This is a genomic window from Thalassolituus sp. ST750PaO-4 (genome assembly GCF_020320405.1).
Lineage (GTDB): Bacteria > Pseudomonadota > Gammaproteobacteria > Pseudomonadales > Oceanobacteraceae > Venatoribacter > Venatoribacter alkanivorans.
In genome coordinates, this window is sequence record NZ_JABVCB010000013.1 from 849,474 (window position 1) to 898,804 (window position 49,331).

53 protein-coding genes (1 of these 53 only partly in view) are annotated in these 49,331 nt (G+C 52.5%); 36 read left to right on the forward strand and 17 right to left on the reverse strand.

Translation table 11 applies throughout. The features are described 5' to 3' along the window. The 27 genes from HUF18_RS19300 to HUF18_RS19430 form a co-directional block, all read left to right on the forward strand. On the forward strand, window positions 1-1,586 hold the 3' portion of the coding sequence (locus HUF18_RS19300; RefSeq protein ID WP_145465789.1) for an ATP-binding SpoIIE family protein phosphatase. Its footprint begins 133 nt before the window's first position; 1,586 of the gene's 1,719 nt are visible here — the last part of the coding sequence; the start codon falls outside the window, past its left edge; it ends in the stop codon at window positions 1,584-1,586. After that, window positions 1,583-1,927, forward strand: a complete 345-nt coding sequence (locus tag HUF18_RS19305) for an Hpt domain-containing protein (protein WP_222428423.1) — start codon at window positions 1,583-1,585, stop codon at window positions 1,925-1,927. Before HUF18_RS19300 ends, HUF18_RS19305 begins: the two co-directional genes overlap by 4 nt. A gap of 167 nt (window positions 1,928-2,094) precedes the next feature. Further along, window positions 2,095-3,444, forward strand: a complete 1,350-nt coding sequence (locus tag HUF18_RS19310; protein ID WP_225693524.1) for a flagellar hook-length control protein FliK — start codon at window positions 2,095-2,097, stop codon at window positions 3,442-3,444. Between the two features lie 314 nt (window positions 3,445-3,758). Then, window positions 3,759-4,295: a flagellar basal body-associated FliL family protein gene (locus tag HUF18_RS19315; RefSeq protein ID WP_225693525.1), complete on the forward strand. Its 537-nt coding sequence runs from the start codon at window positions 3,759-3,761 to the stop codon at window positions 4,293-4,295. A 12-nt stretch (window positions 4,296-4,307) separates the two neighbouring features. Further along, window positions 4,308-5,276 carry a flagellar motor switch protein FliM gene (fliM, locus tag HUF18_RS19320; protein WP_145465786.1) on the forward strand — a complete coding sequence of 323 codons (969 nt, stop codon included), beginning with the start codon at window positions 4,308-4,310 and terminating at the stop codon, window positions 5,274-5,276. 12 nt (window positions 5,277-5,288) lie between these two features. Next, window positions 5,289-5,807 (forward strand): flagellar motor switch protein FliN, encoded by a 519-nt coding sequence (gene fliN, locus HUF18_RS19325; RefSeq protein WP_145465785.1) that lies wholly within the window; start codon window positions 5,289-5,291, stop codon window positions 5,805-5,807. 10 nt (window positions 5,808-5,817) lie between these two features. Further along, on the forward strand, window positions 5,818-6,201 hold the full coding sequence (fliO, locus tag HUF18_RS19330) for a flagellar biosynthetic protein FliO (protein ID WP_145465784.1): 384 nt from the start codon (window positions 5,818-5,820) through the stop codon (window positions 6,199-6,201). Then, entirely contained in the window at window positions 6,198-6,968 is a 771-nt protein-coding gene (gene fliP / locus HUF18_RS19335) for a flagellar type III secretion system pore protein FliP (RefSeq protein ID WP_145465783.1), read from the forward strand. The genes fliO and fliP overlap by 4 nt, the downstream gene beginning before the upstream one ends. An 8-nt stretch (window positions 6,969-6,976) precedes the next feature. Continuing rightward, window positions 6,977-7,246, forward strand: coding sequence for a flagellar biosynthesis protein FliQ (gene fliQ, locus HUF18_RS19340; RefSeq protein WP_145465782.1), 270 nt, complete (start codon window positions 6,977-6,979; stop codon window positions 7,244-7,246). Window positions 7,247-7,249: 3 nt separating this feature from the next. Then, window positions 7,250-8,029, forward strand: coding sequence for a flagellar biosynthetic protein FliR (gene fliR, locus HUF18_RS19345; protein ID WP_225693526.1), 780 nt, complete (start codon window positions 7,250-7,252; stop codon window positions 8,027-8,029). A gap of 1 nt (window position 8,030) precedes the next feature. Beyond that, complete coding sequence (gene flhB / locus HUF18_RS19350; RefSeq protein WP_145465780.1) at window positions 8,031-9,173, forward strand: flagellar biosynthesis protein FlhB; 1,143 nt, start codon at window positions 8,031-8,033, stop codon at window positions 9,171-9,173. Between the two features lie 116 nt (window positions 9,174-9,289). Continuing rightward, entirely contained in the window at window positions 9,290-11,488 is a 2,199-nt protein-coding gene (gene flhA / locus HUF18_RS19355) for a flagellar biosynthesis protein FlhA (RefSeq protein ID WP_446751465.1), read from the forward strand. A 26-nt stretch (window positions 11,489-11,514) separates the two neighbouring features. Beyond that, on the forward strand, window positions 11,515-12,915 hold the full coding sequence (gene flhF, locus HUF18_RS19360) for a flagellar biosynthesis protein FlhF (RefSeq protein ID WP_225693527.1): 1,401 nt from the start codon (window positions 11,515-11,517) through the stop codon (window positions 12,913-12,915). Between the two features lie 6 nt (window positions 12,916-12,921). Beyond that, window positions 12,922-13,740 (forward strand): MinD/ParA family protein, encoded by an 819-nt coding sequence (locus tag HUF18_RS19365; RefSeq protein WP_145465777.1) that lies wholly within the window; start codon window positions 12,922-12,924, stop codon window positions 13,738-13,740. Window positions 13,741-13,743: 3 nt separating this feature from the next. Beyond that, window positions 13,744-14,475 carry an RNA polymerase sigma factor FliA gene (locus HUF18_RS19370; RefSeq protein ID WP_186435726.1) on the forward strand — a complete coding sequence of 244 codons (732 nt, stop codon included), beginning with the start codon at window positions 13,744-13,746 and terminating at the stop codon, window positions 14,473-14,475. A 135-nt stretch (window positions 14,476-14,610) separates the two neighbouring features. Further along, a complete protein-coding gene (cheY, locus tag HUF18_RS19375) occupies window positions 14,611-14,985 on the forward strand; it encodes a chemotaxis response regulator CheY (protein ID WP_444875578.1) in 375 nt (124 codons plus the stop codon). Window positions 14,986-15,001: 16 nt separating this feature from the next. Further along, complete coding sequence (locus HUF18_RS19380; protein WP_222428422.1) at window positions 15,002-15,778, forward strand: protein phosphatase CheZ; 777 nt, start codon at window positions 15,002-15,004, stop codon at window positions 15,776-15,778. A gap of 12 nt (window positions 15,779-15,790) precedes the next feature. Beyond that, window positions 15,791-18,028, forward strand: coding sequence for a chemotaxis protein CheA (locus HUF18_RS19385; RefSeq protein ID WP_225693528.1), 2,238 nt, complete (start codon window positions 15,791-15,793; stop codon window positions 18,026-18,028). Window positions 18,029-18,059: 31 nt separating this feature from the next. Further along, window positions 18,060-19,079 (forward strand): protein-glutamate methylesterase/protein-glutamine glutaminase, encoded by a 1,020-nt coding sequence (locus tag HUF18_RS19390; protein WP_145465774.1) that lies wholly within the window; start codon window positions 18,060-18,062, stop codon window positions 19,077-19,079. After that, entirely contained in the window at window positions 19,079-19,819 is a 741-nt protein-coding gene (locus tag HUF18_RS19815; protein ID WP_145465773.1) for a motility protein A, read from the forward strand. The genes HUF18_RS19390 and HUF18_RS19815 overlap by 1 nt, the downstream gene beginning before the upstream one ends. Beyond that, window positions 19,816-20,508, forward strand: coding sequence for an OmpA family protein (locus HUF18_RS19820; protein WP_145465772.1), 693 nt, complete (start codon window positions 19,816-19,818; stop codon window positions 20,506-20,508). The genes HUF18_RS19815 and HUF18_RS19820 overlap by 4 nt, the downstream gene beginning before the upstream one ends. A 90-nt stretch (window positions 20,509-20,598) precedes the next feature. After that, window positions 20,599-21,381, forward strand: coding sequence for a ParA family protein (locus tag HUF18_RS19405; protein WP_145466729.1), 783 nt, complete (start codon window positions 20,599-20,601; stop codon window positions 21,379-21,381). Further along, window positions 21,374-21,727 (forward strand): hypothetical protein, encoded by a 354-nt coding sequence (locus tag HUF18_RS19410; RefSeq protein WP_225693530.1) that lies wholly within the window; start codon window positions 21,374-21,376, stop codon window positions 21,725-21,727. The genes HUF18_RS19405 and HUF18_RS19410 overlap by 8 nt, the downstream gene beginning before the upstream one ends. Then, entirely contained in the window at window positions 21,720-22,574 is an 855-nt protein-coding gene (locus HUF18_RS19415) for a chemotaxis protein CheW (protein ID WP_225693532.1), read from the forward strand. The genes HUF18_RS19410 and HUF18_RS19415 overlap by 8 nt, the downstream gene beginning before the upstream one ends. A gap of 177 nt (window positions 22,575-22,751) precedes the next feature. Beyond that, the gene (locus HUF18_RS19420) at window positions 22,752-23,234 is read left to right on the forward strand and encodes a chemotaxis protein CheW (protein WP_145465769.1); all 483 of its coding nucleotides are present in this window, start codon (window positions 22,752-22,754) and stop codon (window positions 23,232-23,234) included. Window positions 23,235-23,243: 9 nt separating this feature from the next. Beyond that, entirely contained in the window at window positions 23,244-23,627 is a 384-nt protein-coding gene (locus HUF18_RS19425; RefSeq protein ID WP_145465768.1) for a DUF2802 domain-containing protein, read from the forward strand. Window positions 23,628-23,846: 219 nt separating this feature from the next. Beyond that, window positions 23,847-24,107 carry a hypothetical protein gene (locus HUF18_RS19430; RefSeq protein WP_225693534.1) on the forward strand — a complete coding sequence of 87 codons (261 nt, stop codon included), beginning with the start codon at window positions 23,847-23,849 and terminating at the stop codon, window positions 24,105-24,107. Here the strand turns inward: HUF18_RS19430 and HUF18_RS19435 are convergent. Beyond that, on the reverse strand, window positions 24,104-24,478 hold the full coding sequence (locus HUF18_RS19435) for an MAPEG family protein (RefSeq protein WP_145465766.1): 375 nt from the start codon (window positions 24,476-24,478) through the stop codon (window positions 24,104-24,106). The two genes, HUF18_RS19430 and HUF18_RS19435, sit on opposite strands and share 4 nt — an antisense overlap. A gap of 168 nt (window positions 24,479-24,646) precedes the next feature. Then, on the reverse strand, window positions 24,647-25,123 hold the full coding sequence (locus HUF18_RS19440; RefSeq protein ID WP_225693536.1) for an Mpo1 family 2-hydroxy fatty acid dioxygenase: 477 nt from the start codon (window positions 25,121-25,123) through the stop codon (window positions 24,647-24,649). A 116-nt stretch (window positions 25,124-25,239) separates the two neighbouring features. Here HUF18_RS19440 and HUF18_RS19445 point away from each other — a divergent pair, with 116 nt between their 5' ends. Continuing rightward, window positions 25,240-26,265 carry an AraC family transcriptional regulator gene (locus HUF18_RS19445; protein WP_225693537.1) on the forward strand — a complete coding sequence of 342 codons (1,026 nt, stop codon included), beginning with the start codon at window positions 25,240-25,242 and terminating at the stop codon, window positions 26,263-26,265. On the opposite strand, the gene HUF18_RS19450 is transcribed toward HUF18_RS19445, so the two are convergent. The 6 genes from HUF18_RS19450 to nrdA form a co-directional block, all read right to left on the reverse strand. Beyond that, the gene (locus HUF18_RS19450; RefSeq protein ID WP_225693539.1) at window positions 26,262-27,185 is read right to left on the reverse strand and encodes a hypothetical protein; all 924 of its coding nucleotides are present in this window, start codon (window positions 27,183-27,185) and stop codon (window positions 26,262-26,264) included. The two genes, HUF18_RS19445 and HUF18_RS19450, sit on opposite strands and share 4 nt — an antisense overlap. A 48-nt stretch (window positions 27,186-27,233) precedes the next feature. After that, window positions 27,234-27,707, reverse strand: a complete 474-nt coding sequence (gene bcp, locus HUF18_RS19455) for a thioredoxin-dependent thiol peroxidase (protein ID WP_145465762.1) — start codon at window positions 27,705-27,707, stop codon at window positions 27,234-27,236. 71 nt (window positions 27,708-27,778) lie between these two features. After that, window positions 27,779-28,057: a hypothetical protein gene (locus HUF18_RS19460; protein WP_145465761.1), complete on the reverse strand. Its 279-nt coding sequence runs from the start codon at window positions 28,055-28,057 to the stop codon at window positions 27,779-27,781. Between the two features lie 97 nt (window positions 28,058-28,154). Beyond that, on the reverse strand, window positions 28,155-28,604 hold the full coding sequence (yfaE, locus tag HUF18_RS19740; protein ID WP_274704278.1) for a class I ribonucleotide reductase maintenance protein YfaE: 450 nt from the start codon (window positions 28,602-28,604) through the stop codon (window positions 28,155-28,157). 11 nt (window positions 28,605-28,615) lie between these two features. After that, the gene (nrdB, locus tag HUF18_RS19470) at window positions 28,616-29,746 is read right to left on the reverse strand and encodes a class Ia ribonucleoside-diphosphate reductase subunit beta (RefSeq protein ID WP_145465760.1); all 1,131 of its coding nucleotides are present in this window, start codon (window positions 29,744-29,746) and stop codon (window positions 28,616-28,618) included. Window positions 29,747-29,802: 56 nt separating this feature from the next. After that, window positions 29,803-32,085 carry a class 1a ribonucleoside-diphosphate reductase subunit alpha gene (gene nrdA / locus HUF18_RS19475; protein ID WP_145465759.1) on the reverse strand — a complete coding sequence of 761 codons (2,283 nt, stop codon included), beginning with the start codon at window positions 32,083-32,085 and terminating at the stop codon, window positions 29,803-29,805. Window positions 32,086-32,481: 396 nt separating this feature from the next. Between nrdA and HUF18_RS19480 the strand changes: the two genes are divergently transcribed. After that, window positions 32,482-33,222, forward strand: coding sequence for a response regulator (locus tag HUF18_RS19480; RefSeq protein WP_145465758.1), 741 nt, complete (start codon window positions 32,482-32,484; stop codon window positions 33,220-33,222). A 59-nt stretch (window positions 33,223-33,281) separates the two neighbouring features. Then, window positions 33,282-34,799 (forward strand): ATP-binding protein, encoded by a 1,518-nt coding sequence (locus tag HUF18_RS19485; protein ID WP_145465757.1) that lies wholly within the window; start codon window positions 33,282-33,284, stop codon window positions 34,797-34,799. A gap of 206 nt (window positions 34,800-35,005) precedes the next feature. Here HUF18_RS19485 and HUF18_RS19490 read toward each other — a convergent pair whose 3' ends face one another. Further along, entirely contained in the window at window positions 35,006-35,923 is a 918-nt protein-coding gene (locus HUF18_RS19490; RefSeq protein WP_145465756.1) for a LysR family transcriptional regulator, read from the reverse strand. A gap of 40 nt (window positions 35,924-35,963) precedes the next feature. After that, entirely contained in the window at window positions 35,964-37,514 is a 1,551-nt protein-coding gene (locus tag HUF18_RS19495) for a methyl-accepting chemotaxis protein (protein WP_225693541.1), read from the reverse strand. Between the two features lie 144 nt (window positions 37,515-37,658). On the opposite strand from HUF18_RS19495, the gene glpK reads away from it, so the two are divergent. Next, entirely contained in the window at window positions 37,659-39,146 is a 1,488-nt protein-coding gene (gene glpK / locus HUF18_RS19500) for a glycerol kinase GlpK (RefSeq protein WP_225693544.1), read from the forward strand. Window positions 39,147-39,281: 135 nt separating this feature from the next. Beyond that, window positions 39,282-40,376 carry a GGDEF domain-containing protein gene (locus HUF18_RS19505; protein WP_186435725.1) on the forward strand — a complete coding sequence of 365 codons (1,095 nt, stop codon included), beginning with the start codon at window positions 39,282-39,284 and terminating at the stop codon, window positions 40,374-40,376. A gap of 109 nt (window positions 40,377-40,485) precedes the next feature. On the opposite strand, the gene argF is transcribed toward HUF18_RS19505, so the two are convergent. Beyond that, a complete protein-coding gene (gene argF / locus HUF18_RS19510) occupies window positions 40,486-41,391 on the reverse strand; it encodes an ornithine carbamoyltransferase (protein ID WP_145465752.1) in 906 nt (301 codons plus the stop codon). 19 nt (window positions 41,392-41,410) lie between these two features. Then, window positions 41,411-42,577, reverse strand: coding sequence for an aspartate aminotransferase family protein (locus tag HUF18_RS19515; protein WP_225693546.1), 1,167 nt, complete (start codon window positions 42,575-42,577; stop codon window positions 41,411-41,413). Between the two features lie 205 nt (window positions 42,578-42,782). On the opposite strand from HUF18_RS19515, the gene HUF18_RS19520 reads away from it, so the two are divergent. Both HUF18_RS19520 and HUF18_RS19525 read left to right on the forward strand, forming a co-directional pair. Then, on the forward strand, window positions 42,783-43,460 hold the full coding sequence (locus HUF18_RS19520; protein ID WP_225693548.1) for a transglutaminase-like domain-containing protein: 678 nt from the start codon (window positions 42,783-42,785) through the stop codon (window positions 43,458-43,460). 92 nt (window positions 43,461-43,552) lie between these two features. Further along, window positions 43,553-43,807 carry a hypothetical protein gene (locus HUF18_RS19525; protein WP_225693550.1) on the forward strand — a complete coding sequence of 85 codons (255 nt, stop codon included), beginning with the start codon at window positions 43,553-43,555 and terminating at the stop codon, window positions 43,805-43,807. Between the two features lie 7 nt (window positions 43,808-43,814). Here the strand turns inward: HUF18_RS19525 and rimK are convergent, their stop codons facing one another. Genes rimK through maoP form a run of 3 tightly spaced genes read right to left on the reverse strand, consistent with a single transcriptional unit; the run spans window position 43,815 to window position 45,485 of the window. Continuing rightward, window positions 43,815-44,720: a 30S ribosomal protein S6--L-glutamate ligase gene (gene rimK / locus HUF18_RS19530; RefSeq protein ID WP_145465749.1), complete on the reverse strand. Its 906-nt coding sequence runs from the start codon at window positions 44,718-44,720 to the stop codon at window positions 43,815-43,817. After that, window positions 44,717-45,145: an ATP-dependent zinc protease family protein gene (locus tag HUF18_RS19535; protein ID WP_145465748.1), complete on the reverse strand. Its 429-nt coding sequence runs from the start codon at window positions 45,143-45,145 to the stop codon at window positions 44,717-44,719. The genes rimK and HUF18_RS19535 overlap by 4 nt, the downstream gene beginning before the upstream one ends. Further along, window positions 45,138-45,485 carry a DUF413 domain-containing protein gene (maoP, locus tag HUF18_RS19540; protein WP_145465747.1) on the reverse strand — a complete coding sequence of 116 codons (348 nt, stop codon included), beginning with the start codon at window positions 45,483-45,485 and terminating at the stop codon, window positions 45,138-45,140. The genes HUF18_RS19535 and maoP overlap by 8 nt, the downstream gene beginning before the upstream one ends. Window positions 45,486-45,592: 107 nt before the next feature. Here maoP and hdfR point away from each other — a divergent pair, with 107 nt between their 5' ends. Further along, window positions 45,593-46,480, forward strand: a complete 888-nt coding sequence (gene hdfR / locus HUF18_RS19545) for an HTH-type transcriptional regulator HdfR (RefSeq protein WP_145466726.1) — start codon at window positions 45,593-45,595, stop codon at window positions 46,478-46,480. Between the two features lie 23 nt (window positions 46,481-46,503). After that, on the forward strand, window positions 46,504-47,454 hold the full coding sequence (locus HUF18_RS19550) for an alcohol dehydrogenase catalytic domain-containing protein (RefSeq protein ID WP_225693552.1): 951 nt from the start codon (window positions 46,504-46,506) through the stop codon (window positions 47,452-47,454). Between the two features lie 113 nt (window positions 47,455-47,567). Here HUF18_RS19550 and queE read toward each other — a convergent pair whose 3' ends face one another. Beyond that, window positions 47,568-48,254: a 7-carboxy-7-deazaguanine synthase gene (queE, locus tag HUF18_RS19555; protein WP_225693554.1), complete on the reverse strand. Its 687-nt coding sequence runs from the start codon at window positions 48,252-48,254 to the stop codon at window positions 47,568-47,570. Further along, window positions 48,254-48,940, reverse strand: a complete 687-nt coding sequence (gene queC / locus HUF18_RS19560; RefSeq protein WP_342453581.1) for a 7-cyano-7-deazaguanine synthase QueC — start codon at window positions 48,938-48,940, stop codon at window positions 48,254-48,256. Before queC ends, queE begins: the two co-directional genes overlap by 1 nt. Between the last annotated feature and the right edge of the window lie 391 nt (window positions 48,941-49,331).

The window sequence follows — 49,331 nt, forward strand, 5'->3', positions numbered from 1 at the left end:
TGCACCGTCCGGATATTATCCTGATGGATGTTATGATGCCGGTGATGGATGGTCGTGAGGCCGCCCGCCGTATCAAAGCTGATGCCGGAGAGGATTTTGTTCCGGTTATCTTTCTGACCTCTCTTACTGATGCGCAAAGCCTTGCAGACTGTCTGGAGTCGGGTGGCGATGACTTTCTCAGTAAGCCTTACAATCACATTATTCTGCAGGCAAAAATAAGCTCATTTTATCGTATGCGTGAGATGCACCGAACCGTGCAGCATCAGCGTGATACGATTGCCAGTAATAATGAACACCTCCTGCATGAACAGCATGTGGCCAAAGCCGTGTTTGATAACGTGGCTCATGCCGGCTGCCTTTCGGCACCTAATATCCGCTATATGTTGTCCCCACTGGCCGTCTTTAATGGCGACGTGTTACTGGCCGCGCGCAAACCTGCGGGAGGCATGCACGTTTTGCTCGGGGACTTTACCGGGCATGGTCTGCCCGCTGCGATTGGTGCTATGCCACTGGCAGAAATATTTTATGGTATGACGGCCAAGGGCTTTGCTCTGCGCGATATTCTGCGGGAAATTAATCTCAAGCTGAAAGGCATTCTTCCTGTTGGTTTTTTCTGCTGTGCTGTCGTTGTTGATCTGAATTTTGACCGTAAATCGGCAAGTGTCTGGATGGGCGGCGTACCGGATTGCTATATGCTGCGCCAGGATGGTGCCAGGGTTGAAAGCCTGAAGTCGACACATCTGCCACTTGGCGTGCTTAATAACGAACAGTTCAGCGATACCCTGACGGAATATCCTATGAGTGATGGCGACCGTCTGTTTTTGTGGTCCGATGGCATCGTTGAAGCCCGTAATCCGGCAGGCGAGATGTTTGGCGAAGAGCGTCTGCAGAATGTCTTCAGCAAGGCCTCAGATCCGCATCACGTATTTGATGATATTCAGCATGCGTTAGCGGAGTTTGTTGCTGACAGTGCCCGTGATGATGACACCACGCTGCTTGAGCTGCGGATGATTGCTGAGCATGAGCTGGAAGATATTGCTCTGCAGCTGGCGTCCGGGCCGTTATCCGGTCCGGTAGACTGGGAGATGTCTTATTATCTTGGGCATGAAACCCTGAGAAACTTTAATCCGTTGCCGCTGATGATTCATATCATGATGGAAGTACCCGGACTACGGGTAATGGGCGGGCAGCTGTATACCGTTATGGCAGAACTGTTTTCCAATGCTTTTGAACATGGCGTACTGGGGCTTAAATCTGAGCTGAAACGCTCATCGGATGGCTTTATGCAGTACTATCAGGAACGCGAAACCCGGCTTGCAGGGCTGAATGAAGGTTATGTCATTATCAGTATGAAACACCAGGGGGACGGACGCAGCGGACGATTAGTCCTGACGGTTGAAGATAGTGGCCCGGGGTTTGATTTCGCCCCTGTTTTTGATGAGCCAAAAGATCCGGCTTCTGCCCAATATTGCGGTCGGGGAATTCCTCTGGTTGATCAAATCTGTGAATCGCTGGAATATAAGGGCAGAGGCAATGTCGTCGAAGCGGTGATACGATGGCCGCAAATATTGGATGGGAGACTATGATGTCACTGGCAGAGCACTTTGACCCCGAGTCACTGGATATGCTCCGGGAAGTTATGGACGATGAATTTTCAGATCTGATGCAGGTCTACATCGACGACTCCCGGCAACGTCTGCCATTGCTGGCACAGGCGCTGCAGCAGCAGGATGCGCAGCAGCTGCGTGAGCTGGCGCACAGCTTTAAAGGTGCCAGCAGTAATATCAGTGCTAATGTTCTGGCGCAATTATGTTATCAGCTGGAAACGGCAGCCCGGGAGGATAAGCTTGCCGGAGCCGATTTGCTGATTGCGCAGATTGAAGCTGAGTATTACGCCGTAGAAACCTTGCTGCAGGACATGCTGTAGGTTACTGGCTGCAGTGCCTGTTGTGGCCGCTGTACCAATTATGTCTGATGTACAGCGCTCTTCCGTAACAACCATTCCTTTTTCTTTCCTCTTTTCGGCAATTTGGCCCGTGCTTTGCCTATAGCTACAGGTAAAGCCTTCTGCAGGCCTGAGTAACGGAGATTGGAATGAACGCGACGGGATCAACCTCCAACGCAACAAGTATTCTGCTGTCGCTTGGTATGACCGGCGACAGCGGGCTGTCTGGCCTCGGCGGAGAGGCCGGGGATCAGGGTTTTTCATCCTTACTGTCACAACTAATGCCGGGTGCTGGCGCAGGCCAGAACGCTTTGCCGCTCCCTTTGGCTGATGGCGCACAGACCTTGCCGCCGGAGCAACAAACCTTGCCGCTTATGCTGTCGTCAGCTGCTGTAGACGGTGGTGCAGATGTTAATGATCTGCTGGGACAAATCGGTCTGGGTCTGGAAATGGCTGCTCATACAGATGCCGTCAGGGCTGATGCAGTACCTGCAGCTCAGGTGCTGGCTGGCAGTCTGAAAGCACTATCTGTAACGGACAGTCACCCGGAGGAAGATTCTGAAACACCGGATGCTGATGCATCGGCAGCCGCGATGCTGCTGGCGACAAGTGTACCTGTCAGTGATCCGGAAGCCGGAGCGATGAAGCCTGTGCCACAGAGTGAGGGGGCACCGCAGCCGGGCGCTGTCGCCAGCATGATGGCGCCTGGTCAGACGCAGAAAACAGATCATGCCAGAAAGCCGGCAAGTGAGCCGTTGTCTGGCATCGCTGTAGCGACAACTGTCGATGACACCGCCACGGTCGCGGATGAAGGCGCTGGATTCTTACTGCCGGGCGAAGACCGGCCAGTTGCGCAAAGCCTTCAGGGACAGGGGCTAAGCCTGCAGGGGCAGCAAGGGGCGGTTCAGCCATCACCGAGCAGTGGGAGCACCCTTATTCCGCCAGCCAGTACTGCGGCAATGACTGCTGCAAGTACGGAAGATAACAGCAGCGCCAGTAGTTTTGTCAGTGAAAGTGGAGATACGCTGACGGATATCGAGCTGCAGGCGCAGCGGCTGCACAGTAGCCGTGAGAAGCTTGAGTTTGGCCAGGATCGTCGCGAGTGGGGTGGTGCACTGGGTGCCCGCATTATGACCATGGTGGCCGAAGATGTGCAGAAAGCCAGAATCCAGCTTGATCCACCGGAGCTGGGCAGTCTGGAAATTAAACTGCATGTCAGTCAGGATCAGGCCAGTGTGCAGGTTCAGGCGCAGCATGCTCATGTCAGAGAGGTTCTGGAAGCGAATGCTCACCGGTTGCGCGATGCTCTGGCAGCCCAGGGGATTACACTGAATGGCTTTGATGTCAGTGAGCGTGGTCAGGGAAATGAGGGCTCTGGTCAGTCCGGCGATGGACAGGGAACGCAGGGCGGTGATGACTGGTTTGCTGAAGACGGTGTTGTGGATGATAAGCCACAGCCACAGGTAAGCAGCAATAATCTTCTGGATACCTTTGCCTGATCTTTCCCCGCCGGTGGCTATCGATGCCCTGGTGGCCCTAAGGCGTGTTTAATCAGTTTTTATACACACTGATAAACACGCCGCTTATTGGCCCAGAATTTTTCAGGCAATGCGCTGAGTGTGTAAACCGTTCAGCGTATTACCCGTGCTGAGCACAATCCTCTTCTATATCGCCGTAATTCCGGCACCTGCGGCAGAACCTTCTAGACTTACAGCAGCTTTCACGGGTTATTGGTCGTGATGCGATGGATTTTTGACGGAAATCTATGGCACAGCTATTGCTAAATTGACATTTACTGGGGAGATTTTCCGACATGGCAGCAGAACAAGATCTGAAACTAGATGGTGGCAATACCGCAGCAGAAGCACCTGCCGGGGGCAGTAAAAAGAAGCTGATTCTGATTATTGCCGCTGCCATCCTGTTGATTGCAGTGGCGGTTGGGGTGACGCTTTTTCTGGTCGGCGGCGATGACAGCAGTACAGATGAAAACAGTGCTGACACGGAAGAAACCGTTGCTGAAGAGCCATTGCTACCGGCTCAGTATGTGATTCTGAAACCAGAGTTTGTGGTGAGTTTTCAGGTCGGCTCACGTCAGCGCTACCTGCAGGTCAGTATTGATGTTATGACCCGTAAACCAGCAGTTGTTGATGCGCTGAATTTGCATGAACCGATGATACGTAACGATATTATCCGGGTCATCGGCGAACAGAATTTTGACCGGTTACGGACGGCGGAAGGGCGGGTCGAACTGCAGGAGTTATTGCTGCAGCAGGTTCGTCAGATCGTACAGCGGGAATCGGGTATAGAGGGCGTAGAAGCTCTTTTATTTACCAATTTTGTAATGCAGTAAGGAACACAGAGCGTGCAAGATTTACTGTCGCAAGATGAAATTGATGCGTTATTGCACGGTGTCGACGAAGGCGATATTGAGCCGGAAGATGACATTGATGCTGCAGGGGTCAAAGCCTACGACCTGACCAGCAACGATCGTATTGTGCGCGGTCGTATGCCAACGCTGGAAATGATCAACGAACGCTTTGCACGCTATACCCGCATCAGCATGTTTAACTTTTTACGCCGCAGTGCTGATGTTGCATCCGGCGGTGTTCAGATTATGAAATTTGGTGAGTACGTACACACCCTGTACGTACCAACCAGTCTTAATCTGGTAAAAATGCGGCCGTTACGTGGTACTGCATTATTTATTATGGATGCCAAGCTGGTATTTAAACTGGTTGATAACTTTTTTGGCGGTGATGGCCGTCACGCCAAAATTGAAGGACGCGAATTTACACCAACAGAAGTGCGTGTGGTGCAGCTGGTTCTGAGCCAGATGTTCAGTGACATGATCGAGGCCTGGGGGCCGGTCATGAAACTGGAATTTGAATATGTCGGCTCCGAAGTAAACCCGGCAATGGCTAATATTGTCAGCCCGAGTGAAGTGGTCGTGGTAAGTACATTTCATATTGAACTGGACGGCGGCGGCGGCGATCTGCACCTGACCATTCCTTATTCCATGATCGAGCCCATCCGCGAAGTGCTGGATGCCGGTGTGCAGAGTGATGTGGACGACGTCGATGAGCGCTGGCTGCAGTCATTACGTGAAGACATCCTGGATGCCCGTGTTCCGATACATGGCACGCTGGTAGACCGCTATATCACACTGCGCGAGGTTGCAGCACTGAAAGCCGGTGATGTTATTCCCGTGGACTTACCAGAAGAATTTATTTTGCAAGCCAATGGCGTACCGATTTTCCGCGGGAAAATGGGTATTTCAGATGAAAATTTAGCGGTCAAAATTATTGATCAGCTGAAAAGCAGACGGCGCTGACAGGAGAGTAATATGAGTGATGACAACGAAAAAGACCTGCCAGAAGAAGAGTCTTCTGAACTTGATGCTGATGCTCTGGCGAATGAAGTCGCGGCCGGTGTTTCCGATGCGGGTGATGATGAAGAAGCACTCGCGGATGAATGGGCGGCAGCGATGGAAGAGGCTGGTGAACTGGATGGGGATGACGGCGCTGATGCCGCTTCCGATATTCGCCAGGTTGAGCTGGATGAACTGCACGATGACAGCAAACCCGGCGATAACAACGGCATTGGCCCTGAACTGGATGTCATTCTGGATATTCCGGTCCGTATTTCAATGGAAGTTGGCGCAACACAGATTCCGATCCGTAATTTATTGCAGCTGAATCAGGGCTCAGTGGTAGAGCTTGACCGTCTGGCGGGGGAACCTCTGGATGTTATGGTCAACGGCACATTGATCGCTCACGGTGAAGTGGTAATGGTGAACGATAAGTTTGGTATTCGTCTGACCGATGTGGTGAGCCAAAGTGAACGTATTCAGCGCCTGCGTTAAAGCGGGCTTAATGACCCCGGTATTTCTTAGTACAGCGCTTGCGGTTGCTGAACCGGCTTTGCCGGCAGCTCCCGATCCGTTATCGTCAGTTGGTAAGGTCGTCATTTTTTTGCTGCTTATTGTGGGCTTGATTCTGCTTTTGGCCTGGTTGGTCAATAAGACTCAGGGGCAGCGGCTTGGGGGAGGCAATGCAAAACTGAAAATGGTTGCCGTTCTGCCGTTGGGAATGAAAGAAAAGATTGCGGTTGTTCAGGTCGGTAATAAGCAACTGTTGGTGGGGATTACACCGCAACAAATAACTACCCTGGCGGAACTGGATGAGCCATTGACGCTGGATGAGGGCGCTGGCTCTGTCAGTTTTCAGGATCTGCTGAAAAAAGCGATACGCTCATGAAAATAACAGCACTGATCAGAATCCTGTTGGGCAGCAGCCTGCTGATGTTTCCGTTGCTGAGTATGGCGGCTGATCCGCAACCCTCTTATCTGGGCATTCCGGCGGTTGTATATAAATCGACGGATAGTGGTGGCGAATATACGGTCACCATTCAGATTCTGGCGATTATGACCATGCTGTCGGTGTTGCCGTCTCTGCTGATTATGATGACGTCATTCACCCGTATTATCGTCGTAATGGCTATTCTCCGGCAGGCCATTGGTTTGCAGCAAACACCGTCAAATCAGGTGTTGTTAGGGCTGTCTTTGTTTCTGACTATTTTTATTATGATGCCTATCTTCCGGACGATTAATGCGGAAGCCGTACAGCCCTATCTGGCCGAAACGATTACACCACTGGAAGCTGCAGAGCGGGCAATTAAACCATTGCATGAATTTATGCTGATGCAAACCCGGGAAAATGATCTGCAGATGTTTATACGAATCAGTGGTCGCGATGATATTGCCAGTCCGGAAGAAACACCGATCCATATTTTAATTCCTGCATTTATTACCAGTGAGCTGAAAACGGCTTTCCAGATCGGTTTTCTGATATTTATACCCTTTCTTATTATCGATCTGGTGGTGGCCAGTATTTTGATGGCGATGGGTATGATGATGCTGTCACCCATTATTATCTCTCTGCCATTTAAGATAATGTTGTTTGTACTCATTGATGGCTGGGTCCTGATTATGGGCACCATGGCCAACAGTTTCGGAACGGTTTAGGAGGCGCTATGACACCATCAGAGATTGGGGATTTGTTTACCCATGCGCTTTATCTGGTTTTGGCGATTGTTGTTGCAATCATTGTTCCGAGTCTGATTGTTGGTCTGATCGTCAGTACCTTTCAGGCCGCAACCCAGATTAACGAACAAACCCTGAGCTTCCTGCCGCGCCTGGTGGTTACGCTGTTAGCTATTATTGCTTTTGGTCCCTGGGCGGTGAATGCTGTACTGGATTTCACCAAAGAAATTTACACCAATATTCCCTTTATTATCGGATAACCTGTGCTTGAACTGGATGCGCTGGATGTCAGTCACTGGATAAGCCGCTATGTTTATCCGTTCGCGCGGATTTCCGGACTGTTAATGGTTATGCCGCTGATTGGTACGCGTATGGTATCGCAGCGCGTACGTCTGATTCTGGCGATTACCATCACGCTGGTGGTTGTTCCTGTACTGCCTCCTTTTATCAAAGTCGATGCGCTGTCACTCGCTTCGCTGATTATTATTCTGCAGCAGCTGCTGATCGGGATTCTTCTCGGTTTTGTCGTCGAATTACTGACGCAGGTTTTTGTTATCGCCGGACAACTGATTGCGATGCAGACCGGTCTGGGGATTGCGACGACGGTCGATCCGTCGCAGGGTGCCTCGGTGGTTGTTATCAGCCAATGGCTGTTATTTATGATCAGTCTGGTGTTTCTGTCACTGAACGGGCATCTGGTGCTTATCGAAATCCTGATCGACAGTTTTTATACCATGCCGATAGGCTTTGATGGTTGGACGCAGAAAGAACTGGGTTTGGTGGTAACCTGGAGCGGTTGGATGTTTGCGGCGGCGCTGGTCATTGCTTTGCCGGCAATGACGGCCCTGCTGATTGTTAACCTGGCATTTGGCGTTATGACCCGTGCAGCACCACAGCTGAATATTTTTGCATTGGGTTTTCCGGTCACCATGATTGTTGGTTTATTTATTTTATGGCTCAGCATGGGAGAGATGGCACAGAGTTTTCAAGGCTATATGGACACGCTGTTTGAATTCATCAAAAAATTGACGGAGATGTCCTGATATGGCGGAAGATTCCGGTCAGGAAAAAAGTGAAGAGCCCACGGCGCGAAGGTTAGACAAAGCCCGTGAGGAAGGTCAGGCTCCCCGTTCGAAAGAGCTGAATACCACCATGGTGTTGTTATTGGGCGCTCTGGGTTTGTTGGCTTTTGGCCCCTGGATGGCCGAGCATATTAACCATATTGCCCGCTTCAGTTTTTCTCTCGAACGTGAAGCAGCCTTTGACCAGAGCATTATGTACGCCCATCTTGGCGCGTCATTATGGCAGGCGACACTGGCGCTGACCCCCTGGCTGATACTGGTTCTTCTGGCGGCCTTATTTGGACCGCTCGGTGTTGGCGGCTGGATTTTTTCCACTAAAGCACTGGCCCCCAAACTTGATCGCCTTAACCCGTTAAGTGGTCTTAAGCGCATGTTCTCTATGAATTCATTGGTCGAGCTGGTGAAATCCTGGGCCAAAGTTCTGGTGGTCGGGCTTATGGCCTGGCTGGTGCTGTCGGCCTATTTTGAAGATGCAATGCTGTTGCAGCATAAAGAAGCTGAGCCGGCGGTGAGTGGCGCCGTTCATATTATTATCTGGAGTGTTATTTTTCTTTGCCTCTCTACCGTGGTTATTGCCATCGCCGACGTTCCCTGGCAGATATACAGTCATACCAAAAAACTGCGTATGACAATGCAGGAAATTAAAGACGAATATAAAGAGAGCGAAGGTCGTCCCGAAGTTAAAGGGCGTATCAGACAGTTGCAACGGGAAGCATCGCAGCGCCGTATGATGGCGGACGTACCGACAGCTGATGTGGTTATTACCAACCCGACACATTTCGCTGTCGCTTTAAAATACGAATCAGACATGATGCGTGCCCCGACCTTAGTAGCTAAAGGTTCTGATCAGGTGGCGATGAAAATCCGTGAAATCGCCAAAGAAAATAACGTGCCGCAGATGCAGGCACCGCCACTGGCACGGGCGCTCTATACCCACGGTAAAATCGGTGAAGAAATTCCCGAAGGTCTGTATGTAGCAGTAGCTCAGGTGCTGGCGTACATTTATCAGATGGATCTGTATATCAAAGGGCGTGGGCCCAGACCCGAACGTAAACCGGATATGCCGATTCCGCGCGACCTCAGGGTTGACCCTGAGCCACAATAATTCCTTTAAAAGCCGGCAATGCCGGTTTTTTTTATCGCTATTTTCCTGCCTTTGGAAAAATGGGAAAGGTTTTTGCAATACCCTCTGCCAGTGATGTTTTTCTGACGGACGTGGACATGGCAGTAGCCTCAAAAAATCAGGTAATGGGTCAGCTTAAAGGCGGTATGTCGCTGCTGGCTCAGGGGAATTTAAGTATTCCCGTGATGCTGCTGGTACTGCTGGGCATGATGACGCTGCCGCTGCCTCCGTTCCTGCTGGATACCTTTTTTACATTCAATATTGCTTTATCCATCGTTGTGCTGCTGGTGAGTGTCTACGCCCGCCGGCCGCTGGATTTTGCTATTTTCCCGACCATTCTGCTGGTTGCGACATTACTGCGTCTTGCGCTGAACGTTGCGTCGACGCGGGTGGTCTTGCTGTACGGTCATGAAGGTGGCGATTCTGCGGGTAAGGTGATCGAGGCTTTTGGTGAAGTGCTGATTGGCGGTAACTATGCCGTGGGTCTGGTGGTTTTTATGATTCTGATGATCATCAACTTTGTGGTGGTCACCAAAGGTGCTGGCCGGGTATCGGAAGTCAGCGCCCGCTTTACCCTGGATGCGATGCCCGGTAAACAGATGGCGATTGATGCTGATCTGAATGCCGGTCTGATCGATGCGGATCAGGCGAAGATCCGTCGTGCGGATGTTGCTGCAGAAGCAGACTTTTATGGTTCGATGGATGGTGCCAGCAAATTCGTAAAAGGTGATGCGGTCGCCGGTATCCTGATTCTGATCATTAACGTTGTCGGTGGTTTTGGCATCGGTATGGCTCAGCATGGCCTGAGCTTCAGTGACGCTGTGTCCGCTTATACTCTGCTGGCGATAGGTGACGGCCTGGTTGCTCAGATTCCGTCGCTGCTGCTGTCAACGGCAACCGCCATTATGGTAACCCGTAATGGTGGTGACGAAGATATGGGGCAGCAGATCTTCGGCCAGATGTTCGCGTCTTCGCGCGCTCTGGCGGTTGCTGCCGGACTGATGTTTATGATGGGTATCGTGCCTGGTATGCCGCATGGCGTATTTCTTGGCGCCGCCCTGATTGCCGCCAGCGTTGCTTACTTTATTCACTGGCGCAAAGACGGCGGTAAGTTCGGAGATGCGATTGCCCAGCGTATCGGCGCTCAGCCGAAGGCGGCAGAAGCGCTGCCGGCGGGCAGTGGTAATGCATTGGCAGCGCCAAAAGAAAAAGCCGAAGCCGCAATCAAGCAAATGGAAGTCAAAGAACTTGGCTGGGATGACGTCGAGCCGGTTGACCGTGTCGGTCTGGAAGTAGGGTATCGTCTCATTCCGCTGGTTGATAAAAATCAGGGCGGCCAGCTGCTGAACCGGATTAAAGGCGTTCGCCGCAAACTGTCGCAGGAAATGGGCTTCCTGATGCCTTCTGTACATATCCGTGACAACCTCGATCTGCTGCCCAATCAATACCGTATCACTCTGATGGGCGTCACTCTGGCGGAAGCCGAAATCTATCCGGAGCGTGAAATGGCGATTAATCCGGGCCAGGTGTTTGGCAAAATAGACGGTCTGGCCGCCAAAGATCCGGCCTTTGGGCTGGATGCTTTCTGGATTGATGCAACCCAGAAAGACCGGGCGCAGACCCTTGGTTACACCGTTGTGGATGCCAGCACAGTAGTTGCGACCCACCTGAATCAGAAATTACAGCGCCATGCGCATGAGTTGCTGGGTCATGAAGATGTTCAGCAGCTGGTTGATATGCTGGCCAAAGCATCACCGAAACTGGCCGAAGAGCTGGTACCTAATACTTTAAGTATCAGTCAGTTACTGGCGGTTCTGCAGAATCTTTTGCGTGAACATGTACCTATCCGCGATATGCGCTCTATTGCCGAGTCTTTGGCGAATAGTGGCAGTCAGAGTCAAGATACCGCCGCTATGACCGCTGCTGCACGCCTTGCCCTTAGCCGGATGATTGTCCAGAACATCTTTGGTAATGCGGATGAGCTGGTGGTTATGACGCTGGATCCGGGGCTGGAACAGTTGTTGCTTAAAACCCTTCAGCAAAGCGGACAACAGGCCGGACAATATGGTCTGGTGCTGGAACCGGGAATGGCCGATACCCTGCAACGCTCTTTGGCCGAAGCAGTGCAGGCGCAGGAAATGGCAGGCAATCCGGCGGTGCTGCTGGTAACCAGCCAGCTGCGTGCGGCGATGGCTCAGTTTGTACGCAACAGCATCGAGCAACTGCAGGTGCTGGCGTATCAGGAAGTTCCGGACAACAAGAGTATTACCATTGTCGCCAGTATTGGCGGCAAATAGGCCCTTACGAATCATGAGTGCTGACTATGAAAGTTAAACGCTTCACCGCAGCCAATATGCAGCTGGCACTGCGTCTGGTCTCCCAGGAACTGGGAGCGGATGCGGTCATTCTGTCGAGCAAGAAAGTAGCGGACGGATTTGAAGTGGTCGCCGCTCTGGACTATCAGCCGGGCCATGAGCAGGAACGGGCGGAAATCGAACGCCAGCTGCGCCTGCAGCAGGAACTGGAAGAGGCGAAAGCGGCATCCCGTGAACCACAGCCGGCGCTGAAAAAACGTGATGAGCGTTATGAAGAGCGTATGGCGTTTGCCGGAAAGAGTGATCTTTCCAGCACAGAATCGCTGTCGGCGGTATTGAGTGGCCTGAAAAATGATGATTTCAGTCGCGCCGCCCCGGCAGGTTCGGGCAAAACTGGCCCGGATAACGGCCGCGACGCCACTGAAGACAGCATGTTGCGTCGCCGCGCGGATCAGGAAGGCGAGTGGTACAACAGCGTTATTCAGCAAATGAGCGGAGAATTACGTGAGCTGAAAGACTGGATGGTCAGCCATCAGGGCAGTGCCTGGGATACTCACCGGCCACTGACCTGGCAGCAGTCGCAATTGTGGCAGCGCTGTCAGGATGTCGGGCTGGAGGCGGCCTGGGCGGATCGTGTAGCCAGTCGTATCGATGGCGATGTACCGCTCGAAGACGCCTGGAAAAAAGCATTGAAGCTGATTGCTTCAGACTTGCCGGTAGCCCCGAATGGATTGCTTGATCGTGGTGGCATTTATGCACTGGTTGGCCCGACAGGGGCGGGAAAAACGACCACCATCGGCAAGCTGGCTGCACAGTTTGTGATCCGCCACGGAGCGGAATCGGTGGCTTTGATCACCCTCGATAATTACCGCGTAGCGGCGCATGATCAGCTGCGGACCTTTGCCCGCATATTAGGGGTAACCCTGCATGTTGTGCCGGTGAATGGTGATCTGAACAAGGCACTTGATGGTGTACGTGACAAAAAACTGGTGTTGGTTGATAGCGCCGGGCTGGCAAGTCAGGATCCACATTTTGCTGCGCAATTGTCTATGCTTAAACAGGCCGGAGCGCGTCTGAAAAAGCTGCTGGTATTACCTCTGACCAGTCAGGGACGTTGCCTGCAGGAAAACTATGAACATTTTAAAGCGGCAGGTTTGGCGGGTTGTGTGTTTACCAAGCTGGATGAGTGTTTCAGCCTTGGGCCTGCCATGAGTGTCTCGGCGCTGACCCAGCTGCCGGTCACCCTGGTGACTGATGGACCGCACATCCCCGATGATGTGCATTATCCGGATGCTGAAAAACTGGTGAAACTGGCGGAGCAGATGGCGCGCATGGCGCGTACCCGCTGGCAGGCCGCCGAAGCCATGAGCTTCGCCACTCAGCATTCCAGTATTCAACACGGAGTATAACGACTAATGGCAAGGCATCCTGTGCAGGTCATCGCGGTCACCGGCGGTAAAGGTGGTGTCGGCAAGAGCAATGTCTCGGTCAATCTGGCTATCGCCCTGGCCGAGATGGGGCGCAGAGTCGTGGTTCTTGACGCGGATCTGGGGTTGGCAAATATCGATATTCTGCTGGGTATCAGCTCTAATAAAACCATTGAAAATGTTCTGGCGGGTGAATGTGATCTGCGTGACGTAATGGTTAAAGGGCCGGGAGGTATCCGCGTAGTGCCGGCATCTTCTGGTACGCAAAAATTATCGCAGCTGAACGCACTTGAACATGCCGGCCTGATTCAGGCCTTCAGTGATATCGGTGATGATATCGATGTGCTGATTATTGATACTGCGGCCGGAATTTCCGACAGTGTGATGAGTTTTGTCCGTGCCGCGCAGGAAGTGCTGATGGTGGTCACTGATGAACCAACCTCAATCACCGACGCCTATGCGCAGATCAAACTTCTGAATCGTGACTATGGGCTGTTCCGTTTCCGCATTGTTGCCAACATGGTCCGCACACCACAGGAAGGAAACGCTTTATTTGCCAAACTTACCAAAGTGACAGATCGTTTCCTGGAAGTGGCTATGCAGTATGTTGGCGCTATACCTCAGGACGATGCGCTTAAGCGTGCCGTGCAGCGCCAGAAAGCGGTGATCGATGCCTACCCGCGCTCCAAAGCGGCGACAGCATTCCGTGCACTGGCTAAAAAAGTGGATTCATGGCCACTGCCTTCAACACCCCGGGGGCATCTGGAGTTTTTTGTAGATCGGTTGGTTCAGGAAGCCGGGGCATAACGAGTGTCAGTAGGAAGTTGTCTGGTGTATTCCGACGTACAAAAACACGATTATGAACAGCTGGTACGTGATCATGCGACGCTGGTAAAGCGCATTGCACACCACCTTATTGGCCGTCTGCCTGACAGTGTGCAGCTTGACGATCTCATTCAGGCCGGCATGATTGGTCTGCTGGAAGCGGCACGCAAATACGATGGCGGTAAAGGTGCCAGCTTCGAAACCTACGCCGGTATCCGCATTCGTGGCGCGATGCTGGACGAGATCCGTAAAGGTGACTGGGCACCACGCTCGGTACACCGTAATTCCCGTCGTATCAGTGATGCCATTAAACAGATTGAAAGTGAAAAGGGCCGTGATGCTGAAGACAGCGAAGTCGCCGGTTTTCTGGGCATCAGTCAGGATGAATACCATGCCATCCTGAAAGACAGCGCCGGCTGCCGGCTGTTCAGTTTTGAAGAGGTTGTTGAAAAGAGCGAGTCAGGCTTCGACGTCTTTGAAGAAGAGTCCCCCAATCCGCTGGACGGTATTGAACGTGAATCCTTTCAGCGTCAACTCGCCGACGCTATCCGTCATTTACCCGAAAGGGAACAGCTGGTACTCGCCCTGTACTACGACGAGGAACTGAACCTGAAAGAAATTGGCGCCGTATTGGGTGTCAGCGAATCAAGGGTCAGTCAGCTGCACAGTCAGGCAGCTCATCGTCTGCGTGCCCGCCTTGGCGGCTGGTTGTCCTAACTCCTTCCTGTTATTGAAAAAAATCTTTTCTGAGCGCTTTGTTTCTGGATAAAGCGATAACTGTGTCTACACTAAACCTTAGGAACGACTTGGAATATAGAGAGTCGATTACTGGAGGTCGTTTTGGACAAAAACATGAAAATTCTGATCGTTGATGATTTCTCAACGATGAGACGAATCGTCAAAAATCTGTTGCGTGATCTGGGGTTTACCAATACTCAGGAAGCAGACGACGGCACAACAGCACTTCCCATGTTGCAGAATGGTGATTTCGACTTCTTAGTGACGGACTGGAACATGCCTGGCATGACAGGTCTCGACTTACTGAAGAAAGTGAGAGCCGATGATCGCCTGAAAAGTCTGCCGGTACTGATGGTGACAGCGGAAGCCAAGCGCGACCAGATTGTTGCCGCTGCTCAGGCAGGGGTTAACGGCTATGTCGTGAAACCTTTTACTGCTGCGGTACTGAAAGAAAAGATCGATAAGATCTTTGAACGTGTCGAAGGTTAACCAGGAAGACAACTTGATGGCCGGGATCAATCTGGATACCGATAACAGCGCTGTCGGCACTGAAATCAAAAACCTAGCAGAAAGCATGCTCAAGCAGCTGGAGCTTGGCGATCTCAGTAAGGCGGTAGCGTTGGTTAATAATCTCAATGAGGTTAGAGACCGCACGTTGTACAACGAAATCGGCAGACTGACCCGTGCCCTGCATGAAGCTATTAAAAATATGCGGGTTGATTCTGTCGGTGCAGCATCGGAAATTGACCATGCAACGGATAAGCTGGCCTATGTTCTGGAAATGACGGATAAATCGGCCAACCGCACCATGGATCTGGTTGATGCCGGTATGCCGCTGGCAACCGACATTCATGACCGGGCCAAAGCGTTATCTGTTGAGTGGCAGCGGTTTTTAAATAAAGAATTAAAGCCGGATGAATTCCGGGCTTTAACCAAAGACATTAATCAGTTTCTGATTGACAGTGCGAGTCAGTCCCAGCGCTTGCAGGGACAGTTATCCGATATCGTACTGGCTCAGGATTTTCAGGATTTAACCGGTCAGGTCATTCACAAAGTGGCTGCGCTGGTAACAGACGTAGAAAGCCGGCTGGTACAGCTTGTTGCCATGGCCGGCAACGTGGATTCGATTACCGGAATTGTTCATGCCGATATGGAATCGGCAGAGAAGCCGACGGAAGGCGCCAATATCGCTGCGGAGGGACCGCAGATTAATAAGTCCAGTGAAGACGTAGTTGCCAGCCAGGATGATGTTGATGACTTACTGTCCAGTCTTGGTTTTTAAAGGAGCTAACGGATGAGTTTCGATGCTGATGAAGAGATTCTCCAGGATTTTTTGGTTGAAGCCGGAGAAATTCTTGAGCTGCTCTCTGAACAACTGGTCGATCTTGAACAACGCCCACATGATAAAGACCTGCTGAATGCTATCTTTCGCGGTTTTCATACCGTTAAAGGTGGGGCTGGATTTCTGCAACTTAATCCTCTGGTGAACTGCTGCCATGCAGCGGAAAACGTCTTCGATACGCTGCGCAACGGCCATCGTACTGTCAATTCAGATCTTATGGATGTGGTACTCCAGGCGTTAGACAGCGTTAACGAAATGTTTGAAAGCGTTCGCTCCGGTGCTGCGCCTGAAGAAGCAGACCCGGAACTCATTGAGCGGCTGCATAAACTGGCATTACCTGAATCAGAAGATGAAGTTCAGAGCAGCGATCCGGAACCTGCTGCTACTGACTCTGTCGCAGAGGAACCTGTCAGCGAGTCCGGTCCTTCAGAAACAGCGCCGGCAGAAGACAGTGGTGATATTACAGACGATGAATTCGAGCAACTGCTGGATGCTCTGGACGAAGAAAAAGCGAATGCAGCTGCGGCAGAAACAGCAGATGACGATTTCTTTGATATAGGCTCCGACAGCACAGATAACAATAGTGACGAAATTACCGAAGATGAATTTGAGGCACTGCTTGATCAGATTCATGGTAAAGGTAAGCATGCTGGTGCACAGACATCGGGAACTGCAGAGCCAGAAAAAACAGAGGCTGAGCCTGTCGCTGCGTCTGCTAATGTCGCAGGTGGGGATGATCTGATCAGTGATTCGGAGTTTGAAGAATTACTTGATCGTTTGCATGGTAAAGGCAAGCATTCAAATGCCCCGGGCGCCGAGTCAGCACCTGCAGCCTCGGCGGAAAAACCAGAAGCTGAAAAACCTCCGGTCACGCCCGCTGCAGATACCAAGCCAGCTGCAAAAGCAGAAGCTAAGCCTGCGCCAAAAACAGAAGCAAAACCGGCTGCTGCGAAGGCTCCGGCAGCGGTTGAAGAAAGCAAACGTCAGGATAAAGATGCTGCCGCATCAGAAGCAACGGTACGTGTGGATACCAAACGTCTTGACGACATCATGAATATGGTTGGCGAGTTGGTGCTGGTTCGTAACCGTCTGGTTCGTTTGGGACTGAAAAGTACCGATGAGTCGATGGCTAAGGCGGTCGCTAATCTGGATGTGGTAACCGGTGATTTACAGGCATCCGTCATGAAAACCCGGATGCAGCCAATCAAGAAAGTATTTGGCCGTTTTCCCCGGGTTGTCCGCGATCTTGCCCGCCAACTGAAAAAAGAAATTAATCTGGAATTACGCGGCGAAGAAACGGATCTGGATAAAAACCTGGTCGAAGCTCTGGCCGATCCATTGGTTCACCTTGTGCGAAATGCAGTGGATCATGGTGTGGAAATGCCGGACGTGCGTGAAAAAAATGGTAAACCACGGGTCGGTACTGTTGTTCTTTCTGCAGAGCAGGAAGGGGACCATATTCTGCTGATTATTCAGGACGATGGCGGCGGTATGGATGCCGATGTTCTGCGCCGGAAAGCGGTAGAAAAAGGCGTTATGGATCAGGATGCCGCTGATCGTCTGACCGAAAACGAATGCTTTAACCTGATTTTTGCGCCGGGTTTTTCCACCAAAGAGCAGATATCTGATGTATCCGGCCGTGGTGTCGGTATGGATGTTGTTAAAACAAAAATTTCTCAGCTGAATGGCACTATTAATATTGATTCCCGTCCCGGTGTAGGTACAGGAATCCGGATTAAAGTACCACTGACTCTGGCTATTATGCCGACGTTAATGGTCATGCTGAAAAATCAGGCTTTTGCTTTCCCACTGGTTAGCGTCAACGAAATTTTCCACCTCGATCTGACTAAGACAAATATTGTTGATGGTCAGGAAGTGGTGGTTGTACGCGAAAAACCAATACCGTTATTTCATCTGAAACGCTGGCTTATTAAAGGTGAAGCCTATGCCAAAGCCGATGAAACAGCGCATGTTGTTGTGGTTTCGGTGGGTACGAAACGTGTCGGTTTTGTAGTTGACCAGCTGATTGGCCAGGAAGAGGTTGTTATTAAACCTTTGGGTAAAATGTTGCACGGTACGGCAGGTATGGCGGGAGCAACGATTACAGGTGACGGTCGGATTGCACTTATTCTGGATATACCGAGTATGCTTACCCGCTATGCATCCTCCCGGCATTCCAGTGCAGCATAAAGTCTACAACGACTAAGGAAGAGTTGATTTCATGAGTATCCGTGTTCTGGTCGTCGATGATTCCGGATTTTTTCGCCGCCGTGTAACTGACATCATTAATGCAGACGGCCGTATGGAAGTTGTCGGGGTCGCATCTAATGGCCTTGAAGCCATTGAGATGAATGAATCTCTGAAGCCTGATGTTATTACCATGGATTATGAAATGCCGGTCATGGATGGCATTACCGCGGTGCGTAATATCATGCAGCGGCGTCCGGTACCTGTTTTGATGTTTTCTTCACTTACGTTCGAAGGCGCACGGGTTACGCTGGATGCTCTGGATGCTGGTGCATTAGATTTTTTGCCCAAGAATTTTGATCAGATTGCTAAAGATGCAGTTCAGATTAAGCGGGCACTGACCGATAAAATTGCTGCCGTTGCACGTAGCCAGACTAAAGTGACAACGGTTCAGGCTGTCCGGCCTGCGGTGCGTGGGCGTCTGACTCAGACGGAGCTGGTTGTTATCGGCACATCAACCGGCGGGCCTGCAGCTCTGCAGACATTGTTTAAAAATATCCCCGGCAGTTTCAAAACACCGATTATTATTGTGCAGCATATGCCGGGATCTTTTACCAAAGCTTTCGCTGAGCGTTTGAATTCTCTCAGTCCCCTGATTGTTAAAGAAGCGGCTGATGGCGATAAAATTGAAGCAGGTCATGTTTATGTTGCTCCTGGTGGTATGCAGCTGATGGTGGATCGGCGTGCCGGCGGTGTTATTCATATCCGGGAAAGCGACGAAAGGGTCAACTACCGCCCGAGCGTTGACATTGCGTTTGCTTCAGCGGCTAAACATTACGGTAATAAAACACTGGCGATTGTCCTTACCGGAATGGGAGCTGACGGTCGTGAAGGTGCCCGCCTGCTGAAGCAAGGTGGGGCAACTGTCTGGGCCCAGGATGAGGAAAGCTGCGTTATTTTTGGCATGCCGCTGGCCGTTATCAAGGAAGGGTTGAGTGACGATATATTACCCCTTAAAGATATCGGACCGAGGCTGGTTGAAGAGGTCGGCTAGTGGATCGCTGGGCGTTAGTCACTGTTTTACTGGCAGTTATTGCAGTATTAACCGGCTTTTCCCTTGAAGGAGGAAACCTCACAGCGTTGTGGAATCCTCCGGCAGCTCTGATTGTTTTTGGTGGCGGTATACTGGCCACTCTTGCCCAACTACCCGTAAGCCAATACCGCCCTTTGGGTGAATTGCTGTTTTGGCTGATTGCTCCGCCTCAATACTCCTTTGATGTACTCATCAGTAAGTTAACGGTCAGCGGCAATGCTCTGCGCCGTGATGGCCCTTTGGCTCTGGAAAAAGTAGCAGGGTCAGAAACCGACCCTGTTTTCCGTAAAGCGTTGCTATTACTGGCTGACGGTAATGATGTTGAAGCCATGCAGTCTGCACTGCATCTGGAGCTGAAAAGCCGGGAAGAACGTGATCAGGACTTATTGTCTGTACTGGATAATTTTGCCGGTTATTTACCCACTCTGGGAATTGTCGGGGCAGTGCTTGGTTTGATGCAGGTTTTGTCGAGTATCAAACAGCCGGAGGCTCTTGCCGCAGGAATCGCCACCGCTTTTGTGGCAACGTTTTATGGCGTTGCCAGTGCGAATCTTATTGTTATTCCCCTGAGCAGCACGTTGCGTCAGCGTCTGGCTATCCGCAGCCGGTATTATGAAGCATTGATGTTAGGTGTTGTGGCATTAAGAAATGGGGTTAACCCGATGGCGCTGCGTTATCGCATGCAGGGAATTGTGTTGTGAGACGGCATGGTCCTGATCCGCATCGCTGGCTGGTTTCTTATGCCGACTATATGACGCTGCTGTGCGTCTTTTTTATCATGTTGTATGCGGTGCAACTGATTGATGATGAGCAGGGCTCAGCAATCCGCAGCGAGCTTGAAGGTGTCTTTTCTACGGTACTTCCCCCCGAGCCCGTCACTCCGCCAACGCTTTCCACGCCCCTGGAAAAGGGCAATGGATTATTACCTTTATTGGCGGATATCCGTCAGGTTGCTCAATTTATTCCGGAATCGGACGATATAAGAATAGAAGGGGACAAAGACTGGATTACCGTATCGTTGAATGCCGATCTTTTATTTGCCCGTGGTGAAACACGTATCCGTGACGAAGCTTTGCCGCTGATGCAGGCTATTGCCGCTGAACTGAAGGATTTTCCGTTTCCAATCAATGTTCAGGGGCATTCGGACGATACACCGGCAAAAGGCATTACCAACTGGGAAATTTCAGCGTTACGGGCAGCATCGGTGGTACAGAATCTGGTGTTGTATGGCGTAGCACCGCAGCGTATGGCCGCTATGGGGCTTTCGTACTACCACCCGTTGAATACTGAAAATACCGAAGAAGCACGGGCAGAGAATCGTCGTGTTGTGATTTTTATGACGCAAACGAGCGAAGCTGCACCCTGGTCCCGTCCTGCTGCAAAGAATTGACATACTTTTTGCTTAATCAATGTTTTACAGCAAAAAGTACTTTTAGTGACCCCTGCGGGTCATGTGCTCACAGAGAACAGGGTGAAACTAGTGCGGATCTGGTCGATAGCAAATCAAAAGGGTGGGGTTGGCAAAACAACCAGCGTGGTTGCTCTGGGAGGTCTGTTGGCTGAACAGGGAAAACGCGTATTGTTGGTGGACCTTGATCCTCATGGTTCCCTGACGAGTTACTTCCGGCAGAATCCCGATAATCTGGAACGCAGTCTTTATCATCTGTTTTTTGAGCAACGCTACAAAGACAAAGCTTTTATTCAGACCGTCATCAAACCCACCAGTCTTCCCAATGTATCTTTGCTGCCTGCGACGACATCGCTGGCCACACTTGAACGTCAGGTCAGTGGGCAGGATGGTATGGGATTGGTTCTGGCGCGGTCGCTCGCTCAGTTGTGGGATGAATACGATTACGCCTTACTGGATACGCCACCCATTCTTGGCGTGCTGCTGGTCAATGCGCTGGCTGCCTGTCAGCGCCTGGTGATTCCTACCCAGACAGAGCATCTTGCAATGAAAGGTCTGGAAAGAATGATCCATACCCTGAAAATGGTGATGCGCTCGCAGAACCGTAATCTGCCTTTTATGATCGTACCGACGTTGTTTGACCGCCGGACGCTCGCCTCTGTGACCACGCTGAAAGAAATGCGCCGTCTGTATCAGGATTCACTGTGGCAGGAGGCAATTCCGGTGGATACCCGTCTGCGTGATGCCAGTCATGAAGGTGTGTTTCCACATCAGATGGATGAGCAGGGCCGTGGGGTGCGGGCATATCGTCACCTGTTGAGTGAACTGGATGTGGCGGACCCGGGTCGTGGCTAGTTATATTCCACCGTTACCGGCCAATGTCAGCCATCCGCTGGACGACTATTTTGATCATCTGCTGGCTGCTGACGGCGAAGTAGCAGGTCAGGGAGTGAACTGGGATGACTTACTGCGTTCTGCCGTCAGTCCTCATCATCTGCAGGAAGCATTGGCCAGCAGCACGTTACAAAGTGGCTATGCCCCTGTGCTCTTACGTCCGTTAGGTGAGGGAGGTAAAGCAGCTCAGCGCACCCAGCTGTTGACTGCACTGGGGTTGATACGCCATTTACCGGAATCATCGCTGCGTCGCTGTATGTTAGCGGCGTGTCTGCCCGTTGCTGCGGAGACCGTGCTTAATGGCTGATGCTAACTCTAAGACAGATCTGGTAAATCAGGTCGACTTTGTCTTGCAGGACTATCTTGATCAGCTCCTGGTCAGTGCCACGGAAGTGACTCCTGTTACTACGGTTAAATCCGGATCTGCCAGTCTTCAGGTGGCTGAACCTGTTGCAGAAACGCCTTCTGTCGCCATCAGCGAAGAGCTGCCTTCTTCGCCAGCAGAGGTAAAGACAGCGTCACGCACGGTGAATCCTGTGCGTGCCGCCTTTGCTGAGGTTATACCGCAGCAACCAATGCCGGCATTTACTACCGAAACGGATGTCGAAACTCCGTCAGATATCCAGGATGAGAGCAGTAGCAGGGCTCATGACGTCAATGAATTGACTAACGAGGCAATGCAAACGCTCTCATTAAACTGGCAATCCAGCCAGGGGATTGATTGTCTTATTTTTAAAGTCGCTGGTCTTAAGCTCGCCATTCCGTTGCCACTGCTTGGCGGTGTGCATAACGTAACAGACAAGGTGACGCCGCTGTTTGGCCAGGCCAGCTGGTCGCTGGGCGTCTGGCAGGGCGATAAGGCCAAGCTTACTATCATCGACAGTGCTCAACTGATCATGCCTGAGAGGCGTATCAGTCTGAATGACGACGGATACAGCTTTTTTATTCAGCTGGACCGCTCGCCCTGGGCGCTGGCGTGTCAGGAAATCTGCGATACCGTAACCTTGGTACACGATTCCATTAAATGGCGTGGGGATGGCAGTAAACGCCCGTGGCTTGCAGGAACTGTGATCTCTGAAATGTGTGCTTTACTGGATGTACCGGGGTTATTAAAACTGCTGGAAGAAAATCGCCGGGTTGCGCGTCAGGCGTAAAGCCCTCCGGTATTTCAGCGTTGCAATATCCTTTCTGTTCAATGGATTACAGCTTTTAGCCCCGGAAAAAATTCCCTGTTTTAACTGGTACACTTTGTGCTCTGTTCTATAGTTAAGAAAGGTTCGTCATGTTTTTTGACACAGTCAGGCATCGGCCTTTCTTAGCGAGGATGTTTTATGTCAGCGATTGCCGGAAATAAAGGTGCGGAAGATCCCGTCTTACAATGGGTAACCTTCCGTCTGGAAAACGAGACGTACGGAATCAATGTGATGCAGGTGCAGGAAGTCTTGCGTTACAGCGAGATTGCACCGGTTCCAGGTGCTCCCCCGTATGTACTTGGCATTATTAACCTGCGTGGCAACGTTGTAACGGTGATCGATACCCGACTCCGTTTTGGCCTGCCAACAGCTGACACCACTGATCAGACGCGTATCGTTATTATCGAAGCGGAAGGTCAGGTGGTTGGTATCCTCGTCGATGCGGTGGCTGAAGTGGTGTATCTGCGTCAGTCAGAAATTGAAACCACCCCGAACGTCGGCAATGAGGAAAGTGCCAAATTCATCCAGGGGGTTTGTCATAAAAATGATGAACTGCTTATTCTGGTGGATCTGGAGAAACTGATGACCGACGAGGAGTGGACAGAAATCCAGGGTTTATAGGAGTCTGTCATGGCGTCTCTGTCACTGATGCACTGGTTATTGATAGGTAATATGGGTTTGCTGTTATTGGTCGGCGCTTTTATGTGGTCGCTTAAACGGCAGCAAAATCAGGATGCCAGCCGGCTGGATCAGGCGGTTGGCAGCTTACAACAGGCACATCAGGCGATGAGCAAAAGCACCATTGGTATGGGGCGAAAGCTCAAACAGATGGATGGACGCCTGCAGCAGGCTGAACGCAAGGTAGTTTTGCCTACAACAGACGAGGCTACCTTTTTGCAGGCATCACGCCTGGTTGGACTCGGAGCAACAGCCAGCGATCTGGTTGACAGTTGTGGCGTCGCGCGGGGAGAAGCGGAGCTGATTGTTTCGCTGAAACGGCAGACAGCGCATTAAAATACTGATTGATTGAAAAAACAGGCCTTGTGCCTGTTTTTTTATGCCTCCGGTGCCGGCCGTATTGAACAGGCTGTGATGGTTCCGCCGATGCAGCGCAGGGATCTTCTGTGTGAAGTAACAAGCCTGTCTGCAGGTAACTCTTTATAACAAAACAATCCATCTCCGATCCCTCCCTCTTCCTATACTTGGTTTAAGTATGTTGTCAGGAGTTGGGCTATGAAACCTTCACTGCACCTCATGATTATCGGATTATTTACTTTGCTGGGTTTGTATCTGCCTGCTGCAGAACTGCCAGCACAGAACAATCATATGCAGGATGCCCACGCCAGCCTGATCCGTAATGCTACTTTTATGGAGAAAACGCCGGAATTTACCGACCTTTATATTATCCAGACGTCAGATAAAGGCCGGCAAATTGTTATCTACTGCAATTCAGCTTATTGCTACAAACGCAATGGACATATGATGACGGTTTAAACACCGCTGACAAACAGGGCAACGGTGCAGCCAATGCCCGCCGTCCAGACCAGAGAGCGCAGGGTTGCATGATTGCTGAGGTATAACACGCCATACAGCACCCGGATCGCGATAAAAGCCATAGCCAGCATATCAATCCGTTCCTGATTACCACCGCTCAGGTGAGCAATAATTACCGCTGCGGCAAATGCCGGAAATGCTTCAAAGCTGTTGAGTTGCACCCAGTGTGCGCGTTTGCGATAACCTTCCTGCTTCTCCAGAAACTCGCGTGGCGAGTAATTGTTGTAACGACGTCCGCCAGCTTTGGCCAGCCCGGTAAATACATAAGGCAATAAAGCGGCGATCAGGACGCACCAATATCCGATAGTCATAGTCTTTCCTGTATTCAGATGAAATAGAGAGCTTGTAAAAGCTGCGCTGCATTTTTAGCTTGTTAGCGGAGGTTGCACGAGGTTGGAGTGTGCCGAAATAGCGTCAGCATTATCTGCTCAGGGGGGGGCGCAGTGAAAATGGCGGTACTGAGTACCGCCATAGCGTGATCAGGAGTACGGAATGCCCAGTTTGCGATAGATAAATCCCATCAGCCATGCAGGGCCAATCAGCAGAAACTGAATGTCTTTAAAGAATGACGGCTTTTTCCCTTCAATGTAGTGCCCAATAAACTGAAGAATCCACAATACAACAAAGCTGCCAGCGCAGATGGCCCAGAGTGGTGCCAGATTCAGTTGCTCAAACCAAGCAATAAGAGCATAGGTTGCAATGGTAAAAGCGATCAGGCCGATCGACAGGCTGAATGACATTCGTACATAAAACCCCACTACAACAATGGCTGACAGGGTGGCCCAGTTCAGGTAGGGTACTTGCGTGAAGGTTGCCGGTACCGGTATTTCCCACAGCAACCCCATGATGACAATAAAAATAAGCGGGACACAGATCCAATGAATCAGTTTGTTTAGCGGGTTCTGGTGGCTGGCACCATACTCTTCAAACCATTGATCGGCTGTTTTTTTATTCATAGCGGAGTTCTCTTTGTTTTATTGTTATCGGTTGTCAGATGCTCATAATGTAGCGCAAATGCCGGTATTAAAAATTGTCCCCGCAGGACACCGGGTTTAACCGCAGAAGTCAGTTAATGAATACACCATACAATAACGCGGAAAAAACAGTATCTGTTCTCTGGATAAAAGCCTTACTGCAGGGCGCGGAACAGCAGGGGATTGCTGCTGCCCCGTTGCTGCAGGCGGCCGGCATCAGCCATGAGTTACTGAATACTTCCTACGCCCGGGTATCTCTGCAACAAACCTTAAAAATATGGCGCGCAGCGGAAGCGTTGTGTCCGGCCGAAGATTTTGGTTTGCTGATGGGAGAACTGGTTAAACCGGCACATTTTCAGCTGTTTGCCCTGACACTGATGCACAGTCCGGATCTTGGTTCAGCGTTCGAAAAGTCTGTCCGTTACACCCGGCTTCTGAGTGATGGCGGGCGTTATTTTCTGCAACTCAATGAGCAGGAAGCTGCGATTTGCTACGAACCTCAGGCCGATAATTTCAGCCGCCATCAGGTAGATGCCGTTCTGGTTTTATTACGTAGTTTTGCCAGTTGGCTGGCCTGTAAACCGGTTGCTCTGCAGCGTGCAGAGTTTATGCATAAACAGCCGGAAAATCTGGATAATTACCAACGTATCTTTGCCGCCCCCTTGCAGTTTGAGGCATCGCGGAACGCCTTGGTATTTGCGCCGGAAATTATGGCAGAACCCCTGGCATTAGGTGATGAAAAGCTGGCGGCAATGCATGAGCAGATGCTGGAAGAGCAGTTGGCCCTGCTGCAACAACCCGATACTGCCGGGCTGGTCCAGCACTTTCTGCGTAACAGCACGGATTTATCGGTTGATCGTGATCAGCTGGCCCAGCGTCTGCATATGAGCGGCCGGACTTTGCAGCGTAAATTGCAGGATGATCAGACAAGCTTTCAGCAGTTGTTGGATGCAGAACGTCAGCGGCGGGCTCTGATTCTGTTAACCACAACCAGTCTGCCTCTGACTCAGATCAGCGAGCAACTGGGCTTTTCAGAAAGCAGCACCTTTACGCGGGCTTTTAAACGCTGGGAAGGCGTGGCACCGCTGGAGTACCGCCAGCAGCATAAATCCTCCACCTCCTAAAACCGCCATTCGATGCCGCTGAAAAAGCGGTAACTGAGCAGGTTAATATCTTCAATACGCAGGCTGTCGTCATCACGGCGGCTGACAAACAGGAAGTTCTGGCTTTCGGCTGACAGGCTGTTCTGCCAGTGCAGATTGGGCGTAATGCGCACTCGCCATACACTGCCGAGCAGTAGTTTCAGGCTGATAAAATCATTGGCCAGCGCTGATTCATCCAGTAATGCCGCGTTACCGTCGTCATATACCTGACCGTGCCCGAGACTGAATGCCCAGATCCCCCGTAAGCCAGGCAGTAATGGCTGGTGTTTAATGTTCAGTTGCCAGTAATCAAACTGTGCTGGTATTAAGGTCTCAAGGTTACTGTTCTGCAGACGGACACTGAGTGGTTGCCATTGTTGTATGTGTTCCAGCCCGGTTGAGCTTATCGGGCTGCCGCTGCGGCGGGTATCCAGCTCCAGTCCCCACTGTTTTGTCGTACTGTTCAGCAGCAGAGCCTGTCCCTGCTGGTAGGACTGAGCAGAAATGATCAGTGGTTGCTGCAGCTGGTGTAATTGCTGCAGTTTTTGCTGCTGTGCGCTGAAGGCGACCGTCATCATATCGATCCGGTACAGGGGAAGGCTGATGCGCCAGTCGCTGAATTCGCTATAGCCTTTGCTGCGTGACATTTCAGTGCGCAGACCCTGAGTCCATTCCAGTTGTGGCAGCGCTGGCAGCCAGTGTCGCCCATGCTGGGTTGGCTGTGGCAGAAGGTGGCATTCGACAGCGGCATACTGATCCCCCTCATCCTGCAGGGCAGGAATTCCGGCATAAGGCGCATGCACAAAACCGCCGGAGCAGCCGACATAATGGCCGGCCCCGGCGAGGGCCGGTGCGGCAGAAAGAATACTGCTGATTAACAGAAAAAATTCAGGGATTTTCATACAGCCTGTATCGGCCGCCCGGGACAGGAATTGAGGCTTTTTCAGGCGTCAGAGCGTTTTCAGAATATTAATCACATCATCATGATGGGTTTTGGTTTTGACCTTCGCCATCACATGCCGGAGTTTCCCGGTGGCATCAATAATAAAGGTTACGCGGTGGATGCCCATAAACTCTTTGCCCATAAATTTTTTCAGGCCCCAGACGCCATATTGTTCAGCAATGCTGTGGTCTTCATCCGACAGCAGATCAAAATTCAGATCGTATTTATCGATGAATTTCTGCAGGCGTGAAGGAGCATCCGGGCTGATGCCGAGTACTACAGTATTCAGTGCTTCGTATTCGCTGCGTGTGTCGCGGATGCCGCAGGCCTGAACGGTGCAGCCGGGGGTCATGGCTTTCGGGTAAAAGTACAGTACAACGTTTTTGCCTTTCAGTGCACTCAGCGTAACGTTATTACCGTTTTGATCAGGGGTGGTAAAGTCGGGAGCAGATTGCTCCAGTGGGGGGAAATTCAGACTCATGTTTATGCCTCGGTGCAAAAGCACCAAGGCTACCGCAGCGGCCTGATAAATCAAGCCACGTTGATTTCACTTCAACAATTAATACTGCGTTCGGACAGGTACTTTTCCAGTGTTTCACGGGCTTTATTGCCGGCCGGGCTGTTACGGAAAATAAACTCATGGGTTTTATTTTGCAGTACCAGCAGAACGTCAGAGCAGAAATCCCCTTCGTGTTCTTTACGCACTTTGCGCATCCGGGCTTCAACCAGAGTGTCCAGGTTGATGTAAAAATCGCCGGGCATCTCTTCCAGATGATCGCCGGCATTCATGCGTACCATTGCAACATTGGGGGTAATACAGATGTAAGCCATCGCTGAACTCCTTGACCTTGCGTATTGTTATAACTGCCACCTGATAGTAGGGGAGGCGTGCGGCAAAAATGTTGATTCAGCGCAGGACAGGGAGGTTTTACAGCTTAATTTTGATATTGCTTTTAGGAATGCAGCAGCAGGGCAGAATATCGCCCTCGTTAAGCCAGGCCATAGGCTCTTCTGCATAGTGGACATCGCCCTCCAGCAGCTGCACACGACAACTGCCACAGTAACCTTCGCGGCACTGATAATGTACGGCAACGTCCTGAGCTTCGAGTGACTCCAGCAGGGTGGCTGCATGCTGAAAGTGAACTTCACGGCCATCGTCCAGCAATACACTGAACAGTGGCTTTTGCATGCCATCGAATTCGATCTGCGGGCTGGCTTCCGGTTGCTCCGGATTGCTTTCCGGCAGAAACAGCTCAGCCTGAAGCGGAGCTGCTTGCTCAGCTTCAGGCTGCAGGGCTTCGAGTTCGAAATTGCTGTCGGGCTGATTGTCCCCGGTCAGTTCGAAATCGTTGTCCGGGGTGTCAGGCAGTTTTTTCAAAGCAGCAGACATCAGAGGTCAAAATCACCCAGATCGGCGGTATCCACTTCACTGTCGATGGCGCCTACCAGATAAGAGCTGATTTCAGCTTCCTGCGGTGCTACCTGAACGTTATCGCTGTTCAGCCAGGCGTTGATCCACGGCAGCGGGTTGTTGCGCGGCGGGAAAACAGGATCAAAACCCAGAGCAGCAATACGCTGATTGGTGATGTACTCAACGTACTGACACAGAATGTCTTTGTTCAGACCGATCATGGAACCGTCTTTGAACAGATATTCGGCCCACTCTTTTTCCTGCTGTGCGGCTTCGCTGAAAATGCGTACAACGTCATCGCGGCATTCTTCGGCGATGATGGCAAATTCCGGATCGTCTTTACCGCGCGCCATGATCTGCAGGATATGCTGTGTGCCGGTCAGGTGCAGAGCTTCGTCACGGGCAATCAGCTTGATGATCTTGGCGTTACCTTCCATTTTTGCGCGCTCGGCGAAGGCAAAAGAGCAGGCAAAGCTGACGTAAAAGCGAATCGCTTCGAGCACGTTCACCGACACCATCATCAGGTACATGCGGCGTTTCAGTTCGTGCAGAGTGATTTCGATGGTTTCGCCGTTTACCTGATGCGTGCCTTCACCCAGCTGGATGTAGTAATTGCTCAGATTGATAAAACTGTCGTAGTACTCGGTAACCGAGATAGCACGGCGGGTGATGTGCTCATTACGGGTGATATCGTCAAAAATCTGCGCCGGATTAGGCACGATATTACGCACGATATGAGTGTACGAACGGCTGTGAATGGTTTCGCTGAATGACCAGGTCTCAATCCAGGTTTCCAGCTCCGGCAGAGAAACAACCGGCAACAGGGCGATGTTCGGTGAACGGCCCTGAACGGAATCCAGCAGCGTCTGATACTTCAGGTTGCTGACGAAAATATGCTTCTCGTGTTCTGGCAGATCAAGGAAATCCTTGCGGTCGTTGGTCAGGTCGACCTCTTCCGGACGCCAGAAGAAAGACAGTTGTTTTTCGATCAGATTTTCAAAAATCTTGTGTTTTTGCTGATCGTAGCGCGCCACGTTGACCTGTTCGCCAAAGAACATGGGCTGGGAAAAGGTATCAAATTCGTTGCGGTTAAATGTGGTATAGGCCATACGGGGTTCTTTCTCAAAGCAGCCACCGAGAGGTGGCTGCGACAGGTCTGAAATAATTAAATCTTACACGCGCCGCCTGCGCAGTCATCGTCTTCTTCGATCACAGCGTCTTTCTGCGGATCTTCCATACCATCGCGGGTGTTATGGTAATAGAGCGTCTTAAGGCCGTTTTTGTACGCGGTCAGCAGGTCTTTCAGCAGCTGCTGCATCGGTACCTTGCCACCGTCAAAACGTGACGGGTCGTAGTTTGTGTTAGCGGAGATCGCCTGGTCGACGAATTTCTGCATGATACCGACCAGCTGCAGATAGCCATTGTTGTTCGGAATCTGCCATAACAACTCGTAGTTTTTCTTCAGGCGTTCAAACTCAGGAACAACCTGCTTGAGGATACCATCTTTGCTCTGCTTCACGCTGATATATCCGCGCGGCGGTTCAATACCGTTGGTCGCGTTGCTGATCTGCGAGGATGTTTCAGATGGCATCAGGGCAGACAGCGTGGAGTTACGCAGGCCGTGGGCCAGAATATCTTTGCGCAGGGCTTCCCAGTCGTACTGCAGCGGTTCTTCACAGAACTTGTCGACTTCTTTCTTGTAGCTGTCGATCGGCAGGATACCCTGGGCATAGGTGGTGTCGCTGAATGCTTCGCAGGCACCCTGTTCTTTGGCCAGATTGTTGGATGCTTTCAGCAACCAGTACTGCATGGCTTCAAAAGCGCGGTGGGTCAGGCCGTTGGCACTGCCGTCGGAATATTTCACACCGTTTTTCGCCAGATAGTAGGCATAGTTGATCACGCCCACACCCAGGGTGCGGCGGCTCAGGCTGGCGCGTTTGGCGGCCGGAACCGGGTAGTCCTGATAACTCAGCAGGCTGTCGAGGGCACGCACGATCAGATCAGCCAGTTCTTCCAGCTCATCCAGATTGTTCAGTGTGCCGAGGTTAAATGCGGCCAGAGTACAGAGCGCGATTTCACCGGAATCATCGTTCACGTCTTTCAGCGGCTTGGTTGGCAGCGCAATTTCCAGACACAGGTTGGACTGACGCACCGGAGCCAGTTTCGGATTGAACGGGCTGTGGGTATTACAGTGGTCAACGTTCTGAATGTAGATACGGCCGGTGCTGGCGCGTTCCTGCATCATGCTGGAGAACAGGTCGACCGCTTTCAGGGTTTTCTTACGGATACCGTCCTGCTGCTCGTATTTAACGTAGAGTTGCTCAAACAGTTCCTGATCTTCGAAGAAGGCGTCATACAGGCCCGGAACATCGGATGGTGAGAACAGCGTGATATTGCCGTTCTTGATCAGACGCTCGTACATCAGCTTGTTGATCTGTACGCCGTAGTCGAGGTGACGTACACGGTTTTCTTCAACGCCGCGGTTGTTTTTCAGAACCAGCAGGTTTTCAACTTCGTAGTGCCAGATCGGATAGAACAGGGTAGCTGCGCCACCGCGCACACCGCCCTGTGAGCAGGATTTAACGGCGGTCTGGAAGTGTTTGTAGAACGGGATACAACCGGTGTGGAAAGCTTCACCACCGCGGATCGGGCTACCGAGTGCACGGATGCGGCCGCCATTGATGCCAATACCGGCACGCTGGGAAACATACTTAACAATGGCACTGGCGGTGGCGTTGATGGAATCCAGGCTGTCGCCGGCTTCGATCAGTACGCAGGAACTGAACTGACGGGTCGGAGTACGGACACCGGCCATGATTGGCGTTGGCAGTGACAGTTTGAATGTAGATACCGCATCGTAGAAACGACGAATGTATTCCAGGCGACGCTCTTTGTCATAGCCGGCAAACAGGCAAGCGGCGATCAGCACGTAGAGGAACTGAGCGCTTTCATAGACTTCGCCGGTCACACGGTTCTGTACCAGATATTTGCCTTCCAGCTGCTTAACCGCGGCATAGCTGAAGGTCAGGTCGCGGCTGTGATCAATAAAGGCGTCCATCGCTGTGATTTCTTCAGCGGTGTAATCTTCGAGCAGATGGCGGTCATAACGCTCGGACTCAACCATGCGCTTCACATGATCAAGCAGGGCTGGTGGCTCAAAACGGCCGTAGGCTTTTTTGCGCAGATGGAAAATATTCAGGCGCGCGGCCAGATACTGATAATCGGGTGTTTCTTCAGAAATCAGATCGGCGGCGGCTTTGATCAGGGTTTCATGAATCTCAGACGTCTGGATGCCGTCGAAAAACTGCAGGTGGGCCTTAAGCTCCACTTCAGACACAGATACGTTATCAAGACCCTCGGCAGCCCAGGTGACTACTTTGTGGATTTTATCCAGATTTAAAGGTTCCTGGGTGCCGTCACGTTTGGTGACTTTTAGCTCGCTGTTCATCTCTTCTGTGCCTGTATCCAAGGGAAACTACTCCATCTGTCCTTGATCGGTATGGGTTCCGTAAAACGCTTGACGGCTGGCCTGATAGTCTGTAGGTGCCGGTGTAAGTAACTGAGTTACCGACATATTTTTAAGTCGATCCACAAGATAATGCGGTATACCTATGAATTCAACCCCAAGATATAGTGGGTTATCGGTTTTGCCATGTGGATAACTTGTGTGTAGTTGGTGGACAGGATGTGGCTGTTTTTTCTAAGTCGTTATGCCCTCTGATTTTTACCAAATAATGAATAGATTGGTTACTATGCAACAAAGCGTAACTCGGTCTAGAGTTAATATCAGATGCCTGTGGCAATGTTCCGGGGTACGAACCTGTTTAAGGAATGGTAAGGAACCATGTTGAAGCAAGAAAATGGTCAAAGCCTTGAAGAAAACTGGCGCATTCTCATCGTTGAAGATGACGAACGTCTGGCGACTCTTACCAAGGATTATCTGGAAAGTAACGGTCTGAAAGTCGCGGTTGAAGGTGACGGCAGCCGTGCAATTGAACGTATTAAAACGGAGCAGCCTGACCTTGTTGTCCTGGATCTGATGTTGCCGGGTGAAGATGGCCTGGCGGTATGCCGTATTGTCCGTCCTTACTACAAAGGCCCGATTCTGATGCTGACCGCCCGTACCGAAGATCTCGATCAGGTACTGGGGCTGGAAATGGGGGCAGATGATTATGTTGCCAAACCGGTTCGTCCGCGTGTCTTGCTGGCCCGTATCCGCGCATTGTTGCGCCGGGTTAAGGAAGTACCGGAAGAGCAGGTTGTTGAAGGCGGTTCTGATAACCGTCTGACCTTTGGCAATCTGGTTGTCGATAACGCCATGCGTGAAGCCTGGCTCGAAGGCAAGAGCATTGATCTGACCAGTGCCGAATTTGATCTGCTGTGGCTATTGAGCAGCAGTGCCGGACGTGTACTGACCCGGGAAGAAATTTTCCATCAGTTGCGGGGTATTGAATATGACGGCCAGGATCGTTCCATTGACGTAAGGGTGTCACGTATCCGTCCTAAGGTGGGCGATGATCCGATGAACCCCAAGCGTATCAAAACCGTACGCAGTAAAGGCTACCTGTTCGTTAAAGAAATCTGACGTCAGGAGACATCGTCATTTTTATCCGGGTTTATTCAGGGCTGCTGGGCGCTTTGCTGATGGTGGGAATCATCTGCACGGTCGCTTTGCAGCTCGTTAACTTTGTGCGCAGCGCGCAATTCAATGAAGACATGGTGGGCGGCAGTGTTGCGCTGCTTGCCCAGCGGCTGCGTCAGGATCCAGGTGCTTTATCTGAGTTATCCGCACGTTTTGATGCTGATATCCGGATATTGCCATTGGCTGAAGGCCCGGTGGACGAATATCAGCAGAACCGTCTGGCTCGCGGGCAGTTGCTGGTCGATACCACCAATGAAGGACGCACCGCGCGTCTGTTGTATCAGATGTCTGAGTCTGAATTACTCGATGTGCAGCTCAGTACGGTGACAGAGGTTCAGGCGCAGGCCTCGGCCTATCTGTTACTCGAAGACTGGCAGCGTTCCGGAGAGAGCATCGAAGTCTTTATCAAACGTATGCAGCCGCGCTTTGGTTTTCCGTTGTCGGTGGTGGATATCGACAAACTCTTCCTGTCAGATTCCGATTTTGCCCGGATGCAGTATGGCGATGTATTGGTGAGAATTTCCATTGAAGGTCAGCAGGCTGAAGCGCTGGCGAAGCTGCCAGGTCAGCCACGGGCGCTGCGGCTTGGGCCTATTGATGCGTTCAATCCTTACTCCTGGCAGGCTATCTTCGTCATTACAGCCATTGGCATCATGTTGCTGGGTCTTGGGGTTTACTGGGTTGTGAACTCATTTGAGATCCGCTTGCGTAAGCTGGAACAGGCCACCAGTCGTCTGGCGCAGGGGCACCTGAGTGCGCGGGTAGCGATTTCCGGTACCGATCCGGTCAGCCGCCTTGGTCAGGCGTTTAATAAAATGGCGGAGCATATTCAGCGACTGATTTCTATTCAGCGCGAGATGGTACGTGCCGTATCCCACGAATTACGTACCCCGGTGGCCCGTATCCGTTTTGGCTTACAGATTATTGAAGACAGTGTCGATGATGCTTACGTCAGTAAGCAGCTGACTGGCATGGATTCGGATATTCAGGAGCTGGATGAGCTTATTGATGAGATCCTGACGTACGCGCGTCTGGAGGAAGGTGGGCCGCTGCTCGACTTCCAGAAGGTTAATGTGGCCGATGTGGCGGTGCAGGTGGTTGAAGAAGCGCGTCCACCGGCCCATGTCAGTGTCAGCTATGCCGGCGCTTCGCCGGAGAATGCCCACTATGCCGAGGTGGAGCCGCGCTATATTCATCGTGCCATTCAGAATCTGGTGGGTAATGCCGGGCGCTACGCCAGTTCCCGTGTCCGGGTCAGCTGTACCATTGGAACGGATACCTGCCGGGTTGATGTGGAAGATGATGGTCCTGGTATTCCGGAAGAGGATTGGGATCGCGTATTCACAGCCTTTGCCCGTCTGGATGACAGCCGTACCCGCAGCTCCGGTGGCTATGGTCTGGGATTATCAATTGTTCGCCGTATTGCGTATTGGCATGGTGGGCGGGCAATGGTCAGCCGCAGCGAGGCGCTTGGCGGTGCAAAATTCAGTCTGATCTGGCCGCGCCGTCATCACGAATAACGTGATGGCCTTATATCAAAAGTGTATACAAAGCGTTACACAAAGACACTTTTACACTACAGACTGAAAAGCATGGCAGGATCATTATATGTCCCGCGTATCCCTAGGAGACGTGGTGAGAATGTAGCGAAATTATTCGCTTTTTTGGGCTCTTTCAGAGCCCTTTTTTTTTGCCTGAAATCCGGGGAAATGGCCGCGACAGGCCTTTAGCTGACCGGAAGAATTCCCGGTAAGTGGCGGAAACAGGTCTCCAGCGCTTGCTGAAAGAAATCCTGAATATAGGCACTGTCCTGCTGATCTTTACGCACAGCCGCATACAGTGTTGGCCATACCCCTTCTTTGCCCAAAGGCCGGGCAGCAACCAGATTGGCATCAATATAGGGCTGCAGTGCCCAGTTTGGCAGGCAGGCGACGCCCCGTCCGCTGGCAACCAGCTGCACCATCATCAGCGTTAACTCGGTTTGGCGGGTCGCCCGTGGCTCAATGCCGCTGGGTGACAGAAAGTGTTCAAATATATCCAGCCGGTTGCGGTCGACCGGATAGTGAATCAGGGTTTCGCTGCTGAGGTCGGCAGGCTGTATGCAGTCCTGCTGAGCCAGCGGATGCTGATTGGCGACGGCAAGAACCGACTGATAGCGGAATAATGGCTGATAATAAATTTCGTTATGCGGTCCCGGATCGGACGTTACCACCAGATCTACGTCCCCGCGGATTAAGGCGGGGATGGGCTCGAAGTGAAAACTGGTGCTGAGGTCAATCTCAACCTCAGGCCAGTGATCACGGAAGCTGTTGATGGCTGGCATCAGCCAGTCGAAGCAGCTGTGGCACTCGATCACCATATGCAGGCGGCCACTATGCCCACCAGCCATTTTCTGCAGATTGCGCTCAGACTGACGCAGTAACGGCAGTACGTCGTCTGCCAGCTGTAATAACTCCAGCCCGGCGCGGGTAAAGCGCAAAGGTTTGGTTTTACGCAGAAACAACGATACGCCCAGGCGCTCTTCCAGATCTTTTAACTGATGGGAGAGTGCGGACTGGGTCAGGTGCATGCGTCTGGCGGCTTCCACCAGAGTGCCGCCATCACGCAGGGCGGCGAGGGTGCGCAGATGTTTGATATCGAGCATGAATGAAATTCATAGACATTGAGTTCTGAATGTTAGCTTTTCATAGGCTTTGTTGAAAGCGCTGAATGATGCGATTCTGCTCATCCATCAATTGTGCCAGTTGCTCGCACTCGCTGTTCATACTGCCGGCCAGCTGCTCGGCCTCCTGAGCCAGGCTTTCCAGTTGTGTCAGATGATCACGGATCTGATCGGCCGCCAGGTTCTGCTCGGAAGCTGAGCGTGAATTCGCATTGGTCATAGCCTGAATTTCACTGAGTTCATGGCGGATGGTGGAGAACACGCCATTCACCTGACGGGCCCGCTCCAGAGTCTGCTCGGTCGAATGTTGCCCCTTGTTCATAGCCTCCACAGCCTGACCGCTGTGCTCATTCAGGCCGGTTACGATCAGCTGAATTTCGGCAGCGGATTCCTGAGTGCGTTGTGCCAGATTGCGTACTTCATCAGCGACTACTGCAAACCCGCGCCCTTGTTCCCCGGCGCGTGCGGCCTCGATGGCGGCGTTCAGGGCAAGCAAATTGGTCTGCTCGGCAATATCGCTGATAGCCTGCAGAAAGCGGTCAACGCCCTGAGTTTCGCTTGCCAGCCGGCTGATGGCTTCGGCCGTACCTTTAAGTTCAACCTGCAGGGCTTCGGTCTGAGTCATCATTACTTTGATGTCATTCTCACCGGAAGTGGCATTGCCAACGGCCTGCTGACTGGCCTGTTGTGACTGCTGATTGTTTTCATTGAGCTGTAATGCGGTGTGCTGAATGTCGGTACTGACCTGCTCGACCTGTTGGGTATAGCTGTGCTGACGGCGGACGCGCTCCAGTGTGTTCTGTGACAGATTAAGGGTATTGCTGGTGGCGCTGACCAGTGAGCTGGTGTTGTCGGCAATGCGCACCAATACGGTCTGCAGGCGGCGGCGCATGGCATGCTGGGCAAACGCGAGCTGGCCGTGGGCATCGTCACGGCCGGTGTAAATCCAGGCCATCAGGCGGTTGTTGATAACATCCTGACCATAGCGGGTGAAGGCTTCTTCCTGTTGATACTGACGGAACAGGCTGAAGGCGGCGCTCAGGCCAACGATACCCTGCAGTATCAGATTATCAGACCAGTACAACGCAGCACCTGCGGCAATCAGCCAGGGCAATGCCTGAGGCAGCATGGCCCGCAGAGCTCCCCAGCGTTGCAGCGGATTCTTACCACTGTTCAGCAGTTTATAGGCTTTTTCAGCACGATTGATCTGCTCGCGGCTGGGAGCAACGCGCACGGATTCATAGCCGACAATCTGATCGCCTTCGTACAGAGGTGTGACGTAAGCATCGACCCAGTAGTGATCACCGTTTTTGGTGCGGTTTTTAACGAGGCCCATCCAGTGTTGTCCGGCTTTTACGGTATTCCACAAATCGGCAAACGCGGCGGTGGGCATATCAGGATGGCGGACCAGATTGTGCGGACTGCCGTTCAGTTCTTCTTTGGTGAAACCACTGATGCGGATGAAGTGGTCATTACAGTGTGTGATAACCCCTTTGAGATTTGTGGACGACACCAGATGGTTATCGGCGGACAAAGTTACTTCACGTTGGGTTACCGGTTGGTTATTACGCATTTTGTTATCAAGGCTGTTATGTTAATTGGATAACTATAGTTCAGTCAGCGTATTCTGCCGGATTTCGCTACATTTCCATTCGGGCCTTGGTCATCTTCGTTTCAGTCAGTAAACTGCCGCAAAAAATAATGAGGATAACATTCTATGCCACGCTGTTTGCTGAGCTTCGATCAGGGAACCACCAGTAGCCGCGCCATTCTGTTTTCTACCGAAGGTCATATTCTGGCCACTGGTCAGCGCGAGTTTACTCAACATTTTCCACAGCCCGGTTGGGTCGAGCATGACCCGGAAGAAATCTGGGAAACCACCCTTGTCAGTACCCGGGAAGCACTGGCGGCTTCCGGTTGCGGGCTGAGTGATATTGTCGCGGCTGGCATTACCAATCAGCGCGAGACAACCATTGTCTGGGAACGCGCCAGCGGTAAGCCGGTATATAACGCTATTGTCTGGCAGGACCGCCGGACGTCGGCACTGTGTCAGCAGCTGAAAGAAGATACGGCGCTTGAGCCGCGTATCGCCGAGAAAACCGGCCTGCTGCTGGACCCGTATTTTTCCGCCACCAAGCTGGCCTGGATTCTGGATAACGTCGATGGCGCGCGTGAGCGGGCAGAGCGCGGCGAATTGGCGTTTGGTACGGTCGATACCTTTCTGCTCTGGCGTCTGACCGGCGGCAAAGTACACGCGACCGACGCCAGTAATGCCTCGCGCACCTTACTGTTTAATATTCATACCCAGCAATGGGATGAGGAACTGTTACAGCTGTTCCGCATTCCGGCCGCACTGCTGCCTGAGGTTAAAGACAGCGCTGCCGATTATGGCCGTATTGATGTCAGCCTGTTTGGTGCTGAGATTGCCATTGGTGGTGTTGCCGGTGATCAGCAGGCGGCGCTGGTGGGTCAGGCCTGCTTCCGTCCGGGAATGGCCAAGAGCACCTATGGCACCGGTTGTTTTATGGTGATGAATACCGGCCGGGAGGCGCTGAAGTCCACCCACCGTCTGCTGACCACCGTGGCCTACCGTATTAATGGCGAAACCACTTATGCACTGGAAGGTTCCATTTTTATGGCGGGTGCCACGATTCAGTGGATTCGTGACGGCCTGAACCTGATTTCCAGTGCCTGTGAGACGCAGTCACTGGCGGAAGCGACAGGTTACGAAAATCCGGTGTATATGGTGCCGGCCTTTACCGGTCTTGGCGCCCCGTACTGGGACCCGCAGGCGCGTGGCGCCATTATGGGGCTGACACGCGACACCGGTATTAAAGAAATCGTGACAGCAGGCTTGCAGGCCGTGTGTTATCAGACCCGTGATCTGCTTGAAGCTATGGCGCTGGATGGCGTTGAGCCGGCGCAGCTGCGGGTTGATGGCGGCATGGTGGTGAATGGCTGGCTGGTGCAGTTTCTGGCCGATGTTCTGGGTATTCCTATCGCCTGCCCGAAAGTCACGGAAACCACAGCATTGGGCGCTGCGTTTCTGGCGGGTTTGCAGGCCGGGGTTTATCAGAACCTGGATGATGTGGAAGCGTTTTGGGTACACGATCGTGCTTATGAACCCAAGCTGGAAGAAAGTCAGCGTCAGCATTTATACGATGGCTGGCTGAATGCGGTTCAGCGGGTACGCTGCGGCGCCTGAGCTGTAGCCGGGTAACAGAACTGGCGGATGTCAGTTACGCCAGTTTCTGTTACGAAGATTACGCGAATTGACATAGCCGGCGAAAAAATAGTCTCTATAATCGTGCGCTTTGTTCTCAGTGCACGGGATGCCGCCATGAGACAGCAACAACGTGACATTCTTCGCCGTCATGGGCTGGCCAGCAGTGGAGCGCTGCTGTTTACGCTGCTTTTTATGGCGGGCTTTCAACTGCGGGGCGACCCCGCGGATGCGGCTGTTCTGTATTCTGCCATTGCGGTTTATTGGTTTGGACAGGCATTACTGTTGTATTGGGTTGGTTCGGGCCGCACCCTGAATTATCAGGACCCCGGCCTGACCGCTTTCTTTATGGTCTGGGCCATTTCTTTTGTCTCCATCATTCTTTATCTGTGCAGTGATAACCGCAACGTGGTGATGCTGGGCTATCTGGCGGTGATGCCGTATGGGGTGTTCCGCCTGACCTGGCGCGGTTTTCTCGGTGTTGCGCTGTTTACCATGGCGTCTTACACCCTGGTGATGCTGGTGCTGCATCACCAGAATGCCGGTCAGTGGCAAGCCAGCCAGGAGGCTTTGTTGGGGGCTGCATTCTTTATCAGCCTGCTGGCATACAGTTTTCTTGGGCGTGAAGTGGCTTTGCTGCGTGAAGCCTACCGCCAGAAGAACCGCGAGTTGCGCCGCGCGATGGTGCGTATAGAAGAGCTGGCCATTACCGATGAACTGACCGGCTTATACAATCGCCGTTATCTGTTGCGTACGCTGGAGAAACAACGGGCTCTGGCAAATCGTGAAGGGCTGCCCTTTGTGCTGGCCTTTGTCGATATTGACCACTTCAAGCAGATTAACGATCAGCATGGTCACCGTATCGGTGATCAGGTGCTGGTGGAACTGGCGCAATTGCTGCGGCTGTCGGTACGGGAAGTCGATCTTGCTGCACGTTATGGCGGTGAAGAGTTTGTGCTGCTGCTCAGTGGCCTGACGCTGGCTACTGCGGAGAATGCGCTGAACCGTATCCGCATCGCCGTGATGGAAGAGAATTTCTCGGAGTCTTCTCTGCCGCTGACGGTATCCATCGGTGTGACGCAATATCATGCCGGTGAGGAGGGCGATGAACTGCTCAACCGTGCTGACCGTTTGTTGTATGAAGCGAAGCGCGCCGGACGTAACCGCGTGCGCACCGAAACGCTGGAGCAAACCTCAGCTCAGTCTTCCTGAGCAAAAAAAGCCCCGTCGAACCTGAAGGTCACGGGGCTTTTGAGGTGCTGTTTCTGAGGCGCTGTTCAGGCCTACAAGTTCAGGCTTACAAGAGTGAGCCTGTTATCTTTCAGTCTTCCTGACAGAGCAGGAATTCGAGCAGGGCTTTCTGTGCATGCAGGCGGTTTTCTGCTTCGTCCCACACCACCGAGCGCGGGTCATCCAGTAAGTCTTCACTTACCTCTTCGCCACGATGTGCCGGCAGGCAGTGCATAAAGAGCACGTCTTTGTTGGCCAGATCCAGCAGCTCGCGTGAGACCTGATAATCACGGAATTTACGCAGGCGCTGTTCCTGTTCATCTTCCTGACCCATGGACGCCCAGACGTCCGTTGCCACCAGATCGGCACCTCGTACCGCTTCTTTCGGATCACGCATCAGCGTGACACGGTCAGCGGCTTCATCAACCAGGAACTGTGACGGTTCAAAGCCTTCCGGCGTGGCAATGTTCAGTTTGAAATCAAACTGCTGCGCCGCGTTGATGTACGACTGGCACATATTGTTGCCATCGCCGATCCAGGCAACGGTTTTGCCCTGAATAGAGCCACGGTGCTCGACGTAGGTCTGGATATCGGCCAGCAGCTGACAGGGATGAAAGTCATCAGTCAGGGCATTGATTACCGGTACCTCGGAGAACGCCGCAAAGCGTTCTACGGTTTCGTGTTCGAAGGTACGGATCATGACGACATCGACCATGCGTGACAGCACGCGGGCGCTGTCTTCTACCGGCTCACCACGGCCCAGCTGGGTATCGCGCGGCGACAGGAAGATGGCATGGCCACCCAGTTGTGCCATACCGGCCTCAAAGGAAACACGGGTGCGGGTGGATGACTTTTCAAAAATCATCCCCAGTACACGGTTGCGCAGAGGCTCGTAGATTTCTCCGCGTTTGTGCATCTGCTTCAGCTCGATGGCGCGCTGGATAAGCCAGTTCAGCTCTTCCGGAGAATGGTCTAACAGGGTTAAAAAATGTCTCACGTTAGTTCCTTATTCAAACTCAACCGAGCGCCTCAATCAGGGCGGACACGGTTTCGATGATCTGGTCAGCTTCGCTCTGTGACAGATTCAGCGGTGGCAGCAGACGTACCACATTGCCGGAGGTCACATTCAGCAGCAGACCCTGTTCCAGAGCGGTGGCCATCAGTGACGGGCAGTCCTGGTTCAGCACCAGACCAATCATCAGGCCGTGGCCACGGATTTCGAGCAGACGCTCGCTGTTGTTCAGGCGCGCACGGAAACCGTCACGCAGGTAATCGCCCATGGTGCGGGCGTGATCACACAGATTCTCTTGTTCAATGGTCTCAACCACCGCCAGTGCTGCCGCACAGGCCAGCGGGTTACCGCCATAGGTTGAGCCATGATTGCCCGGCTGCAGTACCAGAGCCGCTTTGCCCTGAGCCAGACAGGCACCAATAGGCACGCCGTTACCCAGACCTTTGGCGGTGGTTACGACATCCGGGCGGAAACCAAAGTGCTGGTAGCAGAAATAGGTGCCGGTCCGGCCGTTACCGGTTTGTACTTCGTCGAGCATCATCAGCAGCTGGTGGTCATCACACAGGGCACGTACGCCGGTCAGATAGTCGGCGCTGGCAGTCGCCAGACCGCCTTCGCCCTGTACCGGTTCCAGCATTACCGCAACGACATTCGGGTTGGCTTTGACGACGGCTTTAATGGCATCCAGATCCTGATAAGGCACACGGATAAAACCATTGAGCAGCGGGCCAAAACCTTCCTGCACCTTGGTGTTACCGGTAGCGGTCAGGGTGGCCATGGTACGGCCGTGGAAGGCCTTGGTCATAACAATGATGACGGGCTCATGGATGCCGCGGTCGTGACCGTATTTACGCGCAATTTTAATCGCCGCTTCGTTGGCTTCGGCACCGGAGTTGGAGAAAAACACGTTTTCCATACCGGAGACACGTACCAGCGCTTCAGCCAGCGCCTGCTGCTTGCTGATGCCATACAGGTTTGAGGTGTGAATCAGCTTGTCAGCCTGCTCACGGATAGCTGCCGTGACCGCCGGGTGGGCATGGCCCAGACCGCATACGGCAATACCACTGAGCGCATCCAGATAGCGTCGGCCCTGAGTATCAATAACCCAGCTGCCTTGTCCACTTTCAAACGTCACGGGTAACCGCCCGTAGGTATTCATGATGGCTTGCATATCACTCAAATCCTCTGAAACGCAAAAAGGCAGCCTTGGCTGCCCCGGAAGGGTCAGCATCATACGAAAGGGCCGTAACTTTGTAAATGTTGCCCGATTGAGAGGTGAATACCCACTCTGGCTGAGCATTTTGGCCAATCGCCTGCGGCGTTGTGATCATTGTCAGTGCCGGGGGAGCTGAGTAGGGTGAAGGCTTCTCTTTTTAATGAAAGGTCGCCGTATGGAGCAGTATCTGCAAAGCACCCGCTATTTTGACGCAGCCAATCCGCAGGTTGTGGCACAGGCGCGCGCGCTGGCTGGTGATGCATCTGATCCGCTGGAGATTGCCCGCCGCCTGTATCTTGGGGTGCGCGATGGTGTGCGCTACAACCCTTATACCTTCAGTGATGATCCGCAGAGTTTCAGCGGCAGTCATTGTCTGGCCGCGGGCCAGTCATACTGTATTCCCAAGGCGGTATTGCTCGGCACTATGGCGCGGGCGCTGGGTATTCCTTCCCGGCTGGGATTAGCGGATGTGCGCAATCACCTGTCCTCCCCACAATTACTGGCGTTTCTGCGTTCCGATGTATTTGTTATGCATGGCTATATCGAGCTGTGGCTGAATGAGCGCTGGGTAAAAGCGACACCGGCCTTCAATAAAGCGTTGTGTGAGCGTATGGGCGTGGGCGTGCTGGAGTTCGATGGCGAGCAGGATTCGGTGTTTCAGCCGTTTGATGAACAGGGCCGGGCGCATATGGAATATCTGAACGATCATGGCACCTTTGCTGATGTACCGGTTGATTTTATTGTCGCTCAGGTTGCAGCGGCTTATCCGCATCTGGTGAAAACCGCCGATTTTGCCGAGCGCTCACTGGAAGGGGACATGACCGCGCCTGTGAGTTGAATCGGTCAGAACCCCTGATCGTCGCCACAAAAATCCTTTGCTGGCTGGCGGCCACCGTACTTCGCAGAATGTGACTATTTACGGAGGCTGGTATGCAGAAACTGAACAAGGGGCGGAGCTGGTTGTATATAACAGCCGTGCTTTGGGGACTGAGTGGCACTCTATGTGTTGCTGAAGAACCGGCAGAGGACACTGATGAGCCGGTAGCGGCAACGGTGGATGACGGTGATGAAGCGTATCGCCGTGAGATTCAGCAGGAATGTGAATCTCAGGCGACGTCAATGGAGCTGGAAGGGTCCGACCGGGCCGATTACGTACGTTTATGTCTGCAGCAATACGGCCTGTAAACCGTGGTCAGCCGCGTCCGCGGGTACGGGTGCGGTTAGCGCGGGCATTTTTCTCAATAAAGATCATGATCTTGGCGGCCACGTCGATACCGGTCGCTTCTTCAATGCCCTGAATGCCGGGAGATGAGTTCACTTCCATCACCACCGGGCCATGGTTGGAGCGCAGAATATCCACACCGGCAACGTTCAGGCCCATGGTGCGTGCGGCGCGCACCGCGGTGGCACGTTCTTCCGGGGTAATACGGATTAAAGAAGCGCTGCCGCCACGGTGCAGGTTAGAGCGGAATTCGCCTTCCTGCGCCTGACGTTTCATGGCGGCCACGACTTTATCGCCCACCACAAAACAGCGGATATCAGCACCGCCGGCTTCTTTAATGTATTCCTGCACCATGATGTTGGCTTTTAACCCCATAAAAGCCTCAATCACGCTTTCGGCGGCTTTGCGTGTTTCCGCCAGTACCACGCCGATGCCCTGAGTACCTTCCAGCAGTTTGATCACCAGTGGGGCGCCACCGACCATACGGATCAGGTCGGGAATATCGTCCGGGCTGTGGGCAAAACCGGTAACCGGCAGGCCAATGCCTTTGCGCGCCATTAACTGCATAGAGCGCAGCTTGTCGCGTGAGCGGCTGATGGCGACGGATTCGTTCAGCGGATAGACGCCCATCATCTCAAACTGGCGCAGCACTGCGGTGCCGTAAAAGGTAATGGAAGCACCGATACGCGGGATAACAGCATCAAAATCATCCAGCTCGTGGCCCTGATAATGGATGCTGGAATCCAGGCTGTTGATATTCATATAGCAGTGCAGGGTATCCAGAACACTGACTTCATGTCCGCGCGCTTCGCCGGCTTCCACCAGACGACGGGTGGAGTAGAGGTTGGCGTCACGCGACAGAATAGCAATCTTCATAGGGAATCTGTTCCTGGATACTGGCGTTCGACATCGACCAGAAAACGCCCGCTGATGGCCCGGCGGCCAATCAGCATGGGGTATTTCATGCTGCCGCGGTGGCTGAGGCTGAGTTCGATGGTCCAGGTTTTCCCGGCAGCAAAAAGCTGAGTTTTAATAATGTAGCGATGGCTGCGCTGGCCATTGGAGCTGGCGATCACACGACGGTCGACCACCTCGGCTTCACAGATCTGATCCAAGGTTGCGGTGTCGTTATCAAACAACACATGGAAGCGAACCCAGGATTTTCCGTCCCGTTTAAAGGGCTCAATGCGTTCAGCATGCAGGCTGCTGGTGCAGGCCCCGGTATCGACTTTGGCCAGACACTGAATGCCAAAGTCGGGGAGAGAGACTTGTTCTATGTAGCCGAGTACAGGCTTAATCATCGCTGTCTATGCTGTCCGAGCCGGTTTCAGCCACAGCAGCGGAAGAAGCCGTGAAGTAGATCTGCTTACGGCGTAATGCATTGAGGTAAATGGCCCAGGTTTTCTCGACATCAGAGGCTGGCTTCTCGTTACCATGACAGGTAGCAACAAAGCGCTCTTCTTCGTCATTCTGTGGCGCGCGGCTGCCTTCGTGCAGCGCTTTCATGGCCACACCTTTTGTTTCCAGAATCTGCGCCTGAATACGGGTGAAATCCCCTGAACGCTGGAAACCACGTGGAAAATTGCGGTCGTCAAAGAACTTTTTATCGCAGTCAAAACTCTTCACTTGGCTATTGTCCATTCTGCACCTACTATCCCGATGAGGTAATTTTGGGCGGAGTATGGTCAGCCATGATTCGTCGGTAAAACAAAAAAAACTTATCGTAACGAAAATTTTCTTTGGTCGATATGGACACAGAACTGCTTAAAACTTTTATGGAAGTCTCACGTACGCGGCACTTCGGACGGGCGGCAGAAAACCTGTATCTGACGCAGTCTGCCGTCAGCTTCCGGGTGCGCCAGCTGGAAGGACTTCTGGGGGTGGAACTGTTCTCCCGCCAGCGCAATAACATTCAGCTGACCCCGGCAGGTGAAAAACTCATGCCATTGGCTGAAAGTAGCGTTCTGCTGGAACAGCGTATCCGCCAGGAAGTGGCGATGGCGGATGGCAAAAGCCAGCAGATGTCACTCGGAGCGACCCCGAATCTTTGGGATGCCTTTCTGCAGGAGCAACTGCGCCTGTTTATGAGCAGCTCTCCGGGGATTGCCCTGAACGCCATGGCGCACAGTAGCGGTAATCTGGTAAGGCAGATTATTGAACGCACTCTGGATCTGGCCTTTGTCTTCGATGCTCCCAAAGTGGACGAACTGACCACCATTGAAGTGATGAACATCCCTCTGTATCTGGTTTCCGCTGAACCCTGTGACAGCTGGCAGGATGCATTGGCGCAGGATTATGTGCTGGTGGACTGGGGAACGTCGTTTCAGATTCAGCATGCGCAGGAATTTAAAGGGGCAAAACCACCGGTATTACAAACCAACACCGGACGGATTGCGCTGGATTGTATTCTCAGCAATGGCGGCTCGGCGTATTTGCCGTCCAGCCTGATTCAGCCGTACCTCGACAGCGGGCAAATGCATGTTGTGCCCGATGCGCCGGTCATCAACCGTACGGTTTATGCCAGCTTTCATGCCAGCAGTGGCCGTGAAGAGCTGATTAATAAAGTGATCGAACAGATTGCAACCAATGTCACTGCCGCGGCTGCATTGGCATCGCCACAGGGGGAATCCAGATGAGTATCCGTTGCCAGGCATGGGTTATGACACAGACCGGTGGGCCTGAGGTTATACAGAAAGCTGAGATTGAATTACCTGAACCGGGCATCGGTCAGGTACTGATTCGTGTGGTGGCTGCTGGTTTCAATCCGGTGGATACCAAAATCCGTGCCGGGCTTGCGGCCATTGCGCCACAGTCTGGTGTGCTGGGCTGTGATGTCAGCGGCTATATAGAAGCAACAGGCGAAGGCGTCAGTGCATTTTCTCCGGGCGATGCTGTTTATGGCTGCGCCGGCGGGGTTAAAGGACATCATGGTGCGCTGGCTGAATATATGGTTGCCGATGCCGATTTACTGGCCCCTGCTCCTCATAATCTGCCGCTGGAAGACTGCGCTGGTCTGCCCATTGCTGCTATTACGGCTTACAACGCAGTACAGCGCTTGCAGCTTCAGGCCGGAGAGCGCTTGTTTGTGGTGGGCGCTTCCGGTGCGGTTGGTCTGATGATGACGCAGATTGCACATCAGTTGGGTGCGCTGGTTGAAGGCTCGGCCGGCAGTCGTGAACGTATCGCTCAGGTTGAAGCCTTTGGTGGCCGTGGCTGGCTGCATTCCCAGTGTAGTGAGCTGGTTGCGCAGGGGGAGAGTTTCGCCAGAGTGCTGGACACCTTTGGTGGTGCGGGTCTGCAAACCGCTCTTGAACTGGCAGCACCTTATGCGCAGGTGGCGACGATCAATGCCCGTAATCAGTATGATTTATCCCAGGCGCATGCCAAAGCGCTGACTCTGCATGCTGTTTTTATGCTGTTGCCACTGTTGCGGCAGGAAAATATGGCGGCCCATGGGGAGTGCCTGAGAACTCTGACAGCCGGCATTGAAGCCGGTGAGCTTAAAGGCCTGCCTGTGCAGAGTTTTGCTATGTCTGAAGTGGCACAGATTCATGCCCGTTATGAAGCCGGAGAGTTAGCGATTAAGGCGGTGATGCTGCCCGACTTCTGAGTCATCAGGAGTCAGGCATAAGGAACATCCGCGGGGGGTCAGTCGATCCCCAGCCATAAGGAACATCCGCGGGGGTCAGTCGATCCCCAGCCATAAGGAACATCCGCGGGGGGTCAGTCGATCCCCAGCCATTTGTGCGTCTGCAGGCTCAGCTTCCATTGCGGGTGGGCAAGACAATATTCGACGGTCTTGCGCATATTGCTGGTTGATAAGCCTTCTTTCGCCCCTTCATTCTTATCCGTTGCCAGAATCATGGCCTGATAGTCGGCCATCGGCTGCAGATAAAAATGCCGTGCATTAAAAGAAGCAAAGCGTTCCGGCATGGCTTTGCTCTGCGGATAGACCAGCTTCAGCTCATCACACTCGGTAAGCACAATCCCGGCATCGGCTTTGGGGCTCAGACAAAGCCAATCAATGCCGGCAGGTGCAGGCAGGGTGCCGTTGGTTTCAACGCCGATTTCAAAACCTGCTTCGTGCAGTGCTTCTATTAAAGGTACGTCGAGTTGCAGCAAAGGCTCACCGCCGGTGCAGACCACATAGGGAACTCCCTGAGCGGGGTCTGGCCACAGACTGCTGATCAGGCTGACCAGCTCCGCTGCACTGTAGATTCCGCCATTGTCACCATCGGTGCCGATAAAATCGGTATCGCAGAAATCGCACACGGCGTCAGCACGGGAATCTTCGCGCCCATTCCACAGATTGCATTTACTGAAGCGACAAAACACAGAAGGGCGTCCGGCCTGTGCGCCTTCGCCCTGCAGTGTGTAAAAAACTTCCTTAACGCGGTAGCGGTCGGCCATCAGCTGTTCTCGTAAGCCAGTGGGTCGGTGGCATGGTTATGGGCAAAGGCTTCCAGGCGTTCAACGCAGGAGCCGCACTTGCCGCAGGCTTTCTCGCGACCGTTGTAGCAGGTCCAGGACTTACCATAATCCAGCCCCATCTTCAGACCGTCGGCGAGGATCTCTGTTTTGTCGCTGTTCAGGTAAGGCGTAACAATATCAACCGGCTCGTAGTTGGCCAGCTTGGCGACTTTATTCATAGCGTGAACAAAGTCCGGACGGCAATCCGGGTAAATTGCGTGGTCACCGGAATGCGCGCCGTAAAATACTTTGCTGGCACCAATATCCACGGCATAGCCAATGGCCAGCGACAGCAGAATCATATTGCGGTTCGGCACCACCGTGGACTTCATATTGGCCGCTTCATAGTGGCCTTCCGGGATTTCGATATCAGACGTCAGAGAGGAACTCTGCAGCAGTTGGTTGATTGCGGTGATATCAATGATGCGGTGGTTGATTCCCAGCTCTTCACACACGCGGGTGGCAAAAGCGATTTCCTTGCGGTGCTTCTGGCCGTAATCAAAGGTAAGAGCATAGAGCTCGTAACCTTCTGCTTTGGCTTTATTAAGAATGGTAAAGGAATCCATACCACCGGAATAAATAACAACGGCTTTCTCGGCCATAACTAACCTCTTTCTTAAAAAGATACTGGAACAGATAAACAGTCCGAACCAGGGAGCCGGGTGGCTCCGGGAATTAAGCGGGCAAGTATACGTGCTTTATATAGAAGGGGGAAAAGAGAGGGCGGGAGGTTCCTGTAATTTTTTTTCAGAAAGCTGTTGACCGCCAGCAGGATCTCTCTATAATGCGCCCCTCTCGACACGCTACGGTGTGTTGAGGGGATTGAAAAGCTTTATTTTTCAATGACTTGCAAGATTCTCACGAATCGGCGGCCACTGAAAAATTCTCGAAAAAGGTGTTGATTTCGGTCAGTAAGAGCGTAGAATGCGCCATCTGCTTTGAGAGTGACCCGGAAGGGTTGTTTGAAGCTGAGTTAAGTGTTTGATTTTAAAAGAAATTTTGAAAATTAACGCTTGA

Excerpts from the sequence above, each read along its gene's own strand:
- HUF18_RS19305 (WP_222428423.1), top strand. The coding sequence starts at position 1,583 with ATGATGTCACTGGCAGAGCACTTTGACCCCGAGTCACTGGATATGCTC.
- HUF18_RS19310 (WP_225693524.1), top strand. The coding sequence starts at position 2,095 with ATGAACGCGACGGGATCAACCTCCAACGCAACAAGTATTCTGCTGTCG.
- HUF18_RS19315 (WP_225693525.1), top strand. The coding sequence starts at position 3,759 with ATGGCAGCAGAACAAGATCTGAAACTAGATGGTGGCAATACCGCAGCA.
- fliN (WP_145465785.1), top strand. The coding sequence starts at position 5,289 with ATGAGTGATGACAACGAAAAAGACCTGCCAGAAGAAGAGTCTTCTGAA.
- fliO (WP_145465784.1), top strand. The coding sequence starts at position 5,818 with ATGACCCCGGTATTTCTTAGTACAGCGCTTGCGGTTGCTGAACCGGCT.
- fliP (WP_145465783.1), top strand. The coding sequence starts at position 6,198 with ATGAAAATAACAGCACTGATCAGAATCCTGTTGGGCAGCAGCCTGCTG.
- fliQ (WP_145465782.1), top strand. The coding sequence starts at position 6,977 with ATGACACCATCAGAGATTGGGGATTTGTTTACCCATGCGCTTTATCTG.
- flhB (WP_145465780.1), top strand. The coding sequence starts at position 8,031 with ATGGCGGAAGATTCCGGTCAGGAAAAAAGTGAAGAGCCCACGGCGCGA.
- flhA (WP_446751465.1), top strand. The coding sequence starts at position 9,290 with ATGGCAGTAGCCTCAAAAAATCAGGTAATGGGTCAGCTTAAAGGCGGT.
- flhF (WP_225693527.1), top strand. The coding sequence starts at position 11,515 with ATGAAAGTTAAACGCTTCACCGCAGCCAATATGCAGCTGGCACTGCGT.
- HUF18_RS19365 (WP_145465777.1), top strand. The coding sequence starts at position 12,922 with ATGGCAAGGCATCCTGTGCAGGTCATCGCGGTCACCGGCGGTAAAGGT.
- cheY (WP_444875578.1), top strand. The coding sequence starts at position 14,611 with ATGAAAATTCTGATCGTTGATGATTTCTCAACGATGAGACGAATCGTC.
- HUF18_RS19380 (WP_222428422.1), top strand. The coding sequence starts at position 15,002 with ATGGCCGGGATCAATCTGGATACCGATAACAGCGCTGTCGGCACTGAA.
- HUF18_RS19385 (WP_225693528.1), top strand. The coding sequence starts at position 15,791 with ATGAGTTTCGATGCTGATGAAGAGATTCTCCAGGATTTTTTGGTTGAA.
- HUF18_RS19390 (WP_145465774.1), top strand. The coding sequence starts at position 18,060 with ATGAGTATCCGTGTTCTGGTCGTCGATGATTCCGGATTTTTTCGCCGC.
- HUF18_RS19415 (WP_225693532.1), top strand. The coding sequence starts at position 21,720 with ATGGCTGATGCTAACTCTAAGACAGATCTGGTAAATCAGGTCGACTTT.
- HUF18_RS19420 (WP_145465769.1), top strand. The coding sequence starts at position 22,752 with ATGTCAGCGATTGCCGGAAATAAAGGTGCGGAAGATCCCGTCTTACAA.
- HUF18_RS19425 (WP_145465768.1), top strand. The coding sequence starts at position 23,244 with ATGGCGTCTCTGTCACTGATGCACTGGTTATTGATAGGTAATATGGGT.
- HUF18_RS19430 (WP_225693534.1), top strand. The coding sequence starts at position 23,847 with ATGAAACCTTCACTGCACCTCATGATTATCGGATTATTTACTTTGCTG.
- HUF18_RS19435 (WP_145465766.1), bottom strand. The coding sequence starts at position 24,478 with ATGACTATCGGATATTGGTGCGTCCTGATCGCCGCTTTATTGCCTTAT.
- HUF18_RS19440 (WP_225693536.1), bottom strand. The coding sequence starts at position 25,123 with ATGAATAAAAAAACAGCCGATCAATGGTTTGAAGAGTATGGTGCCAGC.
- HUF18_RS19445 (WP_225693537.1), top strand. The coding sequence starts at position 25,240 with ATGAATACACCATACAATAACGCGGAAAAAACAGTATCTGTTCTCTGG.
- HUF18_RS19450 (WP_225693539.1), bottom strand. The coding sequence starts at position 27,185 with ATGAAAATCCCTGAATTTTTTCTGTTAATCAGCAGTATTCTTTCTGCC.
- bcp (WP_145465762.1), bottom strand. The coding sequence starts at position 27,707 with ATGAGTCTGAATTTCCCCCCACTGGAGCAATCTGCTCCCGACTTTACC.
- HUF18_RS19460 (WP_145465761.1), bottom strand. The coding sequence starts at position 28,057 with ATGGCTTACATCTGTATTACCCCCAATGTTGCAATGGTACGCATGAAT.
- nrdB (WP_145465760.1), bottom strand. The coding sequence starts at position 29,746 with ATGGCCTATACCACATTTAACCGCAACGAATTTGATACCTTTTCCCAG.
- nrdA (WP_145465759.1), bottom strand. The coding sequence starts at position 32,085 with ATGAACAGCGAGCTAAAAGTCACCAAACGTGACGGCACCCAGGAACCT.
- HUF18_RS19480 (WP_145465758.1), top strand. The coding sequence starts at position 32,482 with ATGTTGAAGCAAGAAAATGGTCAAAGCCTTGAAGAAAACTGGCGCATT.
- HUF18_RS19485 (WP_145465757.1), top strand. The coding sequence starts at position 33,282 with ATGGTGGGAATCATCTGCACGGTCGCTTTGCAGCTCGTTAACTTTGTG.
- HUF18_RS19490 (WP_145465756.1), bottom strand. The coding sequence starts at position 35,923 with ATGCTCGATATCAAACATCTGCGCACCCTCGCCGCCCTGCGTGATGGC.
- HUF18_RS19495 (WP_225693541.1), bottom strand. The coding sequence starts at position 37,514 with ATGCGTAATAACCAACCGGTAACCCAACGTGAAGTAACTTTGTCCGCC.
- glpK (WP_225693544.1), top strand. The coding sequence starts at position 37,659 with ATGCCACGCTGTTTGCTGAGCTTCGATCAGGGAACCACCAGTAGCCGC.
- HUF18_RS19505 (WP_186435725.1), top strand. The coding sequence starts at position 39,282 with ATGAGACAGCAACAACGTGACATTCTTCGCCGTCATGGGCTGGCCAGC.
- HUF18_RS19515 (WP_225693546.1), bottom strand. The coding sequence starts at position 42,577 with ATGCAAGCCATCATGAATACCTACGGGCGGTTACCCGTGACGTTTGAA.
- HUF18_RS19520 (WP_225693548.1), top strand. The coding sequence starts at position 42,783 with ATGAAAGGTCGCCGTATGGAGCAGTATCTGCAAAGCACCCGCTATTTT.
- HUF18_RS19525 (WP_225693550.1), top strand. The coding sequence starts at position 43,553 with ATGCAGAAACTGAACAAGGGGCGGAGCTGGTTGTATATAACAGCCGTG.
- rimK (WP_145465749.1), bottom strand. The coding sequence starts at position 44,720 with ATGAAGATTGCTATTCTGTCGCGTGACGCCAACCTCTACTCCACCCGT.
- HUF18_RS19535 (WP_145465748.1), bottom strand. The coding sequence starts at position 45,145 with ATGATTAAGCCTGTACTCGGCTACATAGAACAAGTCTCTCTCCCCGAC.
- maoP (WP_145465747.1), bottom strand. The coding sequence starts at position 45,485 with ATGGACAATAGCCAAGTGAAGAGTTTTGACTGCGATAAAAAGTTCTTT.
- hdfR (WP_145466726.1), top strand. The coding sequence starts at position 45,593 with ATGGACACAGAACTGCTTAAAACTTTTATGGAAGTCTCACGTACGCGG.
- HUF18_RS19550 (WP_225693552.1), top strand. The coding sequence starts at position 46,504 with ATGACACAGACCGGTGGGCCTGAGGTTATACAGAAAGCTGAGATTGAA.
- queE (WP_225693554.1), bottom strand. The coding sequence starts at position 48,254 with ATGGCCGACCGCTACCGCGTTAAGGAAGTTTTTTACACACTGCAGGGC.